Source organism: Enterovibrio qingdaonensis, assembly GCF_028683135.1.
Lineage (GTDB): Bacteria > Pseudomonadota > Gammaproteobacteria > Enterobacterales > Vibrionaceae > Enterovibrio > Enterovibrio qingdaonensis.
On record NZ_JAJUBB010000007.1, the window covers coordinates 1 to 57,671 of the forward strand.

Consider the following 57,671-nt stretch of genomic DNA (forward strand, 5'->3'; position numbering starts at 1 on the left):
CTCACTTAAGAGCCCTTTTTCTGGCGATAGTTTTACCAATCAATGCCTTTGCGCACTTTCACACCGGCTTCAAAAGCGTGTTTTACGTTTCGCACTTCAGACACGGTATCAGCCATGTCGGTCAATGTGCGGTGTGCGGCGCGGCCTGTAATAACGACGGATTGCTCGCTCGGACGGTTTTCTAGAGCGGTTACCACGTCATCGAGTTCGACATAGCCATATGTCACCATGTAAGTCATTTCATCGAGCAGTACCACGTCATAACTTGGGTCGGTCAGCATGCGCTTACATTCCTGCCAAACCTCTTGAGCCGCACGGGTGTCGCCTTCTTTATCTTGTGTGTCCCACGTAAAGCCAGTCGCCATCACATGAAATTCGACGCCGCATTTTTGCAGTAAGTTTCGCTCACCGCACTCCCACGTGCCTTTAATAAATTGTGCAACACCACACTTTTGGCCGTGACCCGTAGCGCGGGTGACGATGCCAAAACCTGCCGTGGATTTTCCTTTGCCGTTCCCTGTGATAACAAGCAGCAACCCTTTTTCAATTTGAGCTGCAGCGACACGTTCATCCACTTGTTCTTTGACTTTTTGTTGGCGGGCTTTGTAGCGTTCATCGCTCATTGTTGGGTCCTTTATCTTCAAATAGCTGATTTTTATGCGCTGCTTTCGCGAATGGATCACAACATACCAAAATCAGTTTTTAATGGAAGCGAGAACCGAAAGTAAATCTGAGTTAGCGGCATCGGAAAGCTGACTAACCATGGTGCTACAGTAGGCAGTCTGATAAATTGAAAGCAACATCGTGGAAAAATCAGTCACAAAGACAGGATGTCGAGCACAATGAAAGCGCACGAAGCAAAAAAAATACTTGTTGTTTGTATGGGCAATATTTGCCGTTCGCCCACGGGTGAAGCGGTACTAAGGCAGAAAGCGCAAGACCGAGGCGTTAACGTGATTATCGATTCTGCCGGTACTATCGGTTATCACGAAGGGTCAAAACCTGATGCCCGAAGCCGTGCAGCAGGGGAGGCGCGTGGGTACGATTTCTCGGGTATCTATTCTCGCCCTGTTGTGCCAGAAGACTTTGAGCACTTTGACATGATATTGGCGGCTGACAAGGCCAACCTTGCCGACTTACTGGATAACTGCCCGAAGCATCTCAGACATAAAGTGTCGTTGTTTTTAAGCCACGGCGATTCAAAACTCGATGAAATCCCAGACCCGTATTTTGGTGGTGGTAGAGGTTTTGAGCTGGTGTTAGATCTTATTGAAGATGCCAGCGACAGTATTTTAAATAAATGCCAGTAAGTGCGCAGATTAACCTGCCAATCGAAAGCCTGCACCCTGCAGGCTTTCCTTTTTCTTCCTTACATTTGCTAAACACTGAGCAAACTCACGGTATAACGCTTGTTTAAAATAGTTTGCTCTTATAAATTTAGGATCTATAGCTGCCATTTTAGTTTGAGGTAAGGGATTGAAACTTCAACAGCTCAAATATCTTAAAGCGATAAAGGACAACAATCTAAATGTGTCCGCCGCATCACAATCGCTTTTTACAACGCAACCAGGGGTCAGCAAGCAAGTTGGGTTGCTTGAAAAGGAGCTGGGTGTTCGTATCTTTGAACGCCGTGGCAAAAACCTGAGTGGTATCACTCCCATTGGCGAGCGTATTCTCGAACAAGTAGAACGTATGCTGGCGTTGGAACAAAAAATAAAAGCGTTGGCGAGTGAGCACTTGGACCCGAGTGTTGGCACCCTGAATATTTACACGACCCATACGATAGCGCGCTACTTATTGCCAAACAGTGTGTCGTACTTCACGCGTAAATATCCGAATATCAATTTCCATTTGCATCCTACTTTGCCATTACAGACAAAAGGTGTGATCAGCAAAGGGCACTCCGATTTTTCAATTGTTGCCCACGATGTAGGTTTGGATAACGATCTTATCGTATTGCCAGCCTATCGATGGACCTTGGGTCTGGTGGTGCCGGAAGATCATCCATTGGCTGATGTACCTCAACCGTCGCTAAAGCAGTTGGCTGAGTATCCTATTTTGAGTTATGAACCAGGTGCAACGGGCCGACGCACACAAGATGAAGCGTTTGAGCGAGAGGGGATTTCGCCAAACTACTTTATGACGGTTATGGATGCAGACGTTATAAAACGTTATGTGCAGTTAGGCTTTGGTATTGGGATTGTTTCTTCTCTTGCAGCAAAAGACATTAAAAATACGGGTCTGACGTATATCAACCTCGACCATTTGTTTGAGCCTTCAAATGCGTGGATTTGTTTTTCAAAAGATATCCTGCTGCAAAACTACATGTACGATTTCCTGATGTCGTTCTCGCCTCATCTTACTAAGACTCTGATGGAAAATGTGTTGATGCAGAACAGCAGCGAAAAAGTGGACTCGCTGTTTGAAGGGGTAGAGTTACCCGTTTACTGACCATCAAAATGTTTAGGAACAAAAACGCCAGCACTTGCTGGCGTTTTTTATGGGTACGTTATTGCCCATCATTTTCTGGCGGTGTCCGAATAACGCGCCCTTGGTTGTTATTCAACTCTGGATGGTCGACCAACAAGTGCTTTCGGATAGCCGGTGGTTCGGGCTCATTCTCGGGATGATGGTGATGATATATCGGTGTTTTTGGTCGATATACATGATGTGGACGATCGCCCTCCAACACGGAATCAGGGATCCGCTTACCGATAATAATTTCTATCGCCGTCATAGGGTCCATCTCATCCACTTCAACAGCTTCCGTCTCCTGCGCCTCTTCCGCTGCATAGAGCGAGAACGAAAACCCGCTCAGAAGGAGTAGGAGTGACAAGAGCATCACGCTACGGAGTGTTTTAGGGTTCAGATCTGCACAGTGCATCTTTCCCTCCTAGGCCATTGAGCCGTTGTCTCTGTTGTCGCGCGCTGCGATGAAGCCGTAGAAAATATAGCCAAATAGCGTCAAGATTGCGCCATAGAATACGGCCGATTGACCACAGGCGTAGACCCCGTAAATGCTGTACACCACCGCAAGCGTACCGATGAGAGCACCGGTTTGGTATTCTTTCTTGCTGACATTTTTCTTGCGCAAAATGACTTCAAGGCCAGTGAGCGACAAGATGTAAGGCACCATGTTGATAAATACCGCCAAGTTAAGCAGCACGTTGAACTGATTTACCAAGTTTGGCGAAATGGTCATGATTGCCAGTGCCAATTCCAGTCCCAGCATGATCAGCATGCCTTTGATAGGGGCATCGGCTTTATTCACTTCACCAAACACTTTCGGGAACAGTTTGATATCAGCGGCTGCTTTGGAAACCTGTGCATTGGTGAACTGCCAGCCCAACAACGAACCAATACAGGCGATTACGGCCAATGCAGTGATGATGCTACCTACGGTTTCATTAAACATATAGGTATATACAAGACCAAATGGCGCATCTGATTTTGCAAGCTCTGCATTCGGGATAATCCCTTGAATCACGGATGTCGAAGCGATGTAAACGATGGCCGTGAAGCTTGTGGCGAGCATACACGCCAAGGGGACGTTCTTTTCGGGGTTTTCCACGGCCCCCGAGTTTGCCCCCGCCGACTCAATCCCAAGAAACGCCCACAGCGTGAGTGCAATACCTGAAGAAATCGCGGTGATATTGGTATCTTGGTGCGGGTTCCATGCCTCTGCAAACACGTCTGGTTTAAACCAGAACCAACCAGCGATAGAAAGACCTACCACAGGAATGATGATACCCCACACCGTGATTGCTGAAATTTGCCCTGTGATTTTTGGTCCCCAAAAGTTGGCTACCATGGTGACAACGAGAATTGCCACGACAGCGATAAAGGTATGAATCGGGGTGGTTTTTATCCAAGGGAAAAAGGGCACTAAATAGCCAGCTGCGGATACCGCGATGGCCACCGCACTGATAACCAAACAGACGTAATAGGTGTAAGAGGCAATAAAAAATGAGGACTTGCCGTGCGCCTCATTGGCATATGCAGACATCCCTCCGTCTTTGTTGCAGTACATCCCGCACTTGGCAAATGCATAGGCAATACACATTGCGCCAATAGCGGTAACAATCCATGAGAGCAGCGAAATTGCCCCGGTTTGAGCCAAACTGGCAGGCAGCATGATGATGCCTGACCCCATCATATTGACCGTCACGATAGTCGTGAGGCCAACCAATCCCATTTTGTTTCCTGATGCCATGTTTATTCTCCACCGCCTTGGGCTTCATTTGATATGCGGAAATGAGTTTCTTCCATGCGCTGTCTTTTAGAGAGCATATAAGAGTTGCGCTAAAAGGTGACATTTTGCGATCTACATCAAAATGCACGTACCGTCGAAATGAAAGTAGATGTTCAGCTGGGCGGGGTTTGATTCGTTTACAAGACAGTCTGATAGATAAAAAATAACGCCCAGAAATTAGTGCTGCCTGCTGCACGATTGATTTAAGGTTTTTTTTTCATAGTTGCTCTTTTGCGACTTTGTGTTGCTAAGCTCTCTTCTATGGTGAATGAGTCTCAACAAACATTTGAGCAATCTCTTCTTCATGTACGGTGCTGGGGTAGGCTATGAAAACCTATGGAAAGAAATTTAATGTTCTGATTCTGGAAGAGGCCCACAGAGAGGGTATGGTAGGCAATGCGATCGAAAGGTTGATTGCCGAACTCGAAGAGGGCGGGGCGAGAGTGATGGTAGCCAACAGTTACGATGACTGTTACTCCATGATTTTCACTAACACGGCGTTAGATTGCTTGATGTTGACATCGGCAATGAGCGGTTCACAAGCCGAAGAAAACGATCGCTTTTTCGTGCTAATCGACAAGCTGAACCGTCGTCAACAAGGTGTCCCTGTTTTCCTTTTAGCAGAACGCAAAAAAATCACGCTGCACGTTACCAAGGAAATGATGGAAAAGGTGGATGAGTTCGCCTGGATCCTTGAAGACACACCAGACTTTATCGCCGGTCGTGCGATTGCTGCGATGACACGTTATCGCAATCAACTGCTTCCGCCACTCATGTCTGCACTCATGAAATACGATGACATTCATGAGTATTCGTGGGCAGCTCCGGGCCACCAAGGTGGGGTAGGCTTTACCAAAACGCCAGCGGGTCAGCGGTTTTATAACTATTACGGTGAAGGTATTTTCCGCACCGATATGGGGATTGAGCGCGGCAGCTTAGGGTCACTTCTCGACCACACAGGATCGTTCGGTGAAAGTGAGCGATATGCGGCGAAAGTGTTTGGTGCGCATCAATCGTATTCATTGGTGACGGGAACATCGGGCTCTAACCGCACCATTATGTCGGCGTGTATGAACGAAAACGATTTGGTTATCTGTGACCGGAATTGCCATAAATCCATTGAGCAGGGATTGATGCTCTCTGGCTCACGCCCTATCTATTTAGTTCCGACCCGTAACCGCTATGGCATCATCGGCCCTATCTTTCCAGATCAGTTGTCTAAGCCCGTTCTTGATAAACGAGCGAAAGAGTATTCGCTAACCAAAGACTATGCCGATCAACGTGCAGTCTATGCTGTGTTGACCAACTGTACCTATGATGGTCTTTGCTACAACGCAAAACGTGCACAGGATATTCTGGCAGAAAGCAGTGACCGTATTCATTTCGATGAAGCGTGGTACGGTTATGCGCGCTTCAACCCTATCTATGAAAATCACTTTGCAATGCGTGGTGATCCGGTAGAAGACCCAGATGGTCCGACTGTATTCGCTACACACTCAACACACAAATTACTTAATGCACTTTCACAAGCTTCTTGGCTTCATGTGAGAAACGGTAAAGGGGCCATCAGTTACGAACGCTTTAATCAAGCGTACATGATGCATGCAACGACCTCCCCGCTCTATGCCATTAGTGCCTCGAATGATATTGCTGTTTCTCAGATGGCGGGTAACCGTGGTCATTCGCTGACACTGGAAGTGATTCGCGAAGCGGTCGACTTCCGTCAAGCGATGGGACGTTTGAATCGAGAGTACAGTGAAAAAGGGGACTGGTTCTTCACGCCGTGGAATGCCGAAGTGGTTAAAGACCCTGCGACTGGCCAATCTTACGCCTTTGAAGATGCGCCTGCGGATCTGCTTTGCGAAAGTCAGGATGCGTGGGTCATGCACCCGGGTGATAAGTGGCATGGATTCGAAGACATGCCTGCTGACTGGTGTATGCTCGACCCGATCAAGGTCAGTATCCTTGCGCCAGGCATGGGCGATGACGGACACCTGCTCGACACGGGCGTTCCGGCTGCATTGGTGACCTTGTATCTCGGCCGTTTTGGTATCGTGCCAACACGTACTACCGATTTCCAAGTCATGTTCCTCTTCTCTATGGGTATCACCAAAGGTAAGTGGGCAACCTTGGTTAATACCTTGATGGCCTTTAAGCGCCACTACGATAACAACACGCCATTGGTCGATGCATTACCCGATTTGGTGGCGGATTTCCCTGATGCCTATGGCGACTTGGGGCTTAAAGATCTCGGTGACAAAATCTTTGCGTACCTCAAGAAGCATAATCCGGGCGAAGTGCTGAATGCCGCGTATGAAATGTTACCTGAAGCGGTTATGACACCGCGTGCCGCCTTCCAGGCGATTGTGGCAGATAACGTTGAAATGGTGCCGTCGCATCAGCTGGTGGGCCGAGTCGCTGCGAATGCGGTTATCCCGTATCCACCGGGTATTCCGATGCTGATGTCAGGTGAAAGCTTTGGTGACGAGAGCAGTCCTCAGATCAAATATCTCAAGAGTCTAGAAGTGTGGGATGACGAATTCCCAGGCTTTGAAAAAGAGACTGAAGGGACAGAGTTGCACGATGGCATCTATCACGTCATGTGTGTGAAAAACGTGTGATGCTCGTTGACTGACAAAGCAAAAGAAAAGGCCGGAGCATGCTCCGGCCTTTTTATTTTTAGGGGGAATTAGGCTTGTCTTATGAGCAAGCAATACGCGTGAAGATTTGCGCGCCAATCAGCAGGAAATCGTCATCTACGTAGTAAGGGCTTGAGTGCAGGTAGTTACAGATACCTGCTTCAGCATTACCACTTCCCAAGAAGAACATTGCGCCTTTTTGGTTCTCAGCAGCGTTTACCATTAGGCTGAAATCTTCAGAACCTGTCATTGGTTTGCCGTGAGGGTCAAGACGGTCAGCAGGCACGGTTGCTTGTGCCGCATCAATAACGCGTTGGTAAGCCTCTGGGTGGTTGATTACCGCAGGGTAACCTTCGCACACCATGGTGGTTTTAAAACCACGGATTTCACTTTCTTTTACGAAGGTGCCGAAGCTGTCTTTAAGAATTTGGTCAGTTTCCGCATCCATCGCACGGATCGTACCGCGGGCTTGTGCGTAGTCAGGCACGGCGTTTGGAATGCTACCACCGTTGAACATACCACAACCGAATACAGCAGGGCTGAATGGGTTAGTGCGCTTAGCAACGATGTAGTCCATGTCCATGATGATACGGCTTGCTTCACGGATTGCATCCATGCCTTTTTGAGGCGTAGAACCGTGAGCAGATACACCGTGTACATCCAGCGTCCACGCAGAACCGTAAGAAGACATAATGCCGTTGTTGATTTTCACCATGCCGTATTCAAGCGCAGCGTCATTGTGCAGAGCATATACTTCTGCAACGCCGTCCATACAGCCCAGCTCAACCATTTTGCTCGCGCCAGGAACACGCATGTCTTCTTCTGCCATTTGGAAAACAAAACGAACGTTGTGCTTAAGCTCGCCTTGGTTTTCTGACAAGTATTTTGCCGTGGTCAGAATGATCGCCATGTGGGTATCGTGACCACAGTTGTGTGAGCGACCTTCGTGGTTCGAACGGTACTCGTTCTCCGTCATGTCTTGCATTTCCAGTGCATCCATATCCGCACGGAAAGCGACACGGCTCCACTCTGGGTTCACGGTCAAATCTGCGATAAAGCCAGTGAAACCTTCATAGGTAGTCAGTGAGTAACCCATTTCGGTCATCAGAGCCTGACAGTACGCCGAGGTTTTGAATTCTTCGCCAGACACTTCAGGGATCTGGTGCAAATCGCGACGGGTCTTGATGCTGAACTCGTGCAGGCCTAGCAGTTTGCTGTCTAGGTTAAAATTGCTGTACTTAGCTGACATTTAGATAATCCCTTTCATTTGGAAGCCGATTTGGGCAACAAGTGATGCGCCGAAGAAACAGCTGGTTGCAACAATCAGGAAGATGACGATCACTTTCCATGACATCTTCTTCAGCTCTTCCATCTGGCCGCCTACAGACAGACCCGCGAACGCCAACAAAGGCACACACACTGACAGGAACTGGATTTTACCCACAGATTCCAGGAAGTACGCACGAACAGGTGTGTCTGGCAAACAGATCAGAATACCGATGATGGTTGCGTATGCGAACGTTGGCAGAGAAGAAGGAATGAACTTCTTAGCAACCAGCGACAAGAATACGATCACTGACATTGCGATAAAGCTGTTTACCATCTCAAGTGGCGCAGTACCGTTCGTCAGGAATTGGGTAAAACCAGCCAGTACAATCGCAAGCGACACTAGCTTCATGTCGTTAAAAATGGCTTTCATGGCTTATTTACCTTTGTTACAGATTTTGTAGATGAATTCGGCCAGTGGCAGACCTAGGAAGGTCAGCGACAGGGCACCCAATACAGAAGACAGCAGGTTAGATGCAGCAGCGATACTCAGAACCTGTTTTGCCATTTCTGGATCCAGACCTGATACCAGTGCACCTGATGCTGCGCTTAGCATTGAGCCTGAACCAACACCAGAGCCAGCAGCAAGTGCCAGTGGGTGTAGACCTGTTAGCGGAGCGATACTGCCTAGAACGGAGAACCAAAGGGTGCCGATCACTGAACCACACAGGTAAATTGCTAGTACGCCAACATACTCTGGGCTACCTGTACCGAATTTGCCTTGGATAACCGCGATTGAAGGTTCACGGCTGATAGAAGAACATGCGCCGATAGTTTTACGGCCAAATCCAAACTTCACTGCCAAAGGAACAGCAACCAGAATTGGAAGAAGGTTACCCAGCTCTTGCAGAAGCAGTGGAACACCAGCATTGATGATCATTTCAAGGTTAGGAATGATCATGCCAGCGTATTGGGTACCCAACACGAGTAAGCAGTAGCCGACCATTTTTCCGCAGAAGCCTTCTTCTTTCTCGGTGAAGATTTTGCCCCAAGCTTTAACTTTGTTTTTGGTCCAGTTAACTGACATTGCCATGCCGAACATAACAGCAAACAGCATTGGAAGGATGGAGATGGTAGCAAAGCCCAGGTCAATTTTTTGGGTGCCAATAATAAATTGCGATACGAAAATGAGCGCTGATACAGCGATGACACTTGTCATCACGATACGCGCTTGTCCGCCTTTGTTCTCTACGTTAGTCATACTTATTCATCGAAGTAAATGTGGAATCCAGGGCGATTATAGGGAGAGTTAGAAAGCGAAACGTGAATGAGATCAAGTGTTGTATTCAGTATCTAGATGAAAACTAAATATGATATTCCCATATGGAATTAGGGGTTATTGGGCGGTAAAAAGGTCGCGAGGCACGTGTTAACTGTGTTGCTGAAACGGGAGGAAATATAACAAGTGTAACCGTTGGGATTATCTCATTTAACAACGGTGTCAGGGGCAAAAATAAACCCGGCACGCTGGCCGGGTTATTGTAAAGCCTGAAAGCTATTTAACGGGAGGGCATTGCAGCATCATTGCGCTGGCGTTGCTTAGACTCTCTTTCTGAGGCTGGTACCAAGATTCCAGCCCTTTTTGCAACTGAGAGGCAGCTTGTGAAGGTGAAAGTTGACCTGCCATAACACTCACGCTGGTTTCCCACACTTCCAGTTCTAGGTTTGGCTCACCGCGTGACAGCACTTGCGCTGTGTTACGAATGGTGGAATCACAAGTATCACGCCATGACATCATTTCTTGAGCAATGGGGTCGTTAACCTCGAAGAAATGGTTAGACAGCGAGAAAAAGCCTGAAATCTCGTTGGTCAACAACTCGGCAAACTCTGCGGTCGTCATCCATTTTAGGAACAGGTCAGCGGCTTCTGGGTTTTTCGAGTGTGAATAGACCCCCATCCCCAAATCAGTGTGATCGGTGAAGTAACAAGCATCACCTTTCTTTTCGACGGGTGGCGGGAACACGCCCATATTCACTTTGCCTTTGAACGTCATAATGTCCCAAGAGCCAGCAGGGTAGATGGCAGCTTTTCCATCGGAAAACAGAGAACCTGCGTCAGCATAACTGCGTTGGTCGAAGTCGTCGCCCATGTAGTTAGCCCATTTTTTCAGTTCACGGAATGTCTGACGGTAAGGCTCGCTGTCTATCCTTTCAGAGCCCTTAACCAAGGCTTCTCGGCCATCTTCGCCCTTCCAGTATGTTGGACCAATGTTTTGGAAGCCCATGGTGGCACTTTCCCATTTGTCTTTCGTGCCCATTGCCAGTGGCAGATATCCCTGACGCTTAGCTTTTTCTAATACCCAGTAAAAATCCGCTTTGGTGACAGGCTCGTTAACCCCGATGTCTTTAAAGATATCTTTGTTATAGAAAAAGCCGTGGATCACTGACGCCATAGGTAAACAGAACGTTTGTGCGCCAGAGTCTGTTTGCCAAGGAGCCTGTGCGAAACTAGGGAAGTTTTCCATACCTTCCATTTCGGTCACTTCTTTTAACAAACCGCGTTGGAATAGACCCAATGAACCATCAAAAGGACGGCAGGCAATCAAGTCGCCTGCAGTACCTTGGGCAAAGCGCTTCTCCATATCGTCATTCCATTTTGATGCATCCATGTCTGGTGGAGAACGATATTCAACCTTGATATTTGGGTAGTGTTTGTTAAACGCAGGAATGATCTTCTCATTCCACACCTTGTCGTCACTGCGCCAAGAATCGATAACCAGTGTGGTTTGCGCATTTGCAAAAGAAGACACTGCCAACGCCACTGCAGCCAAAGGCAAAAGGAAAGTATTTTTCATGATCAGTTCCTTACACGCGGAAGTTAGAAATCAGGTTTTGTTGCTCTTGAGCCAGCGTCGCTAGCGCGTCGCTGCTAGTTGCTGACTCCCGTGCTTCTTTCTCTGCTTCGTAGGCCACATGAGCAATGCCATTGATATGCTCTGCGACTTCGTGGCTGACCTTAATTTGCTCTTCCGTTGCTTGCGCGACATGCACCGCCATTTCCTGAATTGCTTCCATGCGTGACACAATGTCTTGCAATGTTTCATCTGTCATACGTGTTTGATTCAGACAGTCTTCCATTTGCTTCTGGCTTGCACTCATGGTTTCCGCCATACGGGAAGCATTGCCTTGCAGGTTATTGATCATCTGCTGGATTTCTTCCGTCGACTTTTGCGTTCGGGTTGCCAATGCGCGAACTTCATCCGCGACTACCGCGAAACCGCGTCCATGGCTACCGGCACGCGCTGCTTCAATGGCAGCATTCAATGCCAGTAAGTTTGTTTGTTCTGCAATGTCTTGAATAACATGAAGAATCGAGCCAATGTTGGAAGAGTACTGGTTCAATTGCTGGGTGTTGGAAACCGCTTCTTCGATATTGCCTGACAGTTGTTCGGTCAAATGACGGCTGCGAGACACTTGAGAACGACCGCTGTTAGCGGCCTGGTTTGTGTTTTCAACCTCCGCAACAGTCATTTCCGTTGAACGAGAAATTTCTTTCGCACTGACTTCCATTTCTGAAATTGCTGCAGCGACTTGGTCGGTACGCGATTTCTGATCTTCAACGCGAGACATCGCACTGTCACTCACGGTTGCGGCGCGACCTGCTTCGTCTAGAAGGTGTTTTGCCCCATCACCAAATTTTGCGAGCGTCTGTGACATAGTGCTGGCCAGCATATCTATCGATCGGCTCAACTCACCGAACTCATCGTCGGTGTCGTAGTTGGTGCGGGTACGCATATCGCCCGATGTCATTTTGTCGAGCACAGTATTAATACGTGCCAATGGCTTTTGTATGCTGCGGGTAGTCGAAAAGCCAACCCAAATACTGATGGCTGCCGCAACCGACGTCATTATGATGACATACAAGAACGCTTCACTCACCGCCGTCTCGGCCGCAGAGCGACTTGATTGGGCTAGCTGTTGTGCGTAGTCCGCAAAACCTTGAAGCTGAGTTTGGATTCGCTCCATTTGTTCACTGGTTTCGCGATTTTCGCGCAATAGAGACTGGTTTATGTTCTGTTGTTGGGTCAGAACATCCAGTAACCCGTCTTCACCAAGTGTGAGTGACTCTACTTTCTTAAGGTTGCGCGAATAGCGTGCTTTGACATCGTCTTCAACAGAAATGAGCGCAAGACGTTTGAACGCGATTTCGATGTCTTTTGACAGGGCAGAGCGAAGTTGAGTCAAATCTGTATCTTGATTCGCGCGACGCAGTAGCTTCAGATCGCGGGCAATACCACTCGTAATAAGCTCGGCGCGATTATGCAGTGAACGCTTTACCGAGGCTTTTTGAAGCAGCAAGTTTGCTGCCCATTGGTAAGTGTCTTCTAAGCGAAGGAATTTAAGATCTAACGCTTTGCGCTGCTCAATGAGCGTGAGTGCGCGTTGCTGCATATCAATCAGTTCTGCAGCTTGATCATAGTAAGTCGATGATGATTGATAAATGGCGCGAAGCTGCTGCCGCTCCTCTTGTTGAACGGCATTTCTTTCTGCGCGCTTCAATGTCTGGAAAAAGTGCTGTTTTTGTTCATCAAAGTGATTGTCGACAGCATACACGCTTTCGTTGTTACTGTGGAAAGTGTTTACCAACAAGTTAGTACGCATTAACTGGGTGATTAAATTCCCGGATGCCACCACCATTGGTGTGGATTGGTCGGTGATTTGTTCGACTTTGCTTTGTAGTGTTTTTGCATTGAATAAGCTGACACTGCTGAGTAGAGCCATTAGTACAAATACTAATGCAAAACCGGCGATGGTTCTTTGTACGACAGACAACTTCATTGTTCTCTCACTCTTACGGCAGTCTTGGAGAAGACTAAAAGTAATGTTGGCTTTAAAAAATTTAGGACTAAAAATAAGTCGGAGAGCCAAAATGAAAATAAGCCAAGAATTTTGACACTAATCGTACTTATCGGCACTTAAAGCGACATTCTTTAATAAAAAAATGTTACATGAAGCACAGATTAATTCGCGGCATGAAATTAATTGGAAGCAGTATCAAGAAACTGCGGGTGATGGACGTGTGCACTGGGCTGAGTTTGGGGCACAAAAAAAGGCCCGAATGGGCCTTTTCAAAGAAGCGGGATAGGGCTCTACCACTTCTTCTTTGGAGCAAAGAGTTCATCGAGCTCCTTGTTTTCGTCATTTTTAGGCTTGGCCGCTTCAGCACCTTGATTCAAGGTGTTGTTAACGTCATCCAACATTGCGGTTAGATTCTCTTTGGCGGACTGGCAGTAAGCGTCACTTTTAGCACTGACAATTGCCAAGGCTTTCTTGAGCAGTTGCTGTGCGGTGCCCATTTGACCTTTAATTTTTGCATCGTTAACGCGCTTAACCACATTCTCGATGTTAATTTTCAACTGCATTTGCTCTAGGCGCGCATTTTCGGATACAAACGCTTGGGTCGGCATACGTCCCTTCGTGTGCTCTGCTTTGATAACGGCGCGAAGACGTTTTACCAATTTGAGCATTGAAATCGCTTCTCGGTCACTGTCAGGTACGCGAAAAGAGGTTGATTCTTTGTTCTGATAAGCTTGTTTGATTTGGTTCACTTGGCCCTGAACATCATTGATGCGCTGTGGCAGAGAACGATCTGATTTGTCGATGTCATACATTGTTTTTAATGCATCGAGAATTTTTTGGTTTAAACAAACCAACAGCGTGCCACTATATGGCAAGTTGTGAGCGTTACCGATCAGCTCTTCCGTGGCATCAATAACAGCAATATATTTAGCCATTTCCTGGCGCTTAGTTGACTCAACACGTTGACGTTGCTGGGCCATGATGTTGTAACCAACAATTAGGCCGAGCAAAATAACGGATAAGCCCACAATCAAGGCGATATTCATAAGCGAGCGTCGATGTTCCCTGTTTCAACTTAGGCAGACTAAGATACACGATCTGCAAGTATGGTTATAGTTTGATAGTACTATTTTCGATCTTAGCTAAAATCTGGCGTGACGTAACGCTTTTCTCAAGCTTACTGCGTTTGAACGCACGTTTATTGCGCGGACATTCATTAAGTTAGTGGCCTTAACAGAGTTACGAATTATTGGCACTTTATGTTGAATGCGCTTTTTTTGAGCGATAGCTTGCGGATATGGCAACTACCGCTACTCAAACCCTACGATAAACGTTATAAATTCTATGTATATCTCCATTTGCTGCTGACAACCCTATGAAACTACAACAATTAAAATACATCGTGGAAGTCGTTAATCATGACTTGAATGTGTCTTCCACGGCAGAAAGTCTGTTTACCTCACAACCTGGCATCAGTAAGCAAATTCGCGCACTCGAGGATGAACTTGGGGTACAGGTATTTGGCCGTAGCGGTAAACACTTAACAAAGTTGACACCTGCGGGCGAGCAGATCGTTGATATTGCACGCGATATTCTTTCCCGTGTAGATAGCATCAAATCCGTTGCACAAGAATATACAAACCCAGAATACGGGCAGCTAAACATTGCGACCACGCACACGCAAGCGCGATATGCGCTGCCTGATGTCATCTCACGCTTTGTTCAGCGGTATCCCAAAGTGTCGTTACACATGCACCAAGGTGCGCCAAGCCAGATAGCCAGTTTTGTGTTGAAAGGAGCCTCTGAGTTTGCGATCGCCACGGAAGCGTCTCACTTATACGAGGATTTGGTTATGCTGCCTTGTTACCACTGGACGCGATCCCTCATTGTGAAAAAAGGCCATCCGCTGACTCGTGTTTCCAAACTTACCATTCAGGATATCGCGCGTTACCCACTGGTTACCTATGTGTTTGGTTTTACAGGACGCTCGAGTCTAGATTCTGCGTTTAACCAAGCGAAATTGCGCCCCAATATTGTCTTTACAGCGACAGATGCTGACGTGATTAAAACCTATGTGCGCTTGGGCGTTGGGATCGGTGTTATGGCAACGATGGCTTATGATGCCAAGCTTGATGATGACCTTGTCGCTATTGATGCTAGCCATATTTTTGATGCAAGCACTACGCGCATAGGGTTCCGTAAAGGCACCGTATTGCGAAACTATATGTATGACTTCATCGAAAGTTTTGCGCCGCATTTGACGCGAGATGTTGTTGATCAAGCCATGCAATGTAAAGACCCAAATGAGGTGGATAAACTCTTTGCCTCGATGGAGTTGCCGGTTCGCTAACTAAAACTTCGTCGTAGACTCTTTTACTCGCACGCCCCCTAACGTTGAACGCTGTTTCCGTGGAGTTTCATGCTGGTTTCTACCTGCGCAACTTCAGGTTATTCAGGGTTAGGGTTATACTCCGCGCGTTTTGATTAAACCGCTTTTCAGCCCGGAGTAAGTCTTGTCTCATGTAGCGTCTCCTCTTGTTTCACAGTTTTTAAGACTCGACGAGATGTTGTCGAGTCATGTTGATCTTTGGCAGGGTGTCCCGTTCGACTGTATGGACTTGCCTTGGCGCAAGACACACCCAACTCTTTGCCATTGGCTGGATGAACAAAGCTTAACCACACTTCAAGCACTAAAAGAAAACCCTTCTGCATTAGCTGAGGCGATCAGTGATTGGTTACCTGAGATCGCGCACTTGCAGGGATCCGGTGATGTGCCGGAACACGCCATGTCTTCGCTTCAATGTGATACGCATTGGGCGACAGGCATTCCGGGAAGAAAGTGGGCACAAATTCAAGCGTTTAATCAGGCATTACCAGAAGACTCAGCTGGGCATTGGCTAGAGTGGTGTGCGGGTAAGGGGTATTTGGGTCGAGTCTTAGCGGCTTCAAGAAAAGGAAAAGTGACAAGCCTCGAATGGCAGAAGATACTTTGTGACGATGGCCAGGACTATGCCCATAAGCACAATTTGGACATGCACTTTGTTCACGGCGATGCCTTCTCTCCTGACAGTGCCCGTTTACTGCGTGAATGCGATCATGCAGTAGCCCTGCATGCTTGCGGCGATCTCCATGTTACCTTGTTGCGCCACAGTGTAGGGTCGGAGATAAAAAGTGTAAGCGTTTCTCCGTGCTGCTATCACCTTATCCAGAATCCGTTCTATCAGCCACTTTCCAGCGTCGCGCAGAAATCGTCACTCACGTTGTCTCGACACGATTTAAAGTTACCGTTGCAAGAAACGGTAACCGCGGGACAAACGGTAAAGAACAAACGTTTTGTCGAAGTGAGTTTTCGCCTAGGGTTTGATGCCTTGCAGCGAGAATTGAACAATTCTGATTGCTATCTACCTGTTCCCAATGTACAAAAATCATTATTAAATGAAGGGTTTTCAGCATTTTGTCATTGGGCAGCGCAGCAAAAGCAAATACAGCTTCCTGAATACGTCGACTTTGACCATTTTCAACAAATTGGTGAAGCGCGATTCCACCACGTGGAGAAAATGGAAACCATTCGTACCTTGTTCAGACGACCTCTTGAAATGTGGCTGGTTTTGGACCGAGCAATCTACCTCTTAGAGAACGGTTTTGATGTTGACGTAACCACGTTCTGTGAACGGGCACTTACGCCGCGCAACCTCTTTATACACGCCAGAAGGAAAGGCTAAATGGACCTGAGCTTTGATCAGCTCATTCTTATCGCTCTCGCATTGTCAGCGGGAGCTTTTGTGCAAAGCCTAATCGGTTTCGGGCTCGCGATTGTCTCAGCCCCGATCGTGATGATGATTGATCCTATGTTGGTGCCGACCGCGGTCACCCTTGTGACCTTGTATCTCTCGTCAGTAAATACATGGCAATATCGGTCCCAATTGTCACTCAGAGGCTTAGGCTGGGCATTTGTTGGTCGTATTCCAGGCACGCTGGTCGCTGGGGTAATGTTGGTATACCTTTCTTTGTCGTCCATGCAAATTATTATGGGAGTCGCTGTTTTATTTGCTGTTATCGCCAGTGTGTTCAAATTTTCAGTAGAACCGAACAATAAGAATATGTTTCTGGCGGGGTTTGTTGCCGCCATCATGGGTACAACGACCAGTATTGGTGGACCGCCAATGGCATTGGTTTTACAAAAAATGGATGTGGTAAAGCTGAGGGCTAACCTTTCAGGTTATTTCATCTTTAGCTGTGTGATTTCTCTGATTGCATTGGCGGCGGCCGGCTATTTTACGTTATGGCATGTAAAAGTGAGTTTAGTGTCATTGCCTTTCGTGCTTCTCGCTTCAGCAATCGCCTATAAAGTGGCACCTTTTGTCCGCGCGGAGTGGGTAAGGTATGGGCTGCTCGCGTTATGCTCTTTTGCAGGTGTGACGACCATAATCCGCGGATTTGCGTGATCAAAAAAGCCAGCTAAAAGCTGGCTTTTTTATGCGTTTTTTTCGTCGCTTTAGAATTTCAGGCTGACTTGCATACCAATAAACTGCGCGTCGTAACCGGCACCTGAGTCCATCGCGTATTGCATCGCTTCTTTATTATCAAACCACGGGTTGTAGTTCATCTTCACTTCGGTATCGCCTTGCCAGATACTGGTTACCCAATGGTGGATATGGCCAACTGGGTTTAGGAAGAACAAACTAACACCACCCAGCGTTTCTGAACCAAGTACTTCACCGCCATCTGCAACGATGTCTTGCTCAGTCAGGTACATCCATTCACCCACTGCTGCGCCGAAGAGAGGGGTAACAATGATATCTTGGATAGACGGCACTTCAGCGAATGATTCTACGCCGTATTCCCAGAAGAACGTCGACATTGTGAAAGAGTATACGAACGATTCAAATTCGTTAAAGCCAGAGTGACGTGCTGCGGTGTAGTAAACACCGCCAAAGTAAGGGTGCATCACGTAGTTCAGGTAGTGATCATCTTTATCCCATACTGGGCCTTCAGAAACGTTGTCCCACCATTTGCTCGCAAGGTTACTGAAATCACGATCTTCTGCGGTCCAGTTAGTGACGCTTTCTGGAAGAAACGTCATCATACCCACGGTTGCCACACTCAAACCTAAAATGGTGTAAGTCTGACCCATCAGGTAATCCCAGTCTTTTTCTGGTGCAGTGGTCAGGTACTTTGGTAAACGGTGACTCGGTGCGTCATTGAAGCGCATACCTTTGTCTGTTTCCAGTGATGAGTTATCGCTCAATGCAGTTGGTGCAAAGCCATAAGTATTTGAATAGTCGTATGCTTGCTGTTCAAAATTCAGGGTTGAAGCATCAAAAGCAAAAGCAGATTGAGCACACAGCAAACTTGCTGCTGCCAAAGTCGAGCGATAGCGCACGCAGGATCTCCCACACAAACAAAAGCCAAACTCGACACAGCAGATAGGATCTGGTGCCAGGTTCGGCGTCTAATTAATTTATATTCACAAACGTGATTGTATTGTCGGTGCAGTATGTAACATCCGTGTTAAATACACCGGCACAGTATCGTCTCTTAATTGATACCGTTTACTAATTGTGAGGCAATTACAATTAGGCCGCTAATCATAGCAATGGAGAGGGCGATATTTCCACCAAAAACTTGGTACTTATCTTGGTTTAATCCCGTACGACGTACTTTTCTGACCATTAAAACAGGAAGAATAACTGCGAGTAAAACCAGCGCTATCGCGGCATAGCCTAACGCTTTGATAAATCCATCTGGGTAGAAGAGCGCGATCAGCAAAGGGGGAAGGAATGTAACAGCCCCAGTTTGCATTCGACCTTTGACGGTGTTGTCGCGTTTTAATGTGTCCGAAATAAAGTCAAAAAGGCCAAGACTCACGCCAAGGAAAGAGGTGGCTAGGGCAAGATCGGCAAACCATGAAATAGCCGAGGTAACACGAGGGGACATAACAACGGCACTGATAGCGTGGAAGAAACCTTGCAGGTCACCACTTTGTGATAGAGAGCTTTGTCCCAGAGCGCCAAAGCTCGCTGCTTGCCAGAACATATAGATAAGTAACGGCAAGGCTGACCCGCAAATCATGATAATGCGAAGAGCCCGCATGTTAAGGCCAGTGTATGCCACAACGGAAGGAATGCTGCCGTGAAAACCAAAAGAGGTGAAAATCACGGGAATAGCAGCAACCAGCAGACCTTGTTCGATAGGCAGTACGATAAGGTTACTCATTGATACATGTGGCGTGAGTAACCCCAAAGACAGTGCTAGCATGATGATTTTTAGTGCGAAAAGCCCGCGATTTATAAAGTCTACCTTTTGCGTTCCTAGCATGATGATACTTGCTACAAGGAAGGTAAACAGAACAGTTCCGGCAGCAGGGGGAACGTCAAAGTGCGCGATGGATGATAGCTTTGAATTGAATTGACCACCGCCACCCGCAATGTACGCGGCGCACAATGCATAAAGGAGAAATAGCGTTGCAAAGGTAGCTAAATATTGGCCTTTACGTCCCAAAAATTGTTTTGCCAAGGTGTTGAGCGTTGCACCGGCGGGTGCGTGTTGGTGTACTTCTAACATCAGCAGTGCGGTATAACTCATTAGTATCCACATTGCTATCATAATGAGAGTGGATGTAGTAAAGCCGAGACCCGCTGAGGCGAGAGGCAATGCCAACATGCCTGCGCCGACTGTCGTACCGGCAATGATTAATATACTTCCTACTGTTTTACTGCTCATAGCTACCACTTAATGCTGTAATTAATTCTTTACGATTCTTGGGTTTGGTGTGAAATCTGTCGTTGCTGGTTGAATATTCCACGGATTATCAGACGGATCCATATTTCAAGGTGGCGGAGTGTAACAAAATAAAAACGGAAGGTGTAATTAAAAGTGTACGCACGTGGCGGTTGCGGTGGTGATAAGTGTCTGTGCATAATGGACTAACTTCAATGCATACAAGGAGATATCGGTGGAGCAGAGCAAACTTCGTGTTGCCATGTTAAGTACAGGCGAAGAGGTATTACATGGTGATATCACCGATACCAATGCCGCTTGGCTCTCGCGTCGTTGCTTCGAGGAAGGGTTTGCCCTTAATCGTCGTGTGACGACCGGTGATGCACTGGATGATATTGCGATTGAATTAGTGCGGTGTAGCCAAGTCTCCGACGTGGTGATTGTAAACGGCGGATTAGGGCCAACGACCGATGATCTCACCACAGAAGCCATGGCGATGGCGATGGATGTGGATCTTGAACTGAACAGCTATTGGCTGACTGCGTTGAAAGAACGTTTCGAAAAGAATGGCCGCACCATGCCAAAGAGCAACATCAAGCAAGCGATGTTGCCAGAGGGCGCGGAACTGATTGATAACCCAGTTGGCAGTGCTTGTGGTTTTTCGGCCGAGCTTAATGGGTGCTTGATGTTCTTTACGCCGGGGGTGCCTAGCGAATTCAAGCAGATGTTCGAAAATGAAATTCTGCCAAGGCTTCAAGCGCGTTATCCCAATACCGCCAAGCGCGAGATTCAGCGTCTTTACTCATTTGGCGTTGGTGAATCTACGCTTAATGATCGCTTTGAGGCGATAGATCTCCCAGACGGTTTTGAACTCGGTTACCGTTCTGCACTTCCGTTTATTGAAGTGAAGGTGTTTTCGCCGCGTCAGCACTCAGAAATCTCTTTGATCACAGAAGCAATCCGGCATGCGATTGGTGACAATCTGGTGGGTGATGGCAAATCATTGCTGGATACCATGGGTGCGTTGCTGAACGAAATGAACCTGAATTTAGCGGTCGCAGAGAAGTTTACAGGTGGTTACCTGACCAACTGGTTAAACGAGAACGTGGACACCAGAAATGCGCTGGTTCAAAGTTGGGTGTTAAGTGAGTCTTCGCTGGTGACAGAAACGGATTACAACCCGCTTGCGGCAGTACTCGCAATGGCGACGGCAGCACGAGAAAATGCAGGTGTAGAGCTTGGTCTTGCCAGTGGAAATGTAGAAGCAGGCCGAGTCGCATTGGGCCTTTCGACCGCATTGGGGGACTGGGGCATCATTGTGAAAACCGGCCGTAAGCTAACCAATGAAGATTACCGTTGTTATGCTTCTACAATGCTGCTCGATATGTTGCGCAGATACCTGACAGGAAAAGAGATGTTTCCGGAAGTCAGTGCGCTGACAACGTTGGAATCGCTACACATTCCCGCAGAAATCGACGAATAAAGAAAAGCCTGACAGTTGTCAGGCTTTTTTCTCTGTTTTTTCGCCACAGGTTCACGACGAGTAGATATTGAGTCCCAGTGATTTCACGACATGGGCAATCATTCGTTGTGCGCGGACACTATTGCCTGATTCATCCAGCGGTGGAGAGAACGCGGCAATGCCGAGTTTACCTGGAGCCACAGCAAGAATGCCGCCACCCACGCCACTTTTCCCAGGTAATCCCACTTCAAAGGCCCAATCACCGGAATAATCGTAAAGACCTTCCATCGTCATTTCGGCAAGAATATGAGGAATGTTTTTGGCGGAGAGTACTTGCTCGCCTGAGATCGGATTCACGCCTTTGTTCGCAAGCGTTGCGCTCATTGCGGCGAGATCTTTGCAGGTGACGAGTGTTGAGCATTGTCGCGTGTAAACTTCACACGCTTCCATTGGGTCACAAAAACAATTTCCGGCTGCATAAAGTAGCCATGCAATGCCTCGGTTGTGGAAGTTGGTCGTTTGCTCTGATTCGTTGATTTCATCAGATAACACAATCTCGTTGGCAGTAAGCTTGCGTTGCATGTCGAGAATGCGTGACCAGCGTTCTTCTGGGCTCTGAGCATTAAGCAGGCTGACACTTGCCATTGCACCTGCATTTACAAGCGGTGACAGTGGCTTATCTTGATGCTCGCAAAGTGCGAGCACGGAGTTGAACGGCAGGCCTGTTGGCTCGGCACCAATTTTCTCTCTCACTTCTTCAGGCCCAACATCTTCCATCAACAAGCCGAGGGTAGCGACTTTGGAAATAGACTCGATGGCAAACCCATAGTCACTTTGACCCGCTTGGAACACCTGACCGTCAGCCGTCACGACGACCAAGGCGGAAAGTGCAGACGGTACGGAGTCTAAGTAGGGAATGTAACTTGCGTTCTCACCGCCCGGAAGGCTATGGAACAAGGTATACGTTTCATCAACCAGTGCTTGCAATTCAGTGGTGTTAGGCATCGAGTTCATGCGTTGCCTCCTTGGTTGTTTTGGTGGCTTTCTGTGACTTGCGGCGTGTGCTTGTCAGAGTGATTCTGCAAGCCAGGGTGAACGCCTTCGATTTGCCAAGTGAATGGCGCAAAATCTGAGTTTTCGTCACGCCAGTGGGGCTTTCTCACTGCGTAAATGACTAGCGGAATTGCGATAAACAGCAGTGTTAAGCCAACCAGCAGTGAAATGAACACGGTTGGGCTGCCAACGGCGATTTGGCTTGGGGGAATGAAGCTGAACGCAAACGCAGTCAGCGATGCTGTGAAACCTATACCAGCAATGACATACAGGCCGTTTTTACCGCCCGGTACGCGGTAGGGACGAGGACGATTAGGCTGGCTGAAACGCAGGTATATCGCAGCGGAGAACATCAGCATATACAAGGTTAGATAGATAACGGCCGCAAGTTGGCTGAGGATCTGATACGCCGCTTCTACGGATGGGAGCACGACGAAGGTAATGGCCAAGAAGCTGACAATAATACCTTGTACCAGAAGGATATGTGTTGCCATGCCGTTTTTGTTGGTGTGCTGCCAGAAGCGAGGCATGTAACCGGCTTTCGCTACCTCAAGCAGACCCGTTGATGGCCCCGCAACCCATGTCACGATACCCGCCAGAACACCGATTGCGAGACAAATGGCCATGATGGGGGCGAGGAAGCCGAGGCCTGCCCATTTGAACATGTCAAAGTAGGCGACAAGCAGGCTTTGTGTGAGGTTAATGTCTGCGCTTGGGATCACGAACGCGATCGCCAACGTACCAAGGATAAAGATCACGACAGTCCCCAATGCAGCCATACCGATTGCCAATGGGTATGAGCGGGTGGGGTTCTCGAGGTCTTTTACGTGAATAGCGTTCATTTCCATACCGGCATAGAACAAGAATATGCTGGCGGCGAGTACGACATTATTGAAGTTTGAGAAGTCTGGTACCAGTTGTGACCATGACAAATCAATCTGAATTTTTGCGCCGCTGAAGTAGAACGAAAACCCTAATATGATCAGGATAATGGCAGGGATAATGGTACCAATGATACCGCCCCATTTGGACAGCAAGGTAAACGCAGAGACTCCTTTGAACGCCACAAACGTCGCAAACCAATAGATGGCGAGCACGATGGCGAGCACAAAGAATTTATTCTGCGACAACGCAGCATCAAATGTCTGATCTGGACCGATAAAGGCGAGAGACACTGCACCGAACGTTAAGGCCGTTGGAAACCACACGCAGACTTGAACGAAAAGCAAAAACATTGAAATGAAGGCAAGGCGAGGGCCAAACGCTTCACCGACCCAGCGGAAAATACCGCCCTTTTCTGGCCAACCGGTTGCTAATTCGGCGGCGACCAAAGACACGGGCACTAAAAAGAACACCGCAGCAAAGACATAGTAAAACACCGAACTGAGTCCGTACTCGGCTTCGGCGGGTAAGCCACGAAGGCTGACAACGGCTACCACGTTCATGATGGCAAAGGTAGCGACACTGATTTTTCCAGCTTGCTTGAGGCTGCTGTTAGAAGGCGATTTCTTATTCATCTTTCTTGTTCCTGCAAGTATGTCTGACCGTCGAGCGAGCGGCCAGACAGGGATAAATGCAAAACTAACTTTTCTTGGGCGAAGAGCGGGTTAACCGTGGTGGAATGAAGACGTTGCACCGGAATGCACTTGGGGGTACTGCTTGAAGTACTCAACGCAACGTTTGAGGTCTTCTAACATCAGAGCGGCCATATCAAGACTTACGCCATGGCGGATCATGATGCGCTGAATAACCGTATCTTGTCGGTTACCTGGCAATGGGTAAGAGGCAATTTGCCAACCGCGCATGCGCATTCGATCGGACAGGTCGTAGAGGGTAAATCCCCAGTCCCCTTCTTTCAGGCTGTAACTTAGTGCGGGTAATCCGCCGCGGCCATCATAAAACAGATCAAATGGACCAATTTTCGCAATTTCATCTGCCAGCCATTGTGCGGTTTTCAAGCAGCTTTCTTGGATGCCTTTGTAGCCATCAAAACCTAACCGTAGGAAGTTGTAATATTGGGCGACGATCTGTCCGCCAGGTCGGGAAAAATTAAGGGCGAATGTTGGCATGTTGCCGCCAAGGTAATCGACATTGAATACCAATTCATCTGGCAGGTGTTGTTCATCGCGCCATACAACCCAGCCCACACCGAGAGGAGCGAGACCATATTTATGACCTGAACTGTTGATGGAAACGACACGCGGTAAGCGGAAATCCCATTTCAATTCTGGGTTAATAAAGGGAGCGATAAAACCGCCTGACGCACCATCAACATGAATAGGGACATCTAGGCCTGTAGAGGCTTGCAGTTCATCGAGTTTATTGGAGATAGCTTCGACAGGTTCAAATACACAGGTGTAAGTCACGCCGAGAGTTGGTACAACGCCAATGGTATTTTCATCGACATATTGCATGAGTTTGTCTGGGTTCATACAAACTTCATCGCCATCTAGGGGGATTTCGCGCATTTCGACGTCGAAGTAGCGCGCAAACTTATGCCAGCAAATTTGTACGGGACCGCACACTAAGTTGGGTTTGTCTGTAGGGAGTCCTTGCGCTTCGCGCTTTTGACGCCAACGCCACTTCATGGCCAAACCGCCCAGCATCGCGGCTTCCGAGGAGCCAGTGGTTGAACAGCCAACCGTGGTTTCACTTTCTTGGCTATTCCACAATTTAGCGAGGATGTGGACACAGCGAGCTTCGATCTCAGCAGTTTGAGGATATTCGTCTTTATCGATCATGTTTTTGTCGATACAGACATCCATGAGTTCATGAACACTGGGTTCCATCCAGGTAGAGCAAAATGTAGCGAGGTTCTGTCGAGCATTCCCATCCATCAGTAGCTCGTCTTTTAGCATCTGTGCGACGAGGTCTGCGGGCTGACTTTCTTTAGGTAGGGCGAATTTTGGTAGCTGGGTTTGGGAGAGGACTTCTTCATAGAGGTCTTCAGCTTCCAAACCATTTTGGTTTTTATAATGCAGTCCCATAAGTGTTGCTCCTTAATGTGCCTTCGAATAGAGAGGATCTAAAAACGGGTGAAGCACCTGTAGGTATAGTAGGAACAACGATTAAGAATTGCCTTAGTTTTAGGATGAAATCTTAGCTTGATAAAATGTCTTATAAATAAGATATGGAAGAGGTATATATTGATTAACTAATCATGTCTGGCGAATAAATTTGGATTTATAGGTGGGAATGGTGAATAACGCGAAAGGGGTTACGTGATATTTTTTCTGATGTAGTTCAAGGAACTCATTGTGTTTGCTGGGGAAGAGTCTGTTTGGCTAGACAAAAAAAGCGCCGTGAACCTGAGTCAAAGGTTCACGGCTTTTCTTGCTACAAATGAAACTTGATAATCGAAATCTAATTCGATGTTCTGTGCCGGTATCGCGCTGCAAGTGAGTATTTCTCCGGCTGCAAGATAAGCCATTGTGTCTTGCTGAGACACACTGCCTTTTTGCAGCTTGCAGCGGCATGCGCCACACACACCATTTCGGCATTGAAATTCGGGTTGTAGCCCAGCTTGCTCTAATTGCTCAAGCAAGGGCTGGTGGGTGTTACCCACCAGCGATTGACCGTTCACTGTGATAGTGATTCGGCTCATAGTTCAAAGTCACCTAAGTCATCAACATCAACATCGTTGTCGATTTGACCGACTAGGTATGAGCTGATTTCAGCTTCCTGAGGGGCAACTTGAACGTTGTCAGAAGACAGCCAAGCATTAATCCAAGGAATTGGGTTTTGGTTAGCCCCCGCATACGCTTGCTTCAGACCTACCGCAGACATGCGCAGGTTAGTAATATATTCAACGTACTGACACAAAATGTCTTTGTTTAAGCCGATCATCGAGCCATCTTTGAACAGGTACTCTGCCCACTCTTTTTCTTGCTCTGCGGCCGCTTTGAACAAATCAAAACACTGCTGTTCACACTCTTTAGCGATTTCTGCCATTTCTGGGTCGTCTTCACCGCCGCGCAGAATATTCAACATGTGTTGGGTGCTGGTTAGGTGAAGGGCTTCGTCGCGAGCAATCAGCTTGATGATTTTGGCATTACCTTCCATCAGTTCACGTTCTGCAAATGCGAAAGAACAGGCGAAGCTGACATAGAAACGAATGGCTTCTAACGCGTTAACTGACATCAGGCAGACGTAGAGTTTCTTTTTTAACTCACGCAGTGACACAACCACCGTTTCGCCATTGATGTTGTGTTCACCTTCACCTAAGCGATGGTAGTCGCCAGTAGCTTGAATTAAATCGTCGTAATAACCTGCAATATCATCCGCGCGTTTGATGATTTGTTCATTTACAACAATGTCGTCAAACACCAGAGATGGGTTGTTGACGATGTTGCGAATGATGTGAGTATAAGAACGAGAATGGATAGTTTCAGAGAATGACCATGTCTCTATCCATGTTTCTAATTCAGGGATAGATACCAGAGGAAGCAGTGCCACATTTGGGCTGCGGCCTTGGATGGAGTCCAACAGCGTCTGGTACTTCAGATTACTGATAAATATATGCTTTTCATGTTCAGGCAAGTTGGCGTAGTCAATGCGGTCGCCAGAGACATCCACTTCTTCAGGACGCCAGAAAAAGGAGAGTTGCTTTTCGATCAGCTTTTCAAAAATTTCATATTTTTGCTGGTCATAGCGAGCAACGTTCACTGGCTGACCAAAGAACATAGGTTCTTTTAGGGGATTGTTGTTTTGTTTAGAGAAAGTGCTGTAAGCCATTGCTATCAATACGCCGTGAAAAAGTTAACCGTTTAGAGGGAGCATTGCTCCCTCTAGGATGTTGAATTAGATTTTACATGCACCGCCTGCGCAGCCATCATCTTCTGCTGCTAGGTCTTGTTGTGCATCATCTGCACCATCACGAGTGTTGTGGTAGTACAGCGTTTTGACACCCAGTTTGTAAGCAGTAAGCAGATCTTTCATCAGCAGTTTCATAGGCACTTTACCGCCTGGCTGCTTGCTAGGGTCATAGTTGGTGTTCGCCGAGATCGCTTGGTCGATGAACTTCTGCATAATACCAACGAGTTGGAGGTAACCATCGTTTGATTCGAGGCTCCATAGCAACTCATAGTTATCTTTGTATTTCTCAAACTCCGGAACGACCTGCTTAAGGATGCCATCTTTAGACGCTTTGACCGATACATAACCGCGCGGCGGTTCAATACCATTGGTGGCGTTCGAAATTTGCGAAGAGGTCTCAGACGGCATCAATGCTGACAACGTTGAGTTACGCAAACCATGTTCGACGATCTCTTGGCGAAGCGTTTCCCAATCGTAGTGGAGTGGCTCATCGCAGATCGCGTCCAAGTCACGCTTGTAGGTATCGATTGGTAGGACGCCTTTCGCATATGTCGTTTCGTTGAACGATGGACAAGCACCTTGCTCTTTTGCCAAGCCGACAGACGCTTTCAGCAGGTAGTACTGAATGGCTTCAAACGTGCGGTGAGTAAGTCCGTTTGCGCTGCCATTTGAGTAACGTACACCGTTCTTCGCGAGGTAATAAGCAAAGTTAATGACACCCACACCTAGAGTACGGCGGTTCATTGTCGCTTTACGCGCAGCAGGGAGCGGATAATCTTGGTAATCCAGTAATGAATCCAGCGCACGGATAGTCAAATCAGCCAAGTCTTCGAGCTCATCAAGCTCTTTGATGGCACCTAGGTTGAACGCTGACAGGGTACACAACGCGATTTCGCCTTGGTCATCTTCAACGTTTGTCAGAGGCTTGGTCGGTAGTGCAATTTCCAGACATAGATTTGACTGGCGAATTGGAGCCACCTGCGGGTCGAATGGGCTGTGAGTATTACAGTGATCCACGTTCTGGATGTAAATACGACCCGTAGAAGCGCGCTCTTGCATCATCAAAGAGAACAGTTCAATGGCTTTTACAGTTTGACGCTTGATTGAAGTGTCTTCTTCATACTGGTTGTACAGACGCTCAAACTCGTCTTGGTCCGCGAAGAATGCATCGTACAAACCTGGCACATCTGAAGGCGAGAACAGTGAAATGTTTCCACCTTTGATGAGGCGCGTGTACATCAGTTTGTTGATTTGAACACCGTAGTCCATGTGACGAACACGGTTCTCTTCAACGCCACGGTTGTTTTTCAACACCAGCAAGTTTTCAACTTCACGGTGCCAGATTGGGTAAAACAGGGTTGCTGCTCCACCGCGAACACCGCCTTGTGAACAGCATTTAACCGCTGTTTGGAAATACTTGTAGAATGGGATACAACCGGTATGGAACGCTTCGCCGCCGCGAATAGGGCTACCCAACGCACGAATACGACCCGCATTGATACCAATACCTGCTCGTTGGCTTACGTAACGAACAATCGCACTTGCCGTTGCGTTAATTGAATCTAAGCTGTCATCACACTCAATCAGCACACAGGAACTGAACTGACGGGTTGGTGTACGTACGCCTGACATGATGGGTGTTGGTAGCGAGATCTTGAATTGTGACACCGCATCATAAAAACGTCGGATGTAATCAAGTCGGGTTTCTTTCGGGTAATTGGCGAACAAACATGCAGCGACCATAATGTACAAAAACTGCGCACTTTCGTAGATTTCACCAGTAACGCGGTTCTGTACCAAATATTTACCTTCCAACTGCTTAACAGCAGCGTAAGAAAAGTTCATATCACGCCAGTGATCGATATAACTATCGAGAACGTCTAACTCTTCTGCAGTGTAGTCTTCGATAATATGTTTGTCGTATTTGCCCATGTCAATCATGTTACGAACATGGTCACCCAGCGTTGGTGGTTCAAACTGACCATATGCCTTCTTGCGCAGATGGAACACGGCGAGGCGAGCAGCGAGGTACTGGTAGTCGGGCGTCTGTTCGGAGATAAGATCTGCCGCTGCTTTGATGATGGTTTCGTGAATGTCTTCAGTTTTGATACCGTCGTAGAACTGGATATGTGAGCGGAGTTCTACTTGAGAAACAGAAACATTATCTAGGCCTTCAGCAGCCCAAGTAATGACTCGGTGGATTTTGTCTAAATCTATGTTTTCCTTCGCGCCACTTCGTTTTTGAACAGTGAGTTGTTGGTTCATTTATCTTGTTCCCGGTATTTCCATGCCTGAAGACGTGTTTTTGTGAATTTCACAAAATACAAGGCAGATTTGTGATCAATATTAAAATTATGACTTGTGTGTCGAAACACTACATATAGGGTCTTCGACTGACTTTGGTAACAAGATAGTGTTGGGTGGGAGATAATGCAAGTTACTGCTGATAGCGTTATCTGTGGATATCTTGGGGATTTAAAACAAACGTTAGTGTTTACTAACCCTGATATGCCAATCAAGCCAATAGCATAGGAAAAAGCAAATCTTTTTGGGTGGTTTTGAGAAATTAAAAAATTTATTTTTCTTGCTTGAGAATCGAAAGGGTGATTCAGCTTAAGCTATTGATCATCGGTTGTTTTATGCACAAATGGGTTGTGATAAAGATCAGAATAATGACAGAACCTTTTCAATATTGTTAAAAATAAGATCTGCCTCCCAATCGAGCGGGTCGGTGGTTGTCGATATATATCCCCAAGACGCTACCGCTGAATACATGCCAGCTGCCTTTGCCGCGACGATATCGTTTTGTATATCACCAATATAGATACAGGATTCAGGGGTGACGCCAAGACGTTCAGCACTAAGAATCAGTGGTTCAGGATGAGGCTTTGCAACGGGCAAGGTGTCGGCACAGACAAGTGCTTGAGCGTTTTGTAAATCAGGGAAATAGGTCAGCAGTTGGTGAGTTAGATAGCCGGGCTTATTTGTCATAATCCCCCATGGGATCGACTGTTTAGTTAGGGCTTGCAGTAGCTCAGGTACACCAGAGTACATGCTGGTAGCACGACAGATGTCCTTTTCATAATGTTTAAGAAACATTAGTCGCAGTGCGTCTACATCTTTCCCTTCAATCTCTTTACCGAATCCTGCACGTAGGAGCCCTCTAGCACCATGACTGGTATTGGCCTGTATTTGTGCTTTTGATAAAGGGGTTAGCCCATGCTCTATTAGTACCTGATTGGCGGCGTTTGCCATATCTGGTGCCGTATCAAGTAAGGTGCCATCCAAATCAAACAGTACGGCGTTGATGCGTCCTTTCATCGTGAGATCCTGCTCGTTGTTACTTTAGCTTGGAAAAAAATGCCCGGTTACGCCGGGCATTGGGTATGAACGATGTAGTTCACATCAACATTACGAGGTGAAAGCCAATAATGATCGGTAAGGGGGTTATAGTGCAGCCCCGTCATGTGCTTTTCTTGTAACGATGTAGCATCAATCATGCGCAGAAGTTCAGATGGTCGGATGAATTTCTGATGGTCATGCGTGCCTTTCGGTACGATTTTCATCAGGTGTTCAGCACCCACAATCGCAAATAGCCAAGATTTCACATTGCGATTTAGTGTGGAGAAAAAGACATGTCCACCTGGTTTCACGAGTTTTGCACATGACGCAATAACAGAGGCCGGGTCTGGCACATGCTCTAGCATTTCCATGCACGTGACGACGTCGTATTGCTGTGCGTGGGATTCAGCGTGCTCTTCAGCAGTACATTGGATATATGAAACGTCAGTACCTGTTTCCAATGCATGTAGACGCGCAACAGTTAAAGGTTCTTTACCCATGTCGAGACCAGTTACGAGTGCGCCTTCACGTGCCATGCTTTCTGCAAGTATGCCGCCGCCACAACCAACATCCAGAACCTTCTTGCCGAAAATTCCATTACTTTCGGCGATAACGTAATTTAAACGTAATGGGTTGATGCGGTGCAGAGGCTTAAATTCGCCTTCTAAGTCCCACCAGCGCGAAGCCATATCTTCAAATTTTTTGATTTCTGCTGGGTCGACATTGCGTGGAGATGTCATCGACTACTTATCCCTAAAAAGTGTTTAACTTATTGGTTGGAATATACAGAAGTTTGCGCGAGCGGGGGAGAGGAAAGATTGAAAACAGCAAAACCGGAGGTTTTCACCCCCGGTTAGAGTGACTCCAGTTAGCGAAATTATCGATAATAAAATTTATGCTGCGCCAGCCAGCGTAATTGCTGCGAGCAGACCTAATAACGTGTATTTACCGATAATGATCGCCATGCCCAATGCATTGATTGCCTGATATAACATAGCGTCCCCCTTACAAACACGAAATGTGTCTGTAGCATTTTCACTTACAAATACTATGGGCATTGGGATCGGCTTCGCATTCCATGTGTATCAAAGTTGTTACATGTTGATTTGTGATCTGGGCAATTTTAGAGAGGTTGCTTCAAATGGTTTTCCAGATGCGTCTGTGAGAGCCTCAAATGAAAAACGCGACCTCCACCTTGAAGTTGAGCATTTTTTCGCCCTGTTGGCCTTTAGAGGGCCAAAATAAGAGTATTTCGTGATTTATCTCGGGTTTAGGCTGTGACTAATGGCGGGTTTTTATGGTATTCTCGCTGTCTTGCACGTAGTCAACTTTGACATACTTACCTGAGGGATATTGGCTCCATGAGCGATCTTGCTAAAGAGATCACGCCCGTCAATATTGAAGAGGAGCTGAAAAGCTCATATCTCGACTACGCGATGTCAGTTATCGTGGGTCGTGCTCTTCCTGATGTGCGTGATGGTCTGAAGCCAGTACACCGCCGCGTTCTTTTCGCGATGAATGTACTAGGCAATGACTGGAACAAAGCATACAAAAAATCTGCCCGTGTTGTCGGCGATGTGATCGGTAAATACCACCCACACGGTGACAGCGCTGTTTACGACACCATTGTCCGTATGGCACAGCCGTTCTCGCTGCGTTACATGCTGGTTGATGGTCAAGGCAACTTCGGTTCTATCGACGGCGACTCTGCTGCGGCGATGCGTTATACCGAAGTTCGTATGGCGAAAATCGCCCACGAATTGCTGGCTGATCTGGATAAAGAAACCGTTGATTTTGTTCCAAACTACGACGGTACAGAACAAATTCCAGAGGTCATGCCTACCCGAATTCCTAACCTGCTGGTAAACGGTTCTTCCGGTATTGCCGTAGGTATGGCGACCAATATTCCTCCTCACAACCTGACAGAAGTCATTAATGGTTGTTTGGCGTATATCGAAAATGAAGACATCAGCATTGAAGAGCTGATGACGCATATTCCGGGTCCAGACTTCCCTACCGCTGCGATGATCAATGGCCGTAAAGGTATTGAAGACGCATACCGTACCGGTCGCGGTAAGATCTATCTTCGCTCACGCGCAGAGATCGAAGTCGAGAAGAACGGTAAAGAAACGATCGTTGTTACTGAAATCCCTTATCAGGTTAACAAAGCGCGCTTGATCGAGAAGATCGCGGAGCTGGTGAAAGATAAGAAGATCGAAGGTATCAGCGCACTGCGTGATGAGTCAGATAAAGACGGCATGCGCATCGTTGTTGAATGTAAGCGTGATGCAGTAGGTGAGGTAATCCTCAACAACCTATATGCGCAAACGCAACTGCAGACCTCTTTTGGTATCAACATGGTTGCGCTGGATAATAACCAGCCACGTTTGTTTGGTCTGAAGGATATGCTGAAGTGCTTTGTGAATCACCGCCGTGAAGTGGTGACACGTCGTACTATTTACGAACTGCGTAAAGCACGTGATCGTGCACATATCCTTGAAGGTCTGGCGATTGCTCTGGCGAATATCGATGAAATCATCGAAATGATCCGCAACGCTCAAACCCCTGCGATTGCTCGTGAAGAACTACAAAAACGCGGTTGGGACCTTGGTTCTGTAGCTGCAATGCTAGAAGCGACTGGCGTTGACGCTGCGCGTCCTGAGTGGTTGGAAGACGAGTTTGGTGTTCGTGACGGTAAGTACTACCTGACTGAACAACAAGCGCAAGCAATCTTGGATCTGCGTCTGCACAAACTGACGGGTCTTGAACACGAAAAGATTCTTGATGAGTACAAAGAGCTGCTGACATTGATCGGTGAGCTGATGCTTATCCTATCTAGCCCTGAGCGTTTGATGGAAGTCATCACGGAAGAGCTAGAAGCGGTTCGTGACGGTTACGGCGATGAGCGTCGCACTGAAATCACTGCAGCAAGTGCAGACATCGACATCGAAGACCTGATCAATCAGGAAGACGTTGTTGTTACCTTGTCTCACGAAGGTTACGTGAAGTATCAGCCTCTGACTGATTACGAAGCGCAACGTCGTGGTGGTAAAGGTAAGTCAGCGACGCGCATGAAAGAAGAAGACTACATTGAGCGTCTTCTGGTAGCGAATACACACGATACTATTTTGTGTTTCTCAAGCCGTGGTCGTATGTACTGGCTGAAAGTTTACCAACTGCCGTTGGCTTCGCGTACGGCGCGTGGTAAACCAATTGTTAACCTGCTTCCGCTGGAGCAAGACGAACGCATCACTGCGATTCTGCCTGTGAAAGAATATGCAGCTGACAAGTTTGTCTTTATGGCAACCGGTGACGGTACCGTTAAGAAGACGCCGCTGACTGACTTCAGCCGTCCTCGTAGCGCAGGTATCATTGCAGTTAACTTGCGTGAAAATGACTCGCTGATTGGTGTAGATATCACAACGGGTGATAACGACATCATGCTGTTCTCGAAATCGGGCAAAGTTGTTCGCTTTAACGAAGGACAGGTACGTGGCATGGGTCGTACCGCAGCAGGTGTTCGTGGTATTAAACTGCCAGAAAACGACAAAGTTGTTTCTCTGATCGTTCCTCACAACGACGGTGATGTACTGACAGTAACTGAAAATGGTTACGGTAAGCGTACTGAACTGAGTGAATACCCAGCGAAGAGCCGTGCAACACAGGGTGTTGTGTCGATTAAGGTCTCTGAGCGTAACGGTTGTGTTGTCGGCGCGGTTCAAGTTGAAGCTGGCGACGAATTCATGATGATCACCAATGGTGGTACTCTGGTTCGTACGCGTGTTGCGGAAGTAAGCCAAGTTGGCCGTAATACCCAAGGTGTTACGCTTATCCGTACAAGCGAAGGTGAGAAAGTGGTTGGCCTTCAACGTATCGATGAGCCGGATGAAGAAATCCTGCCATTGGAAGAGGGTGAAGAGTCAACGACAGAAGCACCTGCGGAAGCAACGGCTGAAACCAAGCCAGATTCTTCTGACGAAGCACCAAAAGAAGACGACAGCGAAGAGTAATTCTCTGCGCATTCGGACTTTAGGTATAAAAAACGCAGCATTGGCTGCGTTTTTTTTATCACCTTTCTAAATAAGGCAGAATGAGAACGCGAATTGTCGTTTCAATCATGTCCAAAAGGTGATAAAACAAAATGAGCATATTTTGCGCTACGCAGGCTTAGCATCGGTTTAGTGAGCGGTCGTTAACAGGTCGTACGCACAGATTAAATTAGAACATCATAAATAAGCGATAAAACGCAGGAGCATTCTGAAATCATGGAAAAGGTCTATAACTTCTCGGCTGGCCCGGCAATGTTGCCTGAGGCTGTTCTGGCAAAAGTTCAAGCAGAATTGACTGACTGGAACGGGTCCGGTACGTCCGTAATGGAAGTATCGCATCGCGGGAAGCCATTTTTAGCTGTTGTTGCTGACGCTGAGAAAAACCTCCGTGAATTGCTGTCTATCCCTGACAACTACCACGTTCTTTATGCCCAAGGTGGTGCACGTGCACAATTTGCTGCAGTGCCAATGAACCTTCTGGGTAACAACACCATTGCTGACTATATCGATGGTGGTTACTGGGCGGCAAGTGCTGTTCAAGAAGCGAAAAAATACTGTACGCCGAATGTCGTGAACGTGAAAACCGAAGTTGACGGTAAGCGCGCAGTACTGCCAGCGAAAAGTTGGAAACTGAGCAGCGATGCGGCATTCGTTCACTTCTGCCCTAATGAAACCATCGACGGTATAGAAATCCGCGACTTGCCAGAAACGAGTAAGCCTATCGTTGCTGATATGTCGTCGACCATTTTGTCTCGCCCAATCGACGTTTCACAATACGGCGTCATTTATGCGGGCGCGCAGAAGAACATCGGTCCCGCGGGTATTACGCTGGTGATTGTTCGTGATGATTTGCTAGGTAAAGCGAAAGACTATTTACCTAACATCCTGAACTACAAGACGCTGGTAGACAAAGAATCGATGTTCAACACACCACCAACATTTGGTTGGTACTTGGCAGGTGAAGTCTACAAGTGGCTGAAAGAGCAGGGTGGTGTTGAAGCGATGCAGAAGAAAAATGAAGAGAAAGCAGCACTGCTTTATGACTTCATTGATTCGTCATCGTTCTACGTGAATAACATTCACCCAGATAACCGCTCCTTGATGAACGTGCCATTCCAACTGGCGAACCCAGAATTGGATGAAAAGTTCCTAGCGGAATCTGACGCATTAGGCCTGAAGGCACTGAAAGGTCACCGTGATGTTGGTGGTATGCGCGCTTCTATTTACAACGCGATGTCGTTAGAAGGTGTGCAAGCACTTGTTGGCTTTATGAAAGAATTTGAAGCGAACAACGCGTAAGCGTTTAAAAGAAATGTAATCCAAAGCCGTCGCAAGACGGCTTTTTTGTACCGACTAAATGCCTACCAGCTTTTTCAATTTGGTTTTAACCGAACGCCAATGCGTCACTGGCCTCTTTGGAATTTTATTCGTTAGAAATTGAATGTCTTCTTGCGTCGGCGAGACTCTTCCCCCGTGCGCCAGCATGATGGACTCGGCTTGGAGTGAAAACACTTTGGCAAGTGATTCTCTGTAACGGTTCGGGTAGAAGACAGGGAAAGGGGGAATAAACCGCCCTTTTACCGTCACCATTAAATCAGCCACGTAAATTGTGCTCATCGCTGGGTGATGGAGTGAAATGTCTCTGTCGGTGTGTCCGGGGGTTTCGAGTACTTTCCAATCGGAAAAGCCAGGTAAAGTATCCCCGTCCTTTAGGTAAAGGTCAGCGTGCAAACGACGATCGTACCAAACCCGTTTGGGCGTTTTCCCCATGCGTTTCGCCATCCATTTAGCCAGCGCAATATCCGTCCAATGCATCATGATGCCATCTATGCCGCGATACCATTCGTCAGTTGCAACGCCTGTCGCGATTTGACACCCCGTAATGCTACGCAGTCGGTGAGCTCCTCCTGCGTGATCGGGGTGCATATGGGTCACGACAATCCATTTCAAATCCTCAATGGGACGGTCAAGTGAGTGTGCAATGTATGACAGCACGACCCCAACATCGGCGCGGCTGCAACCGTCGAGCAGCATTAATCCCTTTTGATATTCGGCAAGGTATATGGTTTGGATGTAACCATCGATTTCATGGAGTATTGGGGTATCGGACACTCGGACCTCCTTTCTCATCAGACCAGTCAAAGTATACAGAAGTGATGAAATTTTTGTTGCTTATGTTCTCCCTGTGTTAAATGTGGTTATTGTGTGACCAGTTGACGCAAGCGTTTGCCGCAAACGATTGCTTTTTGTTTTTTCAGTTCTAAAATGGCGAAAAATTTCCTTCTCCACCATCGCTTTATCGTCTCTAAGCTCTGAGTAACAGCAATAACAGAACAAGGCTTTTTGACAGCCCAATGCCCAGTCAGCGCATTGAGGAATGCGACTTTTACAGGTACTTTTGCCATGACTCTTTCTCACACTAACGAAAAAGCTCGCTCGTCTGAATTGGTTTATCGTCTGGACGACAGACCGCCACTTCCACAGACATTGTTTGCGGCTGTCCAACACTTACTGGCGATGTTCGTCGCTGTGGTTACGCCTTCACTGATCATTTGCCAAACCTTGGGCCTGCCAGCGTCTGACACCAATACCATTGTCAGCATGTCATTATTTGCATCTGGCTTAGCGTCGCTTATTCAAATTCGTACCTTTGGTCCACTGGGATCAGGCCTTCTGTCGATTCAAGGCACCAGCTTTAACTTTTTAGGTCCTATTATTGGTGCTGGCCTTGCGATGAAAGCGGGCGGTGCAACAGTCGAAACGATGATGGCTGCTATTTTCGGTACCATCATGGTGGCGTCAATGACAGAAATCTTCTTGAGCCGCGTTCTTGAACATGCGCAGCGCGTTATCACGCCACTCGTATCCGGTATTGTTGTTACCTTGATTGGTCTGACACTTATCCAAGTAGGTTTGACCTCTATGGGTGGCGGCTATGCAGCCATTGAAAGTGGTACTTTTGGCGACCCGAAAAACCTTCTTCTGGCTGGCTCAGTGCTGGGTGTTATTGTTCTGCTTAATCGCATCAACAACCCTTACCTTCGTGTATCGTCGATTGTTATCGCGATGACGGTCGGCACCTTGATAGCGTTTGCGCTAGGTATGGTGAACACTTCGCCAGCAAGCGATGTAGAATTCTTTGCGGTGCCGATTCCGATGCAATACGGCCTATCATTTGATGTGGGTTTGTTAGTGCCATTGATTATTGTGTTCTTAGTGACGTCACTGGAAGCGATTGGCGACATCACCGCGACATCGGAAACATCAGAACAGCCAGTATCTGGCCCGGTATACATGCGTCGAATTAAAGGCGGCGTGCTGGCCGACGGTGTTAACTCCGCTTTGGCTGCTGTGTTGAACAGTTTCCCGAACTCTACGTTTAGTCAAAACAATGGCATCATCCAGCTTACGGGTGTCGCGAGTCGATACATTGGGTATTTCGTGGCGGGTATGTTGGTCATTCTTGGTTTGTTGCCAGGGGTTGCAACGCTTGTACAGCTTATCCCTGAGCCCGTGCTTGGTGGGGCGACGATCGTGATGTTCGGTACCATTGCAGCGTCAGGCATTCGTATCATTTCACGCTGTGAGCTTAACCGCCGTGCGATTCTGATTATGGCGTTGTCTTTCTCTATGGGACTAGGTATCGCACAAAAACCTGAAATCCTGCAATTTATGCCTGAATGGATTAAAAACATTCTGTCTTCAGGAATGGCAGCGGGTGGTTTGACCGCCATTATTCTGAATTTGGTCCTGCCAATCGAAGACAATAAAGAAGACATTCAATAAGTTTTTGCCAATAAAAAGGGCAGGAGGCACGCACTCTTGCCCTTTTTTCTTTCATATAACCTCATCCCTACCTCTCACTTTCGGCAACCTGTTTCTATACTGAGAAATTGGAGGTGTCGTTATGTCAAACCATTCAGATTCCACCAATTTTAACACCGCGCCCTCTGGGACTTCTGCGGAAAACGAGCATCAAAACAGTACACTCGGAAATGACAGCCACGCTCAATCTTGCTGTCAGTACCTCGATCCTGATGGCACCGCACACAAATGTAGCGAGATAGCGGGAGAGTCGGGGTTTTGCTTTTGGCATGACGAAAATGCGCCAAAGGATGGTGCGGATGTCAAATTGCGTCTCGAAGCGTACGCGAAAAGTGGCGGGCAGCTAAGGGGCATTATTGTGAAGCGGGCTGACCTACAAGATGTGAACTTGGTGAAACATGGAGCGGGAGGCGGATACGATCTGAGTTATGCCAACTTCTATCGCTCCAACATGACCAACGCACACCTGTTTAATGCGAAATTTGATCATGGCAGTTTGATGAAAGCCGATCTTCACGATGCCAATATCCACTGTGCTAGCTTTATCAATTGCAATTTACTCGGCGTGAAGCTCACTGACACCAAAATCGACAACATTAAAATAGGCAATACTCTTCAACAGGAAGAGGAAGGCCGTCAGGCAGAAAAAAAACGGGACATGGAGAAGGCGCTTGATCTTTTTGAGCAGTCCGAGGAAATCTATCGGGATTTGCGTAAAGCGTCTGAAGCGCAGGGTATTTTTACGATGGCAGGCTATTTCTTACAAAAAGAGCTGACCATGAGGCGTTTTCAGATGCCCATGTATTCGACACAACGGGCCATGTCTAAGACAGTAGATTTGTTCTGTGGCTACGGAGAAAGTCCCATTCGTGTCATATTCTTCTCGCTTGCTCTCATTCTGCTTTGCGCAATTATCTACTTTTATATGGGTATCCAGTATGCGGGTGAATATGTAGGTTATGCCGCAACCCAGACAATCGAAGGCAACTTTTGGGCATTTTCAGATTGTCTGTATTACAGCGTTGTTACCTTTACAACCTTAGGTTACGGCGACTTTATTCCGATAGGAATGTCGCGGCTTGTCGCAGCAACAGAAGCTTTCACTGGGAGTTTTACAATTGCCCTCTTCGTCGTTGTCTTCGTGAAGAAAATGACGCGCTAACTCACTGAGTCGTAAAAAGGAAGAAAACAGCACATCAGAGCAGCTGAGGGTAGCGACTTGGCTGCTTTTTCGTTACTCTCGGGTTACGAAACAATAAGGAATCACGAAGTTCAGATGGAGCAGTTGACATTACAACCCATTTCTAAGATTAACGGTGAAGTTAATCTCCCAGGCTCAAAGAGTGTTTCTAACCGTGCACTTCTTCTTGCCGCATTTGCTAAAGGCACGACTCGCCTCACCAACCTACTTGATAGCGATGACATCCGTCATATGCTTAACGCGCTCACTAAACTGGGTGTGACATACCGACTTTCAGACGACAAAACGCAGTGTGAAGTGGAAGGGTTAGGTGGCGCATTCAATACATCTGAACCGTTAGAACTGTTTTTAGGTAACGCTGGGACCGCTATGCGTCCACTGGCTGCCGCACTCTGCCTTGGTAAGGGAGAGTATGTATTGACGGGCGAGCCGCGTATGAAAGAACGCCCGATAGGACACCTTGTAGATGCCATGCGCGATGTTGGCGCGCAAGTTAGCTACCTTGAGAATGAAAACTACCCGCCACTGCGTATTGTGGGCAAAGACATTGCAGGGGGAAGCGTCGAAATTGATGGTTCTATCTCGAGCCAATTTCTGACCGCGTTTTTAATGACTGCACCACTGTTTAGTGGTGACACAGACATTCGTATCAAAGGCGATTTGGTCTCCAAACCATACATCGACATAACCCTTCATATCATGGCGCAGTTTGGTGTTGAGGTTGTCAATGACAACTACCAAACCTTCCATGTGAAAGGAAACCAAACGTACGTTTCACCGGGTGACTTTCTTGTTGAAGGTGATGCATCATCTGCATCGTACTTCCTTGCGGCGGCTGCCATCAAAGGTGGTGAAGTCAAAGTAACAGGCATTGGTAAGAAAAGCATCCAAGGTGATGTGCAGTTTGCAGATGCGTTGGCAGCAATGGGGGCGGAGATTGAATGGGGTGATGATTATGTCATTGCGCGCCGAGGCGAACTGAAAGCGGTTGATTTAGATTTTAATCATATTCCAGATGCGGCGATGACCATTGCAACGGCAGCATTATTTGCTGAGGGAACCACGTCAATCCGTAATGTTTACAATTGGCGAGTGAAAGAAACCGATCGCCTTTCTGCGATGGCGACGGAGTTACGTAAAGTAGGTGCGGAGGTTGAAGAGGGTGAAGATTACATTACGATCACTCCCACGCCAAACCTTCAACATGCTGCGATAGACACCTATGATGACCACCGAATGGCAATGTGCTTCTCGCTTGTTGCGCTTAGTGATACGCCGGTGACCATTAACGATCCTAAGTGTACGTCGAAGACTTTTCCTGACTACTTTGACAAATTATCAGCACTTGCGGAAAGTTAACGTTCCGCTATGTGATAAAAAGAGAAAATAGGTCGCGTCGCCGACCTATTTTTTTTATTGAGACTTCCCTATAATACGCCCCCGATTCCTCGAAGTAGTTAACCACATGATGTGTACGTCGTGTTTCGCTAACTGCTTCGGACGTAAACGATTTGGAGAAGTCTATGTCTACCCAAGCACCTGTGATTACCGTTGACGGCCCAAGTGGCGCCGGAAAAGGTACGCTTTGCATGTTGTTAGCAGAGAAGCTGGGCTGGCATTTGCTTGATTCTGGCGCGATTTACCGTGTTTTAGCGTTAGCTGCTATTCACCATGGTGTGGACACTGAGTCCGAAGACGCGCTGGTTCCTTTGGCTGCGCACCTAGATGTGCAGTTTAAAGCCGAAGGTGATCTGGTAAAAGTTATCCTTGAAGGCGAAGACGTATCGGGTGAACTTCGTAAAGAAGAAACAGGTATGGCTGCGTCTAAAGTGGCGGCATTGCCGCGAGTCCGCGAAGCATTGTTGCGACGTCAGCGTGCATTTGTGGAAGCCCCTGGTCTGGTTGCTGACGGTCGTGATATGGGTACCGTAGTATTCCCGCATGCAGAAGTGAAAATCTTTCTGGACGCAAGTGCGGAAGAACGCGCCCTACGCCGTATGAACCAGTTGCAACTGAAGGGGTTAGATGTTAACTTTGACCGCCTTTTGAGCGAAATTCAGGAACGTGATGATCGTGACCGCAACCGTGCAGTTGCGCCATTGCGTCCCGCTGAAGATGCGCTGGTGCTCGACTCCACCTCTCTCAACATTGAGCAGGTGCTGGAGCAGGCATTAGCCTATATTGAAAGTAGATTGACCGTTGCTTCTTGAAGCAGCGGTGAAAACCGTTGGTCGCAAGGATGATGACCGACATTAACATCAACCCCACGCGGTAGGATACCCGTGGCCGTTTAAATTGAAGATCAAATTAATGACTGAATCTTTTGCTTCACTCTTTGAAGAGTCTCTTAAAGAGCTAGAAACCCGCCCAGGTGCGATCGTTAAAGGTACTGTAGTAGCTATCGAGAACGGTTACGTTCTGGTTGACGCTGGCCTTAAGTCTGAGTCTTCTATTCCAGCTGAGCAGTTCAAAAACGCTGCTGGCGAACTAGAAATCGAAGTTGGTGCTGAAGTAGACGTAGCACTTGACGCGATCGAAGATGGTTTCGGTGAAACTCAACTGTCTCGTGAAAAAGCGAAACGTCACGAAGCTTGGATCCAACTGGAGAAAGCTTACGAAGACGCTGAAACTGTTATCGGTGTTATCAACGGTAAAGTTAAAGGTGGCTTCACTGTAGAACTGAACGGCATCCGCGCGTTCCTACCAGGTTCACTGGTTGACGTTCGTCCAGTACGTGACACTGCTCACCTGGAAGGCAAAGAGCTGGAGTTCAAAGTTATCAAGCTAGACCAGAAGCGCAACAACGTTGTTGTTTCTCGTCGTGCTGTTATCGAATCTGAAAGCAGCGTTGAGCGTGATGAACTGCTGGCTTCTCTGCAAGAAGGCATGGAAGTTAAAGGTATCGTTAAGAACCTGACTGACTACGGTGCATTCGTAGATCTGGGCGGTGTTGACGGCCTGCTGCACATCACTGACATGGCTTGGAAACGCGTTAAGCACCCATCAGAAATCGTTAACGTAGGTGACGAGATTCTGGTTAAAGTTCTGAAGTTCGATCGTGACCGCACTCGCGTATCTCTGGGTCTGAAGCAACTTGGCGAAGATCCATGGGTAGCAATTGCTAACCGTTACCCAGAAGGTCACAAACTGACTGGTCGTGTAACTAACCTGACTGATTACGGCTGCTTCGTAGAAATCGAAGAAGGCGTTGAAGGTCTGGTACACGTTTCTGAAATGGACTGGACTAACAAAAACATTCACCCATCTAAAGTTGTTAACGTGGGTGATGAAGTTGAAGTTATGGTTCTGGACATCGACGAAGAGCGTCGCCGTATCAGCCTGGGTCTGAAGCAATGTAAGAACAACCCATGGCAAGTATTTGCAGAAATGCAAAACAAAGGCGATCGCGTAACTGGTAAGATCAAGTCTATCACTGACTTCGGTATCTTCATCGGTCTGGAAGGCGGTATCGACGGTCTGGTTCACCTGTCTGACATTTCTTGGAATGTTGCAGGCGAAGACGCAGTTCGCGACTTCAAGAAAGGCGACGAAATCTCTGCAGTTGTTCTTCAAGTTGATGCTGAGCGTGAGCGTATCTCACTGGGCATCAAGCAAATGGAAGAAGACCCATTCAACAACTACATGGCTGACAACAAAAAAGGCGCTGTAGTTAAGGGTAAAGTAACTGCTGTTGACGCTAAAGGCGCAACTGTTGAGTTGGCTGAAGGCGTTGAAGGTTACCTGCGTGCTTCTGAAGCATCACGTGATCGCGTTGAAGATGCGACTCTGGTTCTGGCTGTTGGCGACGAAGTTGAAGCGAAGTTCACCGGTGTTGACCGTAAGAACCGCGTAATCAACCTGTCTGTACGTGCTAAAGACGAAGCAGAAGAGCAAGAAGCAATGGCTACTCTGAACAAAGCGGACGACGCTGCGTTCGGTAACGCTATGGCTGACGCGTTCAAAGCTGCGAAAAGCGAATAATTAATGTGAACTGAGGGGGAAAAATTCCTCCTCTACAGTTATACTGTTGAGAAACATACTAAAAGCGGGGTGATCATGACGAAGTCTGAGTTGATCGAAAGACTGTGTAGTCAACAAACCCATCTTTCTGCCAAACAGGTAGAAGATGCCATCAAGGAAATCCTTGAGCACATGGCCACTACACTCGAGGAAGGTGACAGAATCGAGATTCGTGGTTTTGGTAGTTTCTCTTTGCATTATCGCGCTCCTCGAGTTGGACGTAATCCAAAGACAGGTGACAAAGTTGAGTTGGACGGCAAGTACGTTCCTCACTTCAAACCTGGGAAGGAGCTTCGCGACCGAGTTAACCTTTAACGGTTGATTCGATTCTGAATAAAAAAACGGCATGCGTATCGTATGCCGTTTTTTTTATGCCTATTAGAATGGTCTGACAAGCCAAATTACTGCATAATCACACATAAACTGGCTCGCAAGTTACTGACCTTTTCATCAGTTAGTTGTTGTGCGCCGGAAATTTTAAAGAGGGAGTGACAGTGAAGATTATTGGTATCGTATTGCTCGTCGTGAGTTTTCTCGTCGCATTGGCGTTAGGGACACAGAATCAGGAAGTGGTTAACTTCAACTACCTGCTTGCGCAAGGTGAATTCAAATTATCGTTGCTACTTGGCATTGTGTTTGGCACTGGATTTGCGCTTGGCTGGTTGATTTGTGGTTTGCTTTACTTGAAAGCCAAAATGTCAGCGTCCATGTTGAGAAAACAAGTCAATAAGCAGCGCCAAGAACTCGATAAGTTGCGCACGGACCCGGTTAAGGAATAACAGTAAATGCTTGAGCTGTTGTTTCTATTACTACCAATCGCCGCCGGTTATGGCTGGTATATGGGTAATAGGAATGCTCGTCATCGTCGACAGGATCAGTCTCACCATCTTTCAAGACAATATGTCGCAGGCTTGAACTTACTTTTGTCAGATCAATCTGACAAAGCAGTAGACCTGTTTATTGAGCTGCTTCAAGTCGACAACGAGACGATAGATACACATCTTGCACTCGGGAACCTATTCCGTTCACGCGGAGAGGTCGACCGCGCTATTCGTATTCACCAAAACCTCATCGCTCGTCCAAATCTCACCATTGACCAACGTAATCTCGCGTTGCAGCAGCTTGCTAAAGACTATATGGTCGCAGGCTTTTTTGACCGCGCAGAGAAAATCTTCCACCAACTCGTTGATGAGCCGGATTATAAGCAGTTCGCGCTGCAGCAACTTCTTGCTATCTACCAACAAACCAGAGAATGGGAAAAAGCCATTGATACGGCGAGTCGTTTGGTGAAGTCGGGCAAGACCAAGCTCAAACGAGATATCTCCCACTTCTACTGTGAGCTGGCGATGCAAGCGTTGGGGGATGACAACGAAAAGTCGGCAAGGCAACTGCTAAAGAAATCGCTCTCCACGGACAAAACATGTGTACGTGCGTCACTCATGATTGCGCGTATCGACATCCAAAATGAAGACTACAAAGATGCAATAAAAGTCCTCGAGCAGGTTTTAGAGCAGGATCCAGACTTTATTAGCGAGGCATTGCCTTTGTTAGACAAGTGCTACCAGTACCTTGAAAAGGAAATGGCACTGGTACGCTTCTTAAAAAGTTGCCTAGAAAAGAACACGGGGGCGACAGCAGAATTAATGATGTCTGATGTGATTAATTCACATGAGAATGCAGCCATGGCACAAAGCTTTTTGACGCGCCAACTTGTAAAAAATCCAACAATGAAAGGTTTCCACAAGCTGATGCAACTCCATGTTGAACAAGCCGAGGAAGGGCGCGCCAAAGTCAGCTTAAACACGTTAAAACATCTTGTAGAAGAACAATTAAAAGTTAAGCCTCACTATCGTTGTCGTAAGTGTGGTTTTTCTACCCACTCTTTGTATTGGCACTGTCCATCATGCAAAGGATGGGGATCAATTAAGCCCATTAGAGGTCTAGACGGAGAATAATTAGGAATGCAGGACCCAAAAGTAATTGTTGCATTGGATTACCCAAATATTGATCAGGCACTGGCGTTTGTTGACCGTATTGAGCCAGGCAGTTGTCACCTGAAAGTGGGTAAGGAAATGTTTACCCTGTATGGTCCTGATTATGTGCGTAAGCTACATGACCGTGGACACACTGTTTTCCTCGATTTGAAATTCCACGATATTCCTAATACCTGTGCGCGTGCAGTTGCTGCAGCAGCAGAATTAGGCGTATGGATGGTAAACGTTCACGCGAGTGGCGGTGAACGTATGATGGTTGCTGCACGTGAGGCCTTGGAGCCGTATGGTAACGACAAGCCTTTGCTGATTGGTGTGACCGTGCTAACCAGCATGGAGCAAAGCGATCTAGCTGGTATTGGTATCAGCCGTGAGCCTCAAGAACACGTCATGTCACTGGCTACTCTGACACGCAATAGTGGCCTGGATGGTGTTGTTTGTTCAGCACATGAATCCAGCATGCTTAAAAATGCATTGGGACAGGATTTCAAATTGGTTACGCCAGGCATTCGCCCTGCAGGCTCCGACGCGGGCGACCAACGCCGTATCATGACCCCTGTTGAAGCCGTTGCTGCGGGTTCCGATTATTTGGTAATCGGTAGACCAATTACGCAAGCCGCAGATCCGATGCAGGTCTTATCGGAAATTAATGCGTCACTGCGATAACATCATTAAACCGCCTTCGGGCGGTTTTTTCTTTCCTTTTCCTTTCTTTTTCCCGCCCTAAATCGCAATGTGTAATCGAGTTTCATTTTTCCTTTAAGTGAATCGCATGGCTTTGTTCGATTAAGTAAATGTTTCGTTACTCCATATATTTTCAATGAAATGTTGATTTAGTATTTGCGGGAGGTATGAAAAGGAGTTCACATGCGAAAATTTATCCTGACGTTTTTACTCATTGGGTTAGTGGGGTGTCAGACAACATCACAAGCTCCCGTTACCAATGACCCTGATTGGGTGGTTGGCACGCTCGAAAACGGTTTAACCTATCACATCTACCCCAACGATAAAGACGAAGCAGTTTCCGTCAGACTCGTATTTAACGTTGGTAGCCTTCAAGAAACGGACTCCCAGTTAGGTTATGCACACTTCCTAGAGCACATGGCATTCAATGGCTCTACGCATTTTAAGCGAAATGAAATTGATGCTTTCTTACGAAGCGTCGGCGTAACCATGGGACATGGTGCCAATGCGTTCACCAGTGCTTATGAAACCGTTTACTTTGTTGATTTACCGGATAACTCAAGCTTAGAGAAAACCGTTACTTGGTTTTCTGACATAGCCTACGGGTTGGATCTCGATGCTCAGGCTATAGAGGGTGAAATAGGCGTCGTTCATGGCGAATGGTTGCAAGCAAGTGCGCAAGGGAAACCTTATGGATACGCCATTTACGAACATATTGCAGACCAGAGTAAATTGGGTACCCGAGACCCAATAGGCACAGACGTCAGTATTAAGGCAGTCGACAAGGAAGGTTTAACCGCGTTTTACAACAAGTGGTACCAACCTCAACTCGCTCACGTAGTGATTTCCGGAGATGTTAACCAACAAGACGCACTCAACTTACTCGAAGAAAAATTCGGCCTATGGAAGAAAGGCACAACACCTGTTCCTGAAAAATACATCGCACCGCCTGCCAAAGGGGAGCCAGCAGTGCTTAGCGATACGGGTTCAGAGGGCGCGTCAATTGCCTATGTTTTCGACATGGGAGAGGCTCGTTTCGAAACGGAAGGAGAGCTTTTTGAAAGCTGGACGGAAGATGCGGCAATCTCTCTAATTAGCTCGAAAATCTCAGACGTTATGTTAGGGGTGACAGGCGATGCGTTAGGTGCTCAGGTCTTCAAATTTCAGGCTGGTGGACGTGAGTACTTGCTGATTAGAGCGCAAATACCACGTGATATGCGAGATGAGGTTCAGAATGCGATCTCTCGAGAAATTGCTGGCCTGAGAGACAAAGGAGCCACTGAAAATGCAGTCAATAATATGCGTTGGTTTCCGGGCAATAGAAAATCAGCCAAAGAAGACGATAAAAATCTGACAACGAAAGACCGCACTAACTTTTATACGTTTGCTCTATTGAATGAATACCCAGTGCTGTCGGTAGACGAAACAATGCGTTTGCGCCTTAGCTGGTCTCAGTATTTGACACGTGGGGCGTTCAATAAACGGCTGAAATCTATATTGAGTAGCCCACCAGCTATTTACGCCTTCTATGATGGCGGCGAGGTGGAAGAAGAGGTCGCTCAGAGCGTTGCATCAGCAACAGACGTTTTGTTGGCAAAAGGAAAAAGCAAGCAGCTAACGGGTAAGCAGATCCTTGCAGGAGCAAAGGGATCAGGCAGTGTATTGGAAGAACGTCAAGAGGCTACTGACTTGCATGTATGGTCACTCAGCAATGGCGTTGAAGTTTGGTATCAAAGAAACGCCAAAGCGGGTAACGATGTAAGAATGGCGATAGGGTCAAAGGGCGGACGCTCAATGCTCACGTCTGATTTGAATGCGGCGAGCTATTTACTCGCTGATACGCTGTTTTTATCGGGATTAGGAGGCATGGACACTCAGACACTGCTTACCTATATCAACGAACGCGGAATTGCTTTTTGGCCTGATATCACCCCGACACGTCATGCAATACAAGTATATTCGCACAAGCGTTCAGTGAGCGATGCACTTGTTATCCTACACCATATATTGAGTGAGCCATTGCTTGATGAATCCGCGCTAAAAATGGCGAAACGTACGCTAACCAATGAGTCGTATAATTTTTCGACCTCTGTGGGTGGCATTTATGACCAAGGTGTATTTGATTGGCTAAGAGGTGATAACAGTGCTTATCAGTTTGCGTCCACTGATGATGTCATGTTGACAACCCTTGAGCAGGTTGAATCGGCACACCGAGCTCTCTTTAATCAGAGTAACCCCATCACGTTATATATTTATGCTAACGTTGATCCGAAAAGATTGAAGCGTGCGGTAGAAAAAAATATTGCGAGCGTGGTATTCGAGGAAGATGCAGGTATTCCACTTAACACTCAGCAAAGCACTTGGGCAAAAGAGGTGTCTCCTGTGTTGAGTGTTAGTCAAGAGGAGCCGAATAAGGCACTCTCTGCCTTGTATGTACTGAGCGATGCGAAAAACGATATGAGTGCAAAAACGGTATTCATTGATGAATTGGTCAATCGTATTGCTTACACGCGAACTTTCGACGAGGTCAGGGAGGCGCAATCTCTCACTTATACCCCAAATGTCTGGGAGCTATCGGTAGACAATGAAGCAACGACGGGTTGGGGATTTGCTGCTGTCGTTGAGCCAGTAAATGCAAAACGCACCAATCAAGTGTTTGAGGAAATCGTGGCAGGCCTCAGCAAAGGGATCACTGAGTCCGAATTTGAGTTTGTTTCCAAGCAGCTCAAAGAGGCGATGCAGGATAATGATATCAACGCAGACGTACAAACGAACATGTATGGTCGTTATCTGTTTAATGGTTGGGGTGTCGACACTTTGTTGAACGTAAATGAGACGGTAGACAGCATCACTTTCGACGAGGTGAACAATCGAACCAAGTTGATTTTCGGTGCGAACAGCAAGTTGGTCAAAGGCTACAACATGCCTGCTGGCCAGTTTGCGCCGAGATAACCTACCTTCTCAGTACATCAATAAAAAGCCCTGCAAGAGCAGGGCTTTTTTTATGACATGTTGTATCTGGACCGTCTGTCCATCGTGGGTGCGGTAAAGTGGCTTTCAATAAGGCGCTGAGTCAATGCATTTTCAGGTTCAGAAAAAATGCTTTGCGTCGTGCCTGATTCAACCACTTCCCCGTTTTGCATCACCATGACTTTGTCAGAGATGTGCTTAACCACGCCCATGTGTTGGGACACGTAGATATAGGAGAGGCCCATCTGCTCTTGAAGCTCTAACAATAAGTTCAAGATTTGCGAGCGCATGGACATGTCCAAGCCGTTCAACGCTTCATCTGCAACGATGACGCAGGGCTGGAGAATCAATGCGCGCGCAAGCGAAACACGTTGTTTCTGACCCGTCGCCAGCATTTGCGGGTAGAAATACGCATGCTCTGGTAAAAGACCCACCAAGCGCAACGTATCAACGACCCGTTTTTCACGTTCTTGCGGCGTCATGTTGGTGTTTCGTTTAAGCGGACTTTCCAAAATTTGCCCAATCTGATTTCGCGGGTTAAGCGAGGTGTTGGGATCTTGGAAGATCATTCTGATCAGCTTACAACGGGTTTTGTAGTCTTTGGGCTGCAGAGCATCACCATTAACACGAACTTCACCGCCCGAAGGCTCAACCACGCCCGCCAGCATTTTAGCCAGCGTCGATTTACCAGAACCGTTTTCACCAATGAGAGCCAGTGTTTCTCCCGCCTCTAAAGAAAAAGAAACGGGTTTTACAGCTTCTATGACACGCTTGGTAAACAGGCCTGTACGGTAGTGATAAGTTTTACTCAAGCCTTCAACTTCAAGCAATGCGCTCATGCTTTTTGACTTCCATATTGAGTGGGAAATGGCACGCGAACTTGTGGTTCTTTATTTTTTTCGTACGAGGAACTTCTACGCATTTTCGTTGCGCATAGGGACAACGTGGGCCTAAGCGGCAGCCAATAGGCAGGTTCTGCAAAGGCGGAATCGCACCTGGCAACGTTTCCAGCTTACATTTATGCGGAATATCTTTGCTGAAGTCCGGCATCGCGCGCAGTAGCGCATTGGTGTACGGGTGATGCGGTTTTTCCAAAATCTGTTGGCGGCTTGCTGATTCGACGGATTGACCACAATACATAACCGTAATGCGGTCTGCCCATTGAGTCACCGTCGTCAAGTCGTGGCTGATCAACAGTATGGTGGTGTTAGACAACTGATTCGTACGGCTAAGGAGACGGAATATCTGCGCTTGAGTGATAGGATCCAAATCATTGGTTGGTTCGTCTGCAATCAAAAGGCGAGGGCGATTAGCGATTGCCATTGCAATCATTACCTTTTGACACTCACCGTCAGTCAGTTCGTACGGGTAGCTGTTCATGACGCGCTTGTGATCTTTGATACCCACTTTGTGCAGCAGTGCAATAGATTGCTGCTTGCGCCATGACAAACGTTGCCACCAACTTCCGCTGAATGAGCTAGAAGGAATGGCTTCTTCCAACTGATAACCAACTTGTTCGGAAGGGTCCAAACAGGTTGAAGGTTCTTGGAAGATCATGGCGATGTCTTTGCCGACGACGTGACGTCGTTCTCTCGCGGGCAGTGAAAGCAAATCGATGTTGCCCAAGCGCAATCGGTCTGCACTGACTCGCCAGTTATCTTTGGTTACACCACAAATAGCTTTTGCAACCAAGCTCTTTCCGGAGCCTGATTCGCCCACTAAGCCGCGAATTTCACCTTCGTTAATTGTCAGGCTCATTCGGTCAACCGCTTTAACTGGACCTTGAGGCGTATCTATCTCGATAGTCAGGTGTCGAATATCTAATAACGGCATTATTCTGTCCCCGCATTAACTGCTTGGCTAATTCCATCGCCAACCAAGTTGACCACCAACACACTGACCATAATGGCAAGTCCGGGCAGTGTCACCGTCCATGGGGCTGTAAATACTAGTTCTATTGAGTCACCTAACATTGCTCCCCATTCTGGAGAAGGTGCTTGTGCCCCTAGCCCCAAAAAGCCAAGGGCTGCAATGTCCAGAATGGCGACCGAAATGGCTCGGGTTAATTCTGTACTCAACGTCATGAAAATGTTTGGCAAGACTGAGTGGTAAAGCAGGTAGAAGCTATTCGCGCCATCAAGGCGAGCCGCGAGAATGTACTCTTTTTCCATTTCGGCGTGCACGGCGGTGTAAACCGAGCGAATAAAGCGCGGGATCAGAGCCAACCATACGGCCAGAAGAATACTCATCTCCCCCGGGCCTTTAAACGCCACGACAATAATCGCCAACAGCAGTGAAGGGATGGATAAGACGGTATCGAGAATATGATTGAGGAAGCTCGATTTCAGACCAGAGGTCATCCCAGCCAAAATACCAATCAAGACACCGATAACACCGGCAGCAAGTGCCACCAAGAGTGCATAGCCAAATGTCAGGCGAGAACCAGCAATTAAACGAGACAGCATGTCTCGCGACAAGTCGTCAGTCCCTAAAAAGTAATCAACGGTTCCTGCATTGTCCCACGATGGTGGTTGTAACAAATGCCCCGTTTGAAATTGCGGATCGTATGGCGTTAGCCAAGGGGCAAAAATGGTCACTAAAAGCAGAATACAGAGTAGCCAAAAACCCGCTACAGCGAGGGTGTTTTCTCTGAATGCTTTCCAAGCGCGTTCTAATTGGGTTGGAATGCGCTGCTCTAAATAAACACTATTTGAGGGCATACCATTCCTTCCTTGCTAGGGGACTGATTGCTGCCCCAGCGAGATCTGAAAATATATTCGCGAGCAAAACCACACTTCCCACGGTTAGAACACCGGCTTGAACTGCCACATAATCTTTGAAACTTAAGGCGTCCAACAGCCAAGTACCAATGCCCGGCCAGTTAAAAATCGATTCAGTGATGATGGCAAATGTCATCATGGTCGAGATCTGAATGCCGAATTTTGGAATGATAGGTGGAAGCGCATTTTTCAAACCATGACGCATAACAATTTCAGACTTAGATAAGCCTTTAGTCGCCGCTGCTTTGATGTAATTTTGGCTCATGACATCAGAGACCGAATCACGCAGTAATTTGATGATTTCAGTGGTCGGTGCAACTGCCAACACCAGCGTAGGCATTATGAGGTGTCGAATGATGTCTTCAACTGCTTGACTTCGTTGCGGGTGATTGGAGAGCATCACATCGACCAACGCAAAGCCTGTCGTATTTGGAATTTCAAATAACAGGTTATAGCGACCGGATACAGGCAACCATCCTAGATAGAGTGAAAACAGCATGATCATTAAAATGGCCATCCAGAAGATGGGCATTGAGAAGGTCAGCAGAGTAATAGAAGAAATCACGATATCGGCGGGCGAGCCTCGACGAATCCCTGCAAGCGTTCCTAGAGGTATTCCCACGATCAACGCGAGGAGGAATGCAAAAAAGCAAAGTTCCATCGTTGCAGGGAATACTTCTGACAATGCTTGGGTAACAGGAAGTCCGTCGGCTGAAATGCCAAGGTCACCTTGCATTAGCTGGCGAATGTACTGAAACCAACCAGTCCAAAATTCTTGTTGGTTAAAGACAGAGAACGGGTCAAGCTTGACGATGTTGTAGCTGATAAGTGTCAGTATCAGCAAGGTTATGATGAACAGATTGAGCCTGCGAATAGCATAGATCAACATAGATCAATGGCTCCTCGAAACATTAGCAAAAGATTTGTCTCCAAACGGACTGAGGTTAATACCCTGAAGGCTGGCGTTTCTTGCTTGGTAATGTACGCCATGTGCGAGAGGAATGACGGGCATCCTGTCTTTCAATATGGTTTGCGCTTGTAGATATATATCGCGTCGTTCTTCCTGAATATCTGTCGCTATGGCCGCGTCTAAATGACGGTCAAAATAGCGATTACACCAATTCGACAAATTCCAGCCAGTAAATTTGGCATTGCATGAGAGCAATGGGCGAAGGAAATTATCAGGATCGCCATTATCGGCAATCCAGCCAGTAAGTACCATACCTAGATCACTAATCTCATCACGCAGTAGCTTCCGGTTGATGTCTTCTTGTGCAACGATGTTGACTTGAATACCAATGACCGCCAAATTCGACTGTATGAGCTCTGCCGCTTTTATGGGGCTGGGATTGTACGCCTTAGGCGTCAGCGGTACCAATAAATCCACACTAAATCCATGCCTATAGCCTGCCTTTGCCATCAAACTTAAGGCCAATTGAGGGTCAAAGGTGGTATTGAGCTTGTCATCATAAGCCCATGACATCGGTGGAAGCATACCCGTCGCGGGGGTGCCAGTTCCGTGATAAACCGACTGAATGAGTGTCTCTCGATTAATAGCAAGACTGATTGCCTGACGAACTTCCAGTTCTGACAATGCTGGATGGCGCGTATTGAGTGCTAAAAACGCCACGTTCATCCCTGTTTGAGAAGCCAAAATAAAGTCAGGGTTATTTTCAATAACTGAAAGTTGGCTTGCGACGGGCGAGGAAAGGACATCGCATTCGCGGGTAATGAGTTTTGCGAGTGTGCCTGTACCACGAATGCTGATGTCATAGGCGACTTGCTCCATAGGCGCCGCACCATTCCAGTAGCCCCAATGGCGTTTCAAGCGAATAAGTTGGTGAGGTTTGTACTCATCCAAATGGAATGCCCCTGAGCCAACAGGGTGCGTATCGATTCGTGCTAAGTCGCCACTTTCTAGTAAGGTGTCGCCATACTCAGCAGAATGAATAACGGCGTACGTGGTGGACAGCGTTGACAAGAACGACACATCGGGGCGGGACAAGGTGAATTTTACGGAATAGTCGTCAAGTGCTTCGACGTTAGTGACCAAGCCGGCGAAATCCATGCTGTCGAACCATGGGTATTCACCACCTGAGACGTCATGAAAGGGGTGCTCAGGATCGATGAGTCGTTTAAAGCTGAAAACAACATCGTCTGCAATGACACCGCGATGGGGAATAAACCAATCCGTAACCTGAAACTTGGCACTACGACGAAGTTTAAAGGTGTATTCCTTACCGTCGGGGCTGACGGTCCAGCTTTGCGCCAGCATGGGTATAGGTTTGTAGGTAACAGGGTCGAGTTGAAGCAACCGATCGAAGATTTGGCTTGAGAGCGCATCGGCCGTTAATCCTCCGTCGGTGAGTTGAGGATTAAAGGTATTTGGTTGCCCCGGGCCGCAATAGATAAACCCTCGATTTCTCGTAGAGTTTTCAGAGAACGGGTCTTCACATCCTGCCAATAGTAATATGGCAACGCTCGCGGTGAGCAAACGACGTAATGCTCTCATAAGCCAATGATTAGTTGTTCGGGTTAAGTGTCTCAATTTACCACTGAAGCAACCTAGTCACCAAGTGGTGGCGAAAAGAACAGCTCAAAATACAACGAATTGGGCACGAATCTATACAGTGTCCTGAACATCCTCGCCCACTAAGTTATATTTTCTGAGTAAGCCTCTTATTTGATGGTAGCTTAAGCCCAGAAGCTCTGCGGCACGTCTTTGATTAAACTTGGCTTGTGTCATGGCTGATTCAACAATCTCTTTTTCTTGCTGAGTCTGCCATTGGCGTAAGTCCATAGGGAAAGAGAATGTATCAGGCGAAACGGCATCTTGGCTTTCGCTCCGTTGATTTTCGCTAAGAGTCCAAGGTGCTTTAAAAGGGTCAATATAGATGGCGTCGACCGCACTGTGCTCATCGTTGTGGCGGTAGATGGCACGTTCAACGACATTCTTCAATTCACGCACATTTCCCGGCCATTGGTAAGTTTCCAACGTTTGTTGGGCTACTTCAGAGAACCCACTGAAGTAGCTATACCCGAGCTCACGGCACATCTTCACCGCGTAGTATTCAGCAAGAAGCAAAATATCACCCTGACGCTCGCGCAGAGGGGGAAGGTGGATAACGTCGAAGGCAAGCCTATCGAGCAGATCCGCGCGAAACTTACCGTCATTTGCTAGTGCAGGAAGGTCTTCATTGGTGGCACAGATGAGTCTGACATCTGCGCTTAGAACATCGCTACCGCCAACGCGCTCGTACTCACCATATTCAATGACGCGCAATAGCTTTTCTTGAACGCCTAAAGGTGATGTTGCCAATTCATCTAAGAAAAGTGTACCGCCTTCTGCGCGTTCAAATCGACCTTTGTGTCGGCCTTTAGCACCACTAAATGAGCCAGCTTCATGGCCAAAAAGCTCTGAATCAATGAGCCCCTCGCTCAATGCTGCACAGTTGAGGCTCACCAATGGGCCATCCCAACGTTTTGATAAATAGTGCATGCGTTTGGCGATCAATTCTTTACCTGTTCCTCGCTCGCCAATGATCAGCACAGGGCGATTTAACGGTGCGATACGTGATACGTGGTCTAGCACCGAAAGGAAGTGATCAGACTCACCAATTAAATTGTCAGGCTTCTGCATGGTTAAATTTACCATTTGTTAGTTTATTTCATCATACCCTCGTTGAAGGTAAAAAGCACAGGTTTGGTTAAAGTGTTGATTATTAAGGGATATAAAAGTTGGCACACACTTTGATATAAGAACATCATCGACGTAACACACTCGACATTAACTCGTAAGCGCACAGCGCGCATTTAGTAAAAGGAGCATCACCATGGGTATTTTTTCTCGCTTCGCAGACATTGTTAATGCCAACGTTAACTCGCTGTTGGATAAAGCAGAAGATCCACAAAAAATGGTTCGCCTGATCATTCAGGAAATGGAAGACACACTGGTTGAAGTTCGCACTTCTTCTGCACGTGCTTTGGCTGATAAAAAAGAACTGGCGCGCAAAATTGATAACATTGAGCGTCAAATGACCGACTGGCAGGAAAAAGCCACGTTAGCATTGCAAAAGTCACGTGAAGATCTCGCACGTGCAGCTTTGATTGAAAAACAAAAAGTGCACGATATCCTGTTGACCTTGAAAGAGGAATACAGCCTGGTTGATGAGACCATTGAAAAGCTGGGTCACGAGATTGCCGAACTTGAAACTAAGTTAGCTGAGACAAGAGCCCGTCAGCAAGCACTGGTTATCCGCCGAGAAGCGGCTGGCAAACGTCTTGATGTTCGTCGTCAACTAGATACGAGCCGCACTGATGAGGCACTGGCAAAGTTTGAACAATATGAGCGCCGCATTGATGAGCTGGAAGCTGAAGCGGAAAGTTACACCATGGGCAAAGGAAAACGTCTAGAGGATGAGTTCGCAGATCTGCAAGCGCAAGATGACATTGAGAAAGAACTTGCGAAGATGAAAGCTGAGCTGAAAGACAAAGAATAATCGAAAGAGAGAGGTAAGGAGATCACATGTCGATGGCATTTCTATCAATTCCACTGGTTGTGTTCCTCGTTTTTGTGGCACCCCTGTGGTTATGGCTCCATTACCGCAGTAAGCGACAGGTCGGGCAGGGATTGAGCAGTGACGAATATGAGCAATTGCAGGCACTGGCTGATCGTGCGGAAGGACTGCAGTCGCGTATCCACTCGCTGGAACGCATTCTTGATGAAGAAGCACCAAATTGGAGACACAAAGAATGAACAAAACGCTGTATCGTGACCCAGTAAACGGGAAGATCGGTGGCGTTTGTGCAGGAGTCGCCGATTACTTAGGTATAGAGATTTGGCTGGTAAGGATATTTACTGTGGCTGCAGCTCTGGTTGGTTTTTTCCTCTTAGTGGTTGTGATTTATATCGCTGCGATGTTGATCTTGGAAAAAATGCCACCAGAAGAAGCGAAGAGAAACAATCAGTCTCGTGAACACACAGTGAAACAAAAACCTTGGCAGCAAGGTAGATCAGCCAGCGAATTACTTGCTGGGATCGATCAAGAAATCAAAGAAATGGAAGGTGACGTCGCTAAAATGGAAGCATATGTTACCTCCAAAGAGTTTGACCTGAACCGTCAGTTCAAGCAGCTTTAATTTTTAGCTTGGTTTTCTCCCCCCGTTTTTTGCGGGGGGTATTTCGTTTTGAGGAGTGTTGCTGTTAATGAAGTCCTTAAAAAGTCACATGAATAAATGGGTAAGCCGTGGTTTAGATCGCCACGTTCGTCTCGCCGTGACGGGTCTTTCACGCGCCGGTAAAACGGCATTTATTACTTCCCTCATCAACCAATTACTCCACAGTGGCACCAATCCGCGCATGCCATTGTTTGAACCTGTAAGAGAAGGACGTTTGCGTGGCGCAAGACGCGTTCAGCAAAGTCAGCTTCACATTCCAGCATTTGATTACGAGCAGGGAATTCAATCACTGCGCGCCCAGCCACCACGCTGGCCGTCGCCAACCCGCGATGTGAGCGAAATTCGACTGGCAATTCGCTATCAGCCAGACAGCGGTCCAATGAAGCTACTTCAAGATACTGCGACACTTTATCTCGATATCGTTGACTATCCGGGCGAGTGGTTGCTGGATTTGCCGTTATTGTCGATGAGCTTCGAAGAGTGGTCACGAAAACAAGGTGGCAACTTGGTCGGTCGGCGTAAAGACCTCGCTCAAGCTTGGCTGGCGGCACTGGACAAATTTGAC

Annotated in this window: 50 protein-coding genes (1 of these 50 running past the window's edge); 23 read left to right on the plus strand and 27 right to left on the minus strand. The window is 47.3% G+C overall.

Features of this window, described 5'->3' with window-relative positions; all coding sequences use genetic code 11:
- Window positions 1–32: 32 nt before the first annotated feature.
- Window positions 33–623, minus strand: coding sequence for a cob(I)yrinic acid a,c-diamide adenosyltransferase (cobO, locus tag LRP49_RS11080; protein WP_274142231.1), 591 nt, complete (start codon window positions 621–623; stop codon window positions 33–35).
- Window positions 624–842: 219 nt separating this feature from the next.
- Between cobO and LRP49_RS11085 the strand changes: the two genes are divergently transcribed.
- Together LRP49_RS11085 and LRP49_RS11090 are read left to right on the plus strand one after the other, a co-directional pair.
- Window positions 843–1,310, plus strand: coding sequence for a low molecular weight protein-tyrosine-phosphatase (locus LRP49_RS11085; protein ID WP_274142233.1), 468 nt, complete (start codon window positions 843–845; stop codon window positions 1,308–1,310).
- 166 nt (window positions 1,311–1,476) lie between these two features.
- Window positions 1,477–2,451 carry a LysR substrate-binding domain-containing protein gene (locus LRP49_RS11090; protein ID WP_274142235.1) on the plus strand — a complete coding sequence of 325 codons (975 nt, stop codon included), beginning with the start codon at window positions 1,477–1,479 and terminating at the stop codon, window positions 2,449–2,451.
- Between the two features lie 58 nt (window positions 2,452–2,509).
- On the opposite strand, the gene LRP49_RS11095 is transcribed toward LRP49_RS11090, so the two are convergent.
- Window positions 2,510–2,884, minus strand: coding sequence for a hypothetical protein (locus LRP49_RS11095; protein WP_274142237.1), 375 nt, complete (start codon window positions 2,882–2,884; stop codon window positions 2,510–2,512).
- Between the two features lie 9 nt (window positions 2,885–2,893).
- Entirely contained in the window at window positions 2,894–4,213 is a 1,320-nt protein-coding gene (potE, locus tag LRP49_RS11100) for a putrescine-ornithine antiporter (protein WP_274142238.1), read from the minus strand.
- Window positions 4,214–4,578: 365 nt separating this feature from the next.
- Here potE and adiA point away from each other — a divergent pair, with 365 nt between their 5' ends.
- Window positions 4,579–6,873 (plus strand): arginine decarboxylase, encoded by a 2,295-nt coding sequence (gene adiA / locus LRP49_RS11105; RefSeq protein ID WP_274142239.1) that lies wholly within the window; start codon window positions 4,579–4,581, stop codon window positions 6,871–6,873.
- 79 nt (window positions 6,874–6,952) lie between these two features.
- On the opposite strand, the gene LRP49_RS11110 is transcribed toward adiA, so the two are convergent.
- The 6 genes from LRP49_RS11110 to LRP49_RS11135 all read right to left on the minus strand — a co-directional run bounded on the left by LRP49_RS11110 (window position 6,953) and on the right by LRP49_RS11135 (window position 14,062).
- On the minus strand, window positions 6,953–8,140 hold the full coding sequence (locus LRP49_RS11110) for a M20 metallopeptidase family protein (RefSeq protein WP_274142241.1): 1,188 nt from the start codon (window positions 8,138–8,140) through the stop codon (window positions 6,953–6,955).
- Entirely contained in the window at window positions 8,141–8,590 is a 450-nt protein-coding gene (locus LRP49_RS11115) for a hypothetical protein (RefSeq protein WP_274142242.1), read from the minus strand.
- A gap of 3 nt (window positions 8,591–8,593) precedes the next feature.
- Window positions 8,594–9,418, minus strand: coding sequence for a DUF3100 domain-containing protein (locus LRP49_RS11120; RefSeq protein ID WP_274142243.1), 825 nt, complete (start codon window positions 9,416–9,418; stop codon window positions 8,594–8,596).
- Between the two features lie 294 nt (window positions 9,419–9,712).
- Entirely contained in the window at window positions 9,713–11,011 is a 1,299-nt protein-coding gene (locus LRP49_RS11125) for an ABC transporter substrate-binding protein (protein WP_274142244.1), read from the minus strand.
- Window positions 11,012–11,021: 10 nt separating this feature from the next.
- The gene (locus tag LRP49_RS11130; RefSeq protein ID WP_274142245.1) at window positions 11,022–12,995 is read right to left on the minus strand and encodes a methyl-accepting chemotaxis protein; all 1,974 of its coding nucleotides are present in this window, start codon (window positions 12,993–12,995) and stop codon (window positions 11,022–11,024) included.
- Between the two features lie 311 nt (window positions 12,996–13,306).
- Window positions 13,307–14,062 (minus strand): DNA repair protein, encoded by a 756-nt coding sequence (locus tag LRP49_RS11135; protein ID WP_274142247.1) that lies wholly within the window; start codon window positions 14,060–14,062, stop codon window positions 13,307–13,309.
- A 329-nt stretch (window positions 14,063–14,391) separates the two neighbouring features.
- On the opposite strand from LRP49_RS11135, the gene cysB reads away from it, so the two are divergent.
- The 3 genes from cysB (at window position 14,392) to LRP49_RS11150 (ending at window position 17,461) form a co-directional block, all read left to right on the plus strand.
- Window positions 14,392–15,366, plus strand: a complete 975-nt coding sequence (gene cysB / locus LRP49_RS11140) for an HTH-type transcriptional regulator CysB (RefSeq protein ID WP_274142249.1) — start codon at window positions 14,392–14,394, stop codon at window positions 15,364–15,366.
- 163 nt (window positions 15,367–15,529) lie between these two features.
- Entirely contained in the window at window positions 15,530–16,738 is a 1,209-nt protein-coding gene (locus tag LRP49_RS11145; protein ID WP_420791544.1) for a methyltransferase, read from the plus strand.
- A complete protein-coding gene (locus tag LRP49_RS11150; protein ID WP_274142250.1) occupies window positions 16,739–17,461 on the plus strand; it encodes a sulfite exporter TauE/SafE family protein in 723 nt (240 codons plus the stop codon).
- 50 nt (window positions 17,462–17,511) lie between these two features.
- Here LRP49_RS11150 and LRP49_RS11155 read toward each other — a convergent pair whose 3' ends face one another.
- Together LRP49_RS11155 and LRP49_RS11160 are read right to left on the minus strand one after the other, a co-directional pair.
- The gene (locus tag LRP49_RS11155; protein WP_274142251.1) at window positions 17,512–18,399 is read right to left on the minus strand and encodes a DUF3943 domain-containing protein; all 888 of its coding nucleotides are present in this window, start codon (window positions 18,397–18,399) and stop codon (window positions 17,512–17,514) included.
- 155 nt (window positions 18,400–18,554) lie between these two features.
- Complete coding sequence (locus LRP49_RS11160) at window positions 18,555–19,739, minus strand: aromatic amino acid transport family protein (protein ID WP_274142253.1); 1,185 nt, start codon at window positions 19,737–19,739, stop codon at window positions 18,555–18,557.
- 232 nt (window positions 19,740–19,971) lie between these two features.
- On the opposite strand from LRP49_RS11160, the gene LRP49_RS11165 reads away from it, so the two are divergent.
- On the plus strand, window positions 19,972–21,219 hold the full coding sequence (locus LRP49_RS11165; protein WP_274142255.1) for a CinA family nicotinamide mononucleotide deamidase-related protein: 1,248 nt from the start codon (window positions 19,972–19,974) through the stop codon (window positions 21,217–21,219).
- A 51-nt stretch (window positions 21,220–21,270) separates the two neighbouring features.
- Here LRP49_RS11165 and glsA read toward each other — a convergent pair whose 3' ends face one another.
- The 8 genes from glsA to ubiG all read right to left on the minus strand — a co-directional run bounded on the left by glsA (window position 21,271) and on the right by ubiG (window position 31,148).
- Window positions 21,271–22,212 carry a glutaminase A gene (glsA, locus tag LRP49_RS11170; protein ID WP_274142257.1) on the minus strand — a complete coding sequence of 314 codons (942 nt, stop codon included), beginning with the start codon at window positions 22,210–22,212 and terminating at the stop codon, window positions 21,271–21,273.
- Window positions 22,209–23,768, minus strand: a complete 1,560-nt coding sequence (gene gadC / locus LRP49_RS11175) for a glutamine/gamma-aminobutyrate antiporter GadC (protein WP_274142258.1) — start codon at window positions 23,766–23,768, stop codon at window positions 22,209–22,211. The genes glsA and gadC overlap by 4 nt, the downstream gene beginning before the upstream one ends.
- A gap of 90 nt (window positions 23,769–23,858) precedes the next feature.
- Window positions 23,859–25,238 (minus strand): glutamate decarboxylase, encoded by a 1,380-nt coding sequence (gad, locus tag LRP49_RS11180; RefSeq protein WP_274142259.1) that lies wholly within the window; start codon window positions 25,236–25,238, stop codon window positions 23,859–23,861.
- A gap of 326 nt (window positions 25,239–25,564) precedes the next feature.
- Window positions 25,565–25,855, minus strand: a complete 291-nt coding sequence (yfaE, locus tag LRP49_RS11185; protein WP_274142261.1) for a class I ribonucleotide reductase maintenance protein YfaE — start codon at window positions 25,853–25,855, stop codon at window positions 25,565–25,567.
- Window positions 25,852–26,985: a class Ia ribonucleoside-diphosphate reductase subunit beta gene (gene nrdB, locus LRP49_RS11190; protein WP_274142262.1), complete on the minus strand. Its 1,134-nt coding sequence runs from the start codon at window positions 26,983–26,985 to the stop codon at window positions 25,852–25,854. The genes yfaE and nrdB overlap by 4 nt, the downstream gene beginning before the upstream one ends.
- 66 nt (window positions 26,986–27,051) lie before the next feature.
- A complete protein-coding gene (nrdA, locus tag LRP49_RS11195; RefSeq protein ID WP_274142263.1) occupies window positions 27,052–29,331 on the minus strand; it encodes a class 1a ribonucleoside-diphosphate reductase subunit alpha in 2,280 nt (759 codons plus the stop codon).
- 399 nt (window positions 29,332–29,730) lie between these two features.
- Window positions 29,731–30,387, minus strand: coding sequence for a phosphoglycolate phosphatase (gene gph / locus LRP49_RS11200; protein ID WP_274142264.1), 657 nt, complete (start codon window positions 30,385–30,387; stop codon window positions 29,731–29,733).
- Window positions 30,388–30,434: 47 nt separating this feature from the next.
- A complete protein-coding gene (gene ubiG / locus LRP49_RS11205) occupies window positions 30,435–31,148 on the minus strand; it encodes a bifunctional 2-polyprenyl-6-hydroxyphenol methylase/3-demethylubiquinol 3-O-methyltransferase UbiG (RefSeq protein ID WP_274142265.1) in 714 nt (237 codons plus the stop codon).
- Between the two features lie 621 nt (window positions 31,149–31,769).
- On the opposite strand from ubiG, the gene gyrA reads away from it, so the two are divergent.
- Both gyrA and serC read left to right on the plus strand, forming a co-directional pair.
- Window positions 31,770–34,418 (plus strand): DNA topoisomerase (ATP-hydrolyzing) subunit A, encoded by a 2,649-nt coding sequence (gyrA, locus tag LRP49_RS11210; protein ID WP_274142266.1) that lies wholly within the window; start codon window positions 31,770–31,772, stop codon window positions 34,416–34,418.
- Between the two features lie 255 nt (window positions 34,419–34,673).
- Window positions 34,674–35,756 carry a 3-phosphoserine/phosphohydroxythreonine transaminase gene (serC, locus tag LRP49_RS11215; protein ID WP_274142267.1) on the plus strand — a complete coding sequence of 361 codons (1,083 nt, stop codon included), beginning with the start codon at window positions 34,674–34,676 and terminating at the stop codon, window positions 35,754–35,756.
- Between the two features lie 54 nt (window positions 35,757–35,810).
- Here serC and LRP49_RS11220 read toward each other — a convergent pair whose 3' ends face one another.
- Together LRP49_RS11220 and LRP49_RS11225 are read right to left on the minus strand one after the other, a co-directional pair.
- Complete coding sequence (locus tag LRP49_RS11220) at window positions 35,811–36,569, minus strand: MBL fold metallo-hydrolase (protein ID WP_274142268.1); 759 nt, start codon at window positions 36,567–36,569, stop codon at window positions 35,811–35,813.
- Between the two features lie 86 nt (window positions 36,570–36,655).
- Complete coding sequence (locus LRP49_RS11225) at window positions 36,656–36,862, minus strand: hypothetical protein (protein ID WP_274142270.1); 207 nt, start codon at window positions 36,860–36,862, stop codon at window positions 36,656–36,658.
- Here LRP49_RS11225 and LRP49_RS11230 point away from each other — a divergent pair.
- From LRP49_RS11230 to LRP49_RS11275, 10 genes are all read left to right on the plus strand, one after another.
- A complete protein-coding gene (locus LRP49_RS11230; protein ID WP_274142272.1) occupies window positions 36,861–38,243 on the plus strand; it encodes a uracil-xanthine permease family protein in 1,383 nt (460 codons plus the stop codon). The genes LRP49_RS11225 and LRP49_RS11230 overlap by 2 nt on opposite strands.
- A 121-nt stretch (window positions 38,244–38,364) precedes the next feature.
- Entirely contained in the window at window positions 38,365–39,444 is a 1,080-nt protein-coding gene (locus tag LRP49_RS11235; protein WP_274142274.1) for an ion channel, read from the plus strand.
- A gap of 114 nt (window positions 39,445–39,558) precedes the next feature.
- Window positions 39,559–40,842, plus strand: coding sequence for a 3-phosphoshikimate 1-carboxyvinyltransferase (gene aroA, locus LRP49_RS11240; RefSeq protein WP_274142276.1), 1,284 nt, complete (start codon window positions 39,559–39,561; stop codon window positions 40,840–40,842).
- A 164-nt stretch (window positions 40,843–41,006) separates the two neighbouring features.
- Complete coding sequence (gene cmk, locus LRP49_RS11245) at window positions 41,007–41,693, plus strand: (d)CMP kinase (RefSeq protein ID WP_274142277.1); 687 nt, start codon at window positions 41,007–41,009, stop codon at window positions 41,691–41,693.
- A 100-nt stretch (window positions 41,694–41,793) separates the two neighbouring features.
- The gene (gene rpsA / locus LRP49_RS11250) at window positions 41,794–43,464 is read left to right on the plus strand and encodes a 30S ribosomal protein S1 (RefSeq protein ID WP_274142279.1); all 1,671 of its coding nucleotides are present in this window, start codon (window positions 41,794–41,796) and stop codon (window positions 43,462–43,464) included.
- Between the two features lie 75 nt (window positions 43,465–43,539).
- Complete coding sequence (ihfB, locus tag LRP49_RS11255) at window positions 43,540–43,818, plus strand: integration host factor subunit beta (protein ID WP_028022728.1); 279 nt, start codon at window positions 43,540–43,542, stop codon at window positions 43,816–43,818.
- A 179-nt stretch (window positions 43,819–43,997) separates the two neighbouring features.
- The gene (locus LRP49_RS11260; RefSeq protein ID WP_274142281.1) at window positions 43,998–44,282 is read left to right on the plus strand and encodes a LapA family protein; all 285 of its coding nucleotides are present in this window, start codon (window positions 43,998–44,000) and stop codon (window positions 44,280–44,282) included.
- Between the two features lie 6 nt (window positions 44,283–44,288).
- Window positions 44,289–45,458: a lipopolysaccharide assembly protein LapB gene (gene lapB, locus LRP49_RS11265; RefSeq protein WP_274142283.1), complete on the plus strand. Its 1,170-nt coding sequence runs from the start codon at window positions 44,289–44,291 to the stop codon at window positions 45,456–45,458.
- 6 nt (window positions 45,459–45,464) lie between these two features.
- Window positions 45,465–46,160 carry an orotidine-5'-phosphate decarboxylase gene (pyrF, locus tag LRP49_RS11270; RefSeq protein WP_274142285.1) on the plus strand — a complete coding sequence of 232 codons (696 nt, stop codon included), beginning with the start codon at window positions 45,465–45,467 and terminating at the stop codon, window positions 46,158–46,160.
- Window positions 46,161–46,361: 201 nt separating this feature from the next.
- Window positions 46,362–49,130 (plus strand): M16 family metallopeptidase, encoded by a 2,769-nt coding sequence (locus tag LRP49_RS11275; RefSeq protein WP_274142286.1) that lies wholly within the window; start codon window positions 46,362–46,364, stop codon window positions 49,128–49,130.
- Window positions 49,131–49,180: 50 nt separating this feature from the next.
- Here LRP49_RS11275 and LRP49_RS11280 read toward each other — a convergent pair whose 3' ends face one another.
- The 6 genes from LRP49_RS11280 to pspF form a co-directional block, all read right to left on the minus strand.
- A complete protein-coding gene (locus tag LRP49_RS11280) occupies window positions 49,181–49,987 on the minus strand; it encodes a peptide ABC transporter ATP-binding protein (protein WP_274142288.1) in 807 nt (268 codons plus the stop codon).
- Window positions 49,971–50,981 (minus strand): peptide ABC transporter ATP-binding protein, encoded by a 1,011-nt coding sequence (locus LRP49_RS11285; RefSeq protein ID WP_274142290.1) that lies wholly within the window; start codon window positions 50,979–50,981, stop codon window positions 49,971–49,973. The genes LRP49_RS11280 and LRP49_RS11285 overlap by 17 nt, the downstream gene beginning before the upstream one ends.
- Window positions 50,981–51,868: a putrescine export ABC transporter permease SapC gene (gene sapC / locus LRP49_RS11290; protein WP_274142291.1), complete on the minus strand. Its 888-nt coding sequence runs from the start codon at window positions 51,866–51,868 to the stop codon at window positions 50,981–50,983. Before sapC ends, LRP49_RS11285 begins: the two co-directional genes overlap by 1 nt.
- Entirely contained in the window at window positions 51,855–52,817 is a 963-nt protein-coding gene (locus LRP49_RS11295; RefSeq protein WP_274142293.1) for an ABC transporter permease, read from the minus strand. The genes sapC and LRP49_RS11295 overlap by 14 nt, the downstream gene beginning before the upstream one ends.
- A gap of 3 nt (window positions 52,818–52,820) precedes the next feature.
- A complete protein-coding gene (gene sapA / locus LRP49_RS11300; protein ID WP_274142294.1) occupies window positions 52,821–54,440 on the minus strand; it encodes an ABC transporter substrate-binding protein SapA in 1,620 nt (539 codons plus the stop codon).
- 111 nt (window positions 54,441–54,551) lie between these two features.
- The gene (gene pspF / locus LRP49_RS11305) at window positions 54,552–55,568 is read right to left on the minus strand and encodes a phage shock protein operon transcriptional activator (RefSeq protein WP_274142295.1); all 1,017 of its coding nucleotides are present in this window, start codon (window positions 55,566–55,568) and stop codon (window positions 54,552–54,554) included.
- Between the two features lie 193 nt (window positions 55,569–55,761).
- Here pspF and pspA point away from each other — a divergent pair, with 193 nt between their 5' ends.
- From pspA to LRP49_RS11325, 4 genes are all read left to right on the plus strand, one after another.
- Window positions 55,762–56,427 (plus strand): phage shock protein PspA, encoded by a 666-nt coding sequence (pspA, locus tag LRP49_RS11310; RefSeq protein ID WP_274142296.1) that lies wholly within the window; start codon window positions 55,762–55,764, stop codon window positions 56,425–56,427.
- Between the two features lie 26 nt (window positions 56,428–56,453).
- The gene (gene pspB, locus LRP49_RS11315; protein ID WP_274142298.1) at window positions 56,454–56,684 is read left to right on the plus strand and encodes an envelope stress response membrane protein PspB; all 231 of its coding nucleotides are present in this window, start codon (window positions 56,454–56,456) and stop codon (window positions 56,682–56,684) included.
- The gene (pspC, locus tag LRP49_RS11320) at window positions 56,681–57,067 is read left to right on the plus strand and encodes an envelope stress response membrane protein PspC (protein ID WP_274142300.1); all 387 of its coding nucleotides are present in this window, start codon (window positions 56,681–56,683) and stop codon (window positions 57,065–57,067) included. The genes pspB and pspC overlap by 4 nt, the downstream gene beginning before the upstream one ends.
- 67 nt (window positions 57,068–57,134) lie before the next feature.
- Window positions 57,135–57,671, plus strand: the start of a protein-coding gene (locus LRP49_RS11325) for a YcjX family GTP-binding protein (protein ID WP_274142301.1). 858 nt of this gene lie beyond the right edge of the window; only the first 537 of its 1,395 coding nucleotides appear in the window; the start codon lies at window positions 57,135–57,137; its stop codon lies beyond the right edge, outside the window.

What these genes read in the sequence shown, in the direction of transcription:
- cobO (WP_274142231.1), bottom strand. Translation starts at nt 623, where the DNA reads ATGAGCGATGAACGCTACAAAGCCCGCCAACAAAAAGTCAAAGAACAA.
- LRP49_RS11085 (WP_274142233.1), top strand. Translation starts at nt 843, where the DNA reads ATGAAAGCGCACGAAGCAAAAAAAATACTTGTTGTTTGTATGGGCAAT.
- LRP49_RS11095 (WP_274142237.1), bottom strand. Translation starts at nt 2,884, where the DNA reads ATGCACTGTGCAGATCTGAACCCTAAAACACTCCGTAGCGTGATGCTC.
- potE (WP_274142238.1), bottom strand. Translation starts at nt 4,213, where the DNA reads ATGGCATCAGGAAACAAAATGGGATTGGTTGGCCTCACGACTATCGTG.
- adiA (WP_274142239.1), top strand. Translation starts at nt 4,579, where the DNA reads ATGAAAACCTATGGAAAGAAATTTAATGTTCTGATTCTGGAAGAGGCC.
- LRP49_RS11110 (WP_274142241.1), bottom strand. Translation starts at nt 8,140, where the DNA reads ATGTCAGCTAAGTACAGCAATTTTAACCTAGACAGCAAACTGCTAGGC.
- LRP49_RS11115 (WP_274142242.1), bottom strand. Translation starts at nt 8,590, where the DNA reads ATGAAAGCCATTTTTAACGACATGAAGCTAGTGTCGCTTGCGATTGTA.
- LRP49_RS11120 (WP_274142243.1), bottom strand. Translation starts at nt 9,418, where the DNA reads ATGACTAACGTAGAGAACAAAGGCGGACAAGCGCGTATCGTGATGACA.
- LRP49_RS11125 (WP_274142244.1), bottom strand. Translation starts at nt 11,011, where the DNA reads ATGAAAAATACTTTCCTTTTGCCTTTGGCTGCAGTGGCGTTGGCAGTG.
- LRP49_RS11130 (WP_274142245.1), bottom strand. Translation starts at nt 12,995, where the DNA reads ATGAAGTTGTCTGTCGTACAAAGAACCATCGCCGGTTTTGCATTAGTA.
- LRP49_RS11135 (WP_274142247.1), bottom strand. Translation starts at nt 14,062, where the DNA reads ATGAATATCGCCTTGATTGTGGGCTTATCCGTTATTTTGCTCGGCCTA.
- cysB (WP_274142249.1), top strand. Translation starts at nt 14,392, where the DNA reads ATGAAACTACAACAATTAAAATACATCGTGGAAGTCGTTAATCATGAC.
- LRP49_RS11150 (WP_274142250.1), top strand. Translation starts at nt 16,739, where the DNA reads ATGGACCTGAGCTTTGATCAGCTCATTCTTATCGCTCTCGCATTGTCA.
- LRP49_RS11160 (WP_274142253.1), bottom strand. Translation starts at nt 19,739, where the DNA reads ATGAGCAGTAAAACAGTAGGAAGTATATTAATCATTGCCGGTACGACA.
- glsA (WP_274142257.1), bottom strand. Translation starts at nt 22,212, where the DNA reads ATGAACTCGATGCCTAACACCACTGAATTGCAAGCACTGGTTGATGAA.
- gadC (WP_274142258.1), bottom strand. Translation starts at nt 23,768, where the DNA reads ATGAATAAGAAATCGCCTTCTAACAGCAGCCTCAAGCAAGCTGGAAAA.
- gad (WP_274142259.1), bottom strand. Translation starts at nt 25,238, where the DNA reads ATGGGACTGCATTATAAAAACCAAAATGGTTTGGAAGCTGAAGACCTC.
- yfaE (WP_274142261.1), bottom strand. Translation starts at nt 25,855, where the DNA reads ATGAGCCGAATCACTATCACAGTGAACGGTCAATCGCTGGTGGGTAAC.
- nrdB (WP_274142262.1), bottom strand. Translation starts at nt 26,985, where the DNA reads ATGGCTTACAGCACTTTCTCTAAACAAAACAACAATCCCCTAAAAGAA.
- nrdA (WP_274142263.1), bottom strand. Translation starts at nt 29,331, where the DNA reads ATGAACCAACAACTCACTGTTCAAAAACGAAGTGGCGCGAAGGAAAAC.
- gph (WP_274142264.1), bottom strand. Translation starts at nt 30,387, where the DNA reads ATGAAAGGACGCATCAACGCCGTACTGTTTGATTTGGATGGCACCTTA.
- ubiG (WP_274142265.1), bottom strand. Translation starts at nt 31,148, where the DNA reads ATGACATCTCCACGCAATGTCGACCCAGCAGAAATCAAAAAATTTGAA.
- gyrA (WP_274142266.1), top strand. Translation starts at nt 31,770, where the DNA reads ATGAGCGATCTTGCTAAAGAGATCACGCCCGTCAATATTGAAGAGGAG.
- serC (WP_274142267.1), top strand. Translation starts at nt 34,674, where the DNA reads ATGGAAAAGGTCTATAACTTCTCGGCTGGCCCGGCAATGTTGCCTGAG.
- LRP49_RS11230 (WP_274142272.1), top strand. Translation starts at nt 36,861, where the DNA reads ATGACTCTTTCTCACACTAACGAAAAAGCTCGCTCGTCTGAATTGGTT.
- LRP49_RS11225 (WP_274142270.1), bottom strand. Translation starts at nt 36,862, where the DNA reads ATGGCAAAAGTACCTGTAAAAGTCGCATTCCTCAATGCGCTGACTGGG.
- LRP49_RS11235 (WP_274142274.1), top strand. Translation starts at nt 38,365, where the DNA reads ATGTCAAACCATTCAGATTCCACCAATTTTAACACCGCGCCCTCTGGG.
- aroA (WP_274142276.1), top strand. Translation starts at nt 39,559, where the DNA reads ATGGAGCAGTTGACATTACAACCCATTTCTAAGATTAACGGTGAAGTT.
- cmk (WP_274142277.1), top strand. Translation starts at nt 41,007, where the DNA reads ATGTCTACCCAAGCACCTGTGATTACCGTTGACGGCCCAAGTGGCGCC.
- rpsA (WP_274142279.1), top strand. Translation starts at nt 41,794, where the DNA reads ATGACTGAATCTTTTGCTTCACTCTTTGAAGAGTCTCTTAAAGAGCTA.
- ihfB (WP_028022728.1), top strand. Translation starts at nt 43,540, where the DNA reads ATGACGAAGTCTGAGTTGATCGAAAGACTGTGTAGTCAACAAACCCAT.
- lapB (WP_274142283.1), top strand. Translation starts at nt 44,289, where the DNA reads ATGCTTGAGCTGTTGTTTCTATTACTACCAATCGCCGCCGGTTATGGC.
- pyrF (WP_274142285.1), top strand. Translation starts at nt 45,465, where the DNA reads ATGCAGGACCCAAAAGTAATTGTTGCATTGGATTACCCAAATATTGAT.
- LRP49_RS11275 (WP_274142286.1), top strand. Translation starts at nt 46,362, where the DNA reads ATGCGAAAATTTATCCTGACGTTTTTACTCATTGGGTTAGTGGGGTGT.
- LRP49_RS11280 (WP_274142288.1), bottom strand. Translation starts at nt 49,987, where the DNA reads ATGAGCGCATTGCTTGAAGTTGAAGGCTTGAGTAAAACTTATCACTAC.
- LRP49_RS11285 (WP_274142290.1), bottom strand. Translation starts at nt 50,981, where the DNA reads ATGCCGTTATTAGATATTCGACACCTGACTATCGAGATAGATACGCCT.
- sapC (WP_274142291.1), bottom strand. Translation starts at nt 51,868, where the DNA reads ATGCCCTCAAATAGTGTTTATTTAGAGCAGCGCATTCCAACCCAATTA.
- LRP49_RS11295 (WP_274142293.1), bottom strand. Translation starts at nt 52,817, where the DNA reads ATGTTGATCTATGCTATTCGCAGGCTCAATCTGTTCATCATAACCTTG.
- sapA (WP_274142294.1), bottom strand. Translation starts at nt 54,440, where the DNA reads ATGAGAGCATTACGTCGTTTGCTCACCGCGAGCGTTGCCATATTACTA.
- pspF (WP_274142295.1), bottom strand. Translation starts at nt 55,568, where the DNA reads ATGCAGAAGCCTGACAATTTAATTGGTGAGTCTGATCACTTCCTTTCG.
- pspA (WP_274142296.1), top strand. Translation starts at nt 55,762, where the DNA reads ATGGGTATTTTTTCTCGCTTCGCAGACATTGTTAATGCCAACGTTAAC.
- pspB (WP_274142298.1), top strand. Translation starts at nt 56,454, where the DNA reads ATGTCGATGGCATTTCTATCAATTCCACTGGTTGTGTTCCTCGTTTTT.
- pspC (WP_274142300.1), top strand. Translation starts at nt 56,681, where the DNA reads ATGAACAAAACGCTGTATCGTGACCCAGTAAACGGGAAGATCGGTGGC.